54 protein-coding genes (1 of these 54 running past the window's edge) are annotated in these 57,671 nt (G+C 60.4%); 14 read left to right on the plus strand and 40 right to left on the minus strand.

What is annotated here, in order from left to right; genetic code table 11:
• Positions 1-341: 341 nt before the first annotated feature.
• The 3 genes from BM036_RS13690 to mpl are packed head-to-tail and all read right to left on the minus strand — an operon-like array spanning position 342 to position 3,254.
• Positions 342-1,244 carry a mechanosensitive ion channel domain-containing protein gene (locus BM036_RS13690; RefSeq protein ID WP_091853294.1) on the minus strand — a complete coding sequence of 301 codons (903 nt, stop codon included), beginning with the start codon at positions 1,242-1,244 and terminating at the stop codon, positions 342-344.
• A 2-nt stretch (positions 1,245-1,246) separates the two neighbouring features.
• Positions 1,247-1,864, minus strand: coding sequence for a flavin prenyltransferase UbiX (locus BM036_RS13695; RefSeq protein WP_091853296.1), 618 nt, complete (start codon positions 1,862-1,864; stop codon positions 1,247-1,249).
• Entirely contained in the window at positions 1,854-3,254 is a 1,401-nt protein-coding gene (gene mpl / locus BM036_RS13700; protein WP_091853298.1) for a UDP-N-acetylmuramate:L-alanyl-gamma-D-glutamyl-meso-diaminopimelate ligase, read from the minus strand. Before mpl ends, BM036_RS13695 begins: the two co-directional genes overlap by 11 nt.
• A gap of 211 nt (positions 3,255-3,465) precedes the next feature.
• On the opposite strand from mpl, the gene BM036_RS13705 reads away from it, so the two are divergent.
• On the plus strand, positions 3,466-4,728 hold the full coding sequence (locus BM036_RS13705) for a 6-phosphofructokinase (RefSeq protein WP_091853299.1): 1,263 nt from the start codon (positions 3,466-3,468) through the stop codon (positions 4,726-4,728).
• 90 nt (positions 4,729-4,818) lie between these two features.
• Here BM036_RS13705 and BM036_RS13710 read toward each other — a convergent pair whose 3' ends face one another.
• The 13 genes from BM036_RS13710 to BM036_RS13770 all read right to left on the minus strand — a co-directional run bounded on the left by BM036_RS13710 (position 4,819) and on the right by BM036_RS13770 (position 16,761).
• Positions 4,819-5,061 carry a GrxA family glutaredoxin gene (locus BM036_RS13710; RefSeq protein ID WP_091853301.1) on the minus strand — a complete coding sequence of 81 codons (243 nt, stop codon included), beginning with the start codon at positions 5,059-5,061 and terminating at the stop codon, positions 4,819-4,821.
• A gap of 111 nt (positions 5,062-5,172) precedes the next feature.
• Complete coding sequence (locus BM036_RS13715) at positions 5,173-6,603, minus strand: AarF/UbiB family protein (RefSeq protein WP_091853303.1); 1,431 nt, start codon at positions 6,601-6,603, stop codon at positions 5,173-5,175.
• Between the two features lie 110 nt (positions 6,604-6,713).
• Entirely contained in the window at positions 6,714-7,382 is a 669-nt protein-coding gene (lipB, locus tag BM036_RS13720) for a lipoyl(octanoyl) transferase LipB (protein ID WP_091853305.1), read from the minus strand.
• A complete protein-coding gene (locus tag BM036_RS13725; RefSeq protein ID WP_091853307.1) occupies positions 7,382-7,651 on the minus strand; it encodes an HP0495 family protein in 270 nt (89 codons plus the stop codon). The genes lipB and BM036_RS13725 overlap by 1 nt, the downstream gene beginning before the upstream one ends.
• A 37-nt stretch (positions 7,652-7,688) precedes the next feature.
• The gene (locus tag BM036_RS13730; protein WP_245742641.1) at positions 7,689-8,837 is read right to left on the minus strand and encodes a D-alanyl-D-alanine carboxypeptidase family protein; all 1,149 of its coding nucleotides are present in this window, start codon (positions 8,835-8,837) and stop codon (positions 7,689-7,691) included.
• Between the two features lie 78 nt (positions 8,838-8,915).
• Positions 8,916-9,824: a septal ring lytic transglycosylase RlpA family protein gene (locus BM036_RS13735; protein WP_245742637.1), complete on the minus strand. Its 909-nt coding sequence runs from the start codon at positions 9,822-9,824 to the stop codon at positions 8,916-8,918.
• A complete protein-coding gene (gene mltB, locus BM036_RS13740; protein ID WP_245742639.1) occupies positions 9,811-10,839 on the minus strand; it encodes a lytic murein transglycosylase B in 1,029 nt (342 codons plus the stop codon). Before mltB ends, BM036_RS13735 begins: the two co-directional genes overlap by 14 nt.
• Positions 10,840-10,907: 68 nt before the next feature.
• Positions 10,908-12,047 (minus strand): rod shape-determining protein RodA, encoded by a 1,140-nt coding sequence (gene rodA, locus BM036_RS13745; protein ID WP_091853309.1) that lies wholly within the window; start codon positions 12,045-12,047, stop codon positions 10,908-10,910.
• Complete coding sequence (mrdA, locus tag BM036_RS13750) at positions 12,044-13,930, minus strand: penicillin-binding protein 2 (RefSeq protein ID WP_091853311.1); 1,887 nt, start codon at positions 13,928-13,930, stop codon at positions 12,044-12,046. The genes rodA and mrdA overlap by 4 nt, the downstream gene beginning before the upstream one ends.
• Positions 13,931-13,939: 9 nt before the next feature.
• Entirely contained in the window at positions 13,940-14,410 is a 471-nt protein-coding gene (rlmH, locus tag BM036_RS13755; protein WP_091853313.1) for a 23S rRNA (pseudouridine(1915)-N(3))-methyltransferase RlmH, read from the minus strand.
• Positions 14,411-14,412: 2 nt separating this feature from the next.
• On the minus strand, positions 14,413-14,763 hold the full coding sequence (rsfS, locus tag BM036_RS13760) for a ribosome silencing factor (protein ID WP_091853315.1): 351 nt from the start codon (positions 14,761-14,763) through the stop codon (positions 14,413-14,415).
• An 85-nt stretch (positions 14,764-14,848) separates the two neighbouring features.
• The gene (nadD, locus tag BM036_RS13765) at positions 14,849-15,502 is read right to left on the minus strand and encodes a nicotinate-nucleotide adenylyltransferase (RefSeq protein WP_091853317.1); all 654 of its coding nucleotides are present in this window, start codon (positions 15,500-15,502) and stop codon (positions 14,849-14,851) included.
• A gap of 2 nt (positions 15,503-15,504) precedes the next feature.
• Positions 15,505-16,761: a glutamate-5-semialdehyde dehydrogenase gene (locus tag BM036_RS13770; RefSeq protein ID WP_091853319.1), complete on the minus strand. Its 1,257-nt coding sequence runs from the start codon at positions 16,759-16,761 to the stop codon at positions 15,505-15,507.
• A gap of 144 nt (positions 16,762-16,905) precedes the next feature.
• On the opposite strand from BM036_RS13770, the gene BM036_RS13775 reads away from it, so the two are divergent.
• From BM036_RS13775 to BM036_RS13785, 3 genes are read left to right on the plus strand one after another with little or no spacing between them, the layout of a single operon-like run.
• Complete coding sequence (locus BM036_RS13775) at positions 16,906-17,913, plus strand: GGDEF domain-containing protein (protein WP_091853465.1); 1,008 nt, start codon at positions 16,906-16,908, stop codon at positions 17,911-17,913.
• Complete coding sequence (locus tag BM036_RS13780) at positions 17,910-18,905, plus strand: GGDEF domain-containing protein (RefSeq protein WP_091853321.1); 996 nt, start codon at positions 17,910-17,912, stop codon at positions 18,903-18,905. The genes BM036_RS13775 and BM036_RS13780 overlap by 4 nt, the downstream gene beginning before the upstream one ends.
• A gap of 9 nt (positions 18,906-18,914) precedes the next feature.
• Positions 18,915-20,354, plus strand: a complete 1,440-nt coding sequence (locus BM036_RS13785; protein WP_091853467.1) for a bifunctional DedA family/phosphatase PAP2 family protein — start codon at positions 18,915-18,917, stop codon at positions 20,352-20,354.
• A gap of 25 nt (positions 20,355-20,379) precedes the next feature.
• Here BM036_RS13785 and BM036_RS13790 read toward each other — a convergent pair whose 3' ends face one another.
• Both BM036_RS13790 and BM036_RS13795 read right to left on the minus strand, forming a co-directional pair.
• Complete coding sequence (locus tag BM036_RS13790; RefSeq protein ID WP_091853323.1) at positions 20,380-20,958, minus strand: LON peptidase substrate-binding domain-containing protein; 579 nt, start codon at positions 20,956-20,958, stop codon at positions 20,380-20,382.
• 2 nt (positions 20,959-20,960) lie between these two features.
• A complete protein-coding gene (locus BM036_RS13795; protein WP_091853325.1) occupies positions 20,961-22,211 on the minus strand; it encodes an HDOD domain-containing protein in 1,251 nt (416 codons plus the stop codon).
• A 335-nt stretch (positions 22,212-22,546) separates the two neighbouring features.
• On the opposite strand from BM036_RS13795, the gene ilvD reads away from it, so the two are divergent.
• Positions 22,547-24,382 (plus strand): dihydroxy-acid dehydratase, encoded by a 1,836-nt coding sequence (ilvD, locus tag BM036_RS13800; protein ID WP_091853327.1) that lies wholly within the window; start codon positions 22,547-22,549, stop codon positions 24,380-24,382.
• 86 nt (positions 24,383-24,468) lie between these two features.
• Here ilvD and BM036_RS13805 read toward each other — a convergent pair whose 3' ends face one another.
• Positions 24,469-25,542: an AI-2E family transporter gene (locus tag BM036_RS13805; protein ID WP_091853329.1), complete on the minus strand. Its 1,074-nt coding sequence runs from the start codon at positions 25,540-25,542 to the stop codon at positions 24,469-24,471.
• A 220-nt stretch (positions 25,543-25,762) separates the two neighbouring features.
• Between BM036_RS13805 and BM036_RS13810 the strand changes: the two genes are divergently transcribed.
• From BM036_RS13810 to BM036_RS13820, 3 genes are all read left to right on the plus strand, one after another.
• Positions 25,763-26,104: a hypothetical protein gene (locus BM036_RS13810; RefSeq protein ID WP_091853331.1), complete on the plus strand. Its 342-nt coding sequence runs from the start codon at positions 25,763-25,765 to the stop codon at positions 26,102-26,104.
• A 169-nt stretch (positions 26,105-26,273) separates the two neighbouring features.
• Entirely contained in the window at positions 26,274-26,525 is a 252-nt protein-coding gene (locus BM036_RS13815; RefSeq protein ID WP_091853333.1) for a hypothetical protein, read from the plus strand.
• Positions 26,526-26,641: 116 nt separating this feature from the next.
• Positions 26,642-27,535: a haloalkane dehalogenase gene (locus BM036_RS13820; protein ID WP_091853334.1), complete on the plus strand. Its 894-nt coding sequence runs from the start codon at positions 26,642-26,644 to the stop codon at positions 27,533-27,535.
• 17 nt (positions 27,536-27,552) lie between these two features.
• On the opposite strand, the gene BM036_RS13825 is transcribed toward BM036_RS13820, so the two are convergent.
• On the minus strand, positions 27,553-28,338 hold the full coding sequence (locus BM036_RS13825; RefSeq protein ID WP_091853336.1) for an acyl-CoA thioesterase: 786 nt from the start codon (positions 28,336-28,338) through the stop codon (positions 27,553-27,555).
• A 377-nt stretch (positions 28,339-28,715) separates the two neighbouring features.
• Here BM036_RS13825 and BM036_RS13830 point away from each other — a divergent pair, with 377 nt between their 5' ends.
• Positions 28,716-30,233: a DEAD/DEAH box helicase gene (locus BM036_RS13830; RefSeq protein ID WP_091853338.1), complete on the plus strand. Its 1,518-nt coding sequence runs from the start codon at positions 28,716-28,718 to the stop codon at positions 30,231-30,233.
• Here the strand turns inward: BM036_RS13830 and BM036_RS13835 are convergent.
• From BM036_RS13835 to BM036_RS13850, 4 genes are all read right to left on the minus strand, one after another.
• Positions 30,221-30,733: a dihydrofolate reductase gene (locus BM036_RS13835; RefSeq protein WP_091853340.1), complete on the minus strand. Its 513-nt coding sequence runs from the start codon at positions 30,731-30,733 to the stop codon at positions 30,221-30,223. The two genes, BM036_RS13830 and BM036_RS13835, sit on opposite strands and share 13 nt — an antisense overlap.
• Positions 30,734-31,239: 506 nt before the next feature.
• Positions 31,240-32,079: a thymidylate synthase gene (locus tag BM036_RS13840; protein WP_091853342.1), complete on the minus strand. Its 840-nt coding sequence runs from the start codon at positions 32,077-32,079 to the stop codon at positions 31,240-31,242.
• A complete protein-coding gene (gene lgt, locus BM036_RS13845) occupies positions 32,076-32,864 on the minus strand; it encodes a prolipoprotein diacylglyceryl transferase (protein ID WP_091853344.1) in 789 nt (262 codons plus the stop codon). Before lgt ends, BM036_RS13840 begins: the two co-directional genes overlap by 4 nt.
• A gap of 9 nt (positions 32,865-32,873) precedes the next feature.
• On the minus strand, positions 32,874-33,656 hold the full coding sequence (locus BM036_RS13850; protein ID WP_177186067.1) for a sulfite exporter TauE/SafE family protein: 783 nt from the start codon (positions 33,654-33,656) through the stop codon (positions 32,874-32,876).
• A 141-nt stretch (positions 33,657-33,797) separates the two neighbouring features.
• On the opposite strand from BM036_RS13850, the gene BM036_RS13855 reads away from it, so the two are divergent.
• From BM036_RS13855 to dxs, 4 genes are all read left to right on the plus strand, one after another.
• Positions 33,798-34,577 carry an NRDE family protein gene (locus tag BM036_RS13855; protein ID WP_091853346.1) on the plus strand — a complete coding sequence of 260 codons (780 nt, stop codon included), beginning with the start codon at positions 33,798-33,800 and terminating at the stop codon, positions 34,575-34,577.
• Between the two features lie 121 nt (positions 34,578-34,698).
• A complete protein-coding gene (locus tag BM036_RS13860) occupies positions 34,699-34,965 on the plus strand; it encodes an exodeoxyribonuclease VII small subunit (protein WP_091853349.1) in 267 nt (88 codons plus the stop codon).
• Between the two features lie 2 nt (positions 34,966-34,967).
• Entirely contained in the window at positions 34,968-35,867 is a 900-nt protein-coding gene (locus tag BM036_RS13865) for a polyprenyl synthetase family protein (protein WP_091853351.1), read from the plus strand.
• Between the two features lie 105 nt (positions 35,868-35,972).
• Positions 35,973-37,901 carry a 1-deoxy-D-xylulose-5-phosphate synthase gene (gene dxs, locus BM036_RS13870; protein ID WP_091853352.1) on the plus strand — a complete coding sequence of 643 codons (1,929 nt, stop codon included), beginning with the start codon at positions 35,973-35,975 and terminating at the stop codon, positions 37,899-37,901.
• Positions 37,902-37,959: 58 nt separating this feature from the next.
• On the opposite strand, the gene ribA is transcribed toward dxs, so the two are convergent.
• The 6 genes from ribA to BM036_RS13900 all read right to left on the minus strand — a co-directional run bounded on the left by ribA (position 37,960) and on the right by BM036_RS13900 (position 45,571).
• Positions 37,960-38,571 (minus strand): GTP cyclohydrolase II, encoded by a 612-nt coding sequence (ribA, locus tag BM036_RS13875; RefSeq protein ID WP_091853354.1) that lies wholly within the window; start codon positions 38,569-38,571, stop codon positions 37,960-37,962.
• Positions 38,572-38,904: 333 nt separating this feature from the next.
• On the minus strand, positions 38,905-39,381 hold the full coding sequence (gene moaC / locus BM036_RS13880; protein ID WP_091853356.1) for a cyclic pyranopterin monophosphate synthase MoaC: 477 nt from the start codon (positions 39,379-39,381) through the stop codon (positions 38,905-38,907).
• Positions 39,381-40,376 carry a Nudix family hydrolase gene (locus tag BM036_RS13885; RefSeq protein ID WP_091853358.1) on the minus strand — a complete coding sequence of 332 codons (996 nt, stop codon included), beginning with the start codon at positions 40,374-40,376 and terminating at the stop codon, positions 39,381-39,383. Before BM036_RS13885 ends, moaC begins: the two co-directional genes overlap by 1 nt.
• Positions 40,357-41,577: a bifunctional glutamate N-acetyltransferase/amino-acid acetyltransferase ArgJ gene (argJ, locus tag BM036_RS13890; protein WP_091853360.1), complete on the minus strand. Its 1,221-nt coding sequence runs from the start codon at positions 41,575-41,577 to the stop codon at positions 40,357-40,359. The genes BM036_RS13885 and argJ overlap by 20 nt, the downstream gene beginning before the upstream one ends.
• 118 nt (positions 41,578-41,695) lie before the next feature.
• On the minus strand, positions 41,696-44,440 hold the full coding sequence (gene secA, locus BM036_RS13895) for a preprotein translocase subunit SecA (protein ID WP_091853362.1): 2,745 nt from the start codon (positions 44,438-44,440) through the stop codon (positions 41,696-41,698).
• A gap of 192 nt (positions 44,441-44,632) precedes the next feature.
• Positions 44,633-45,571 (minus strand): M23 family metallopeptidase, encoded by a 939-nt coding sequence (locus BM036_RS13900; protein WP_091853364.1) that lies wholly within the window; start codon positions 45,569-45,571, stop codon positions 44,633-44,635.
• A 362-nt stretch (positions 45,572-45,933) separates the two neighbouring features.
• Here BM036_RS13900 and BM036_RS13905 point away from each other — a divergent pair, with 362 nt between their 5' ends.
• Positions 45,934-46,389 carry a DUF721 domain-containing protein gene (locus BM036_RS13905; RefSeq protein ID WP_091853365.1) on the plus strand — a complete coding sequence of 152 codons (456 nt, stop codon included), beginning with the start codon at positions 45,934-45,936 and terminating at the stop codon, positions 46,387-46,389.
• Positions 46,390-46,400: 11 nt separating this feature from the next.
• Here BM036_RS13905 and lpxC read toward each other — a convergent pair whose 3' ends face one another.
• From lpxC to mraY, 10 genes are all read right to left on the minus strand, one after another.
• Entirely contained in the window at positions 46,401-47,318 is a 918-nt protein-coding gene (gene lpxC, locus BM036_RS13910; RefSeq protein ID WP_091853367.1) for a UDP-3-O-acyl-N-acetylglucosamine deacetylase, read from the minus strand.
• Between the two features lie 193 nt (positions 47,319-47,511).
• The gene (gene ftsZ, locus BM036_RS13915) at positions 47,512-48,669 is read right to left on the minus strand and encodes a cell division protein FtsZ (RefSeq protein ID WP_091853369.1); all 1,158 of its coding nucleotides are present in this window, start codon (positions 48,667-48,669) and stop codon (positions 47,512-47,514) included.
• 80 nt (positions 48,670-48,749) lie between these two features.
• Positions 48,750-49,985: a cell division protein FtsA gene (gene ftsA, locus BM036_RS13920; protein ID WP_091853471.1), complete on the minus strand. Its 1,236-nt coding sequence runs from the start codon at positions 49,983-49,985 to the stop codon at positions 48,750-48,752.
• A 20-nt stretch (positions 49,986-50,005) separates the two neighbouring features.
• Positions 50,006-50,845, minus strand: coding sequence for a cell division protein FtsQ/DivIB (locus BM036_RS13925; protein WP_091853371.1), 840 nt, complete (start codon positions 50,843-50,845; stop codon positions 50,006-50,008).
• A complete protein-coding gene (locus tag BM036_RS13930; protein ID WP_091853373.1) occupies positions 50,838-51,812 on the minus strand; it encodes a D-alanine--D-alanine ligase in 975 nt (324 codons plus the stop codon). The genes BM036_RS13925 and BM036_RS13930 overlap by 8 nt, the downstream gene beginning before the upstream one ends.
• A complete protein-coding gene (gene murC, locus BM036_RS13935; RefSeq protein ID WP_091853375.1) occupies positions 51,805-53,250 on the minus strand; it encodes a UDP-N-acetylmuramate--L-alanine ligase in 1,446 nt (481 codons plus the stop codon). Before murC ends, BM036_RS13930 begins: the two co-directional genes overlap by 8 nt.
• Positions 53,243-54,322, minus strand: a complete 1,080-nt coding sequence (gene murG, locus BM036_RS13940; RefSeq protein WP_091853377.1) for an undecaprenyldiphospho-muramoylpentapeptide beta-N-acetylglucosaminyltransferase — start codon at positions 54,320-54,322, stop codon at positions 53,243-53,245. Before murG ends, murC begins: the two co-directional genes overlap by 8 nt.
• A complete protein-coding gene (gene ftsW / locus BM036_RS13945) occupies positions 54,319-55,515 on the minus strand; it encodes a putative lipid II flippase FtsW (protein WP_091853473.1) in 1,197 nt (398 codons plus the stop codon). The genes murG and ftsW overlap by 4 nt, the downstream gene beginning before the upstream one ends.
• Positions 55,515-56,855: a UDP-N-acetylmuramoyl-L-alanine--D-glutamate ligase gene (gene murD, locus BM036_RS13950; RefSeq protein ID WP_091853379.1), complete on the minus strand. Its 1,341-nt coding sequence runs from the start codon at positions 56,853-56,855 to the stop codon at positions 55,515-55,517. The genes ftsW and murD overlap by 1 nt, the downstream gene beginning before the upstream one ends.
• Before the next feature lie 14 nt (positions 56,856-56,869).
• Positions 56,870-57,671, minus strand: partial view of a phospho-N-acetylmuramoyl-pentapeptide-transferase gene (gene mraY, locus BM036_RS13955; protein ID WP_091853381.1) — the 3' portion only. 284 nt of this gene lie beyond the right edge of the window; the window shows 802 of its 1,086 coding nt (coding positions 285-1,086); the start codon falls outside the window, past its right edge; its stop codon occupies positions 56,870-56,872.

The raw sequence follows: 57,671 nt of genomic DNA on the forward strand, positions 1-57,671 counted from the left end.
TCAGCGCGTTTGCACCCATGCCGGTGCCCGAGGATTTGGCAGTGGTGCTTTCGGAGGCGGAGGGAAGGCGTGACTAGAATGTTCGCTTTTGTTTAAAGGCGTGCCTTTTGAGCTCGCGGTATTCTGGAACGTGCCTCACCAAAACCTGTACGTTCACGCCAGACTATAGTTGCATCATTATTAACAGCGGGTTAGCTCAGTAGTGGAAGATTTATGCTTCAAAATATGGAAAAGTTATGGGTAAAACCACAAGAACCATATCTCCCCCGAATCAGTTATCTTCGTCAAGACCAGCACTTGCCCTTGTTGGCGCTTCCTTGTGCACTCGCTGCCTGCTCCCGCTATTCCATTCTTTCGGGATCAATCGGACCTTGATCTTCTTCGCTACCCTTTTTCCGAACCCCACTGAAATCATTGTTGGCGAAGGCCTCCATCAGAATTGCCTGTTCAATGGCGCTACGCTGTGAAGGACGGCAGGGAAAGCGGACTACCAGGTGTATCTCCCCGGCCAACGGGACCTGGAGACTGACCCTTGGATCCACCACTGGCACCTCCAATCCCCGGCGGTCGCCAAGACGCCGCATGTAGCGGCGAGCGGTTTCAAGGAAGGGTTCGCACTGGGCCTGGGTGGCGTCCAGCAACACCTTCTGGGCGAGTTGCCAGTTGTCGTCTCGCTTGAAGGGCACAGTGAATACATGGAGAACATAGTCCTCGGTAAAGCTCTCATTGATAACGGGCTCGGACACAAACAGGGAGTTGGGAATCACGGTGGCCCGGCCGGTACGCTGGTGGGTCAGCTTTCCGGGACCCACTTCAAGGATGGTGGTAGCCAACAGGTTCTGGTCGATCACATCGCCGCGAAAATCCTTGACCTGGATCCTGTCGCCAATATCAAAGGATCGGGCACCACCCTTTACCAGGCTCCCTATAAAACACAGGATCAACTCCTTGGTGGCGACCACAAAGGCCACCGCTATGGCAACAATGGACAGCGCCAGGGTGCGCAGCTCCTGCCCCCAGATAAGCACCAAACCCAGCAGGAAAATCAGGATCAGCCCGTTGCGGGTCTGCACCAGCCATTTACGACGCAGTTCTGTCGACTGGATGCTGGTGCGGATGACCTTGGACAGCACCGCTCGCACCACCAGTACGATCAGCAACAGGGCAACGGTGGTGCCCAGCAGGCGGAGCGCCGGCATGGACAGATTGAGCTCACTGATGGCAGCGGGAATCTGCTCCAGCATGGTTAGCGGCCCTCACCCCAGCGGGGCACAAGTGACTGTGGCAGCCCCAGGTGGTCCAGCAGACGAGCAACGATAAAATCCACCAGGTCGTCCACCGAGGCCGGGTTGTGATAGAACCCCGGACTCGCCGGCATGATCACCGCACCCATGCGGGTCAGTTTCAGCATGTTCTCCAGGTGCACCTCTGAATAGGGCGCCTCACGGGGAACCAGGATCAGCTGGCGCCGCTCTTTCAGCGCTACATCCCCTGCCCGTTCGATAAGATTATTGCTGGCGCCCGTGGCCAGGGCCGATAACGTACCTGTGCTACAGGGGCAGATGACCAGTGGGGACCTTTCACCGGAGCCGGATGCCGGTGGCGCAAACCAGTCCTCGTGACCGAACACTTTTAACTGCCCCTCCTCCGCACCGGTCCAGGACTGCAGGCTCACCAGGGCGGCGGCTGTGGAGGCAGGCAACTGTATTTCCGTCTCAGTGGCCAGCACAATACGTGCGGCCTTGCTAACCATGACATTGACGCGACACCCCTGGGCAACCAGGCACTGCAACAGCCGTAAGCCATACTGGGCGCCGGAGGCCCCAGTAAGGGCCAGATTGATGGTACGAGGCTCAGCGACCATGGCTGGCTTTCTCTTCAAGACGGGCGATCAGTCGCTGGTGAATGCCACCAAACCCCCCGTTACTCATGATCACCACGTGACAGGGCTCTGAAATCTCATCCAGAACCCGCTCCAACAGGCCGTCGATGGTCGTATCAAGCTGGTGCCTTTCAGGGTCACCGCCACTGTTCCGATAATCCCCCATCAATTCAGAGAGCCAGTCAGCCCGGCTGGTGTTGGCCCAGATAACCCGGTCCGCCAGTCGGGCACTGTCCAGCAGCCGGTCGCGGTGAACACCCTGCTGCATGGTATTGGAGCGCGGCTCGATCAGCGCAACAATCAGGTCGTCACCCACCTGGTTACGCAGTCCTTCCAGCGTGGTAGCGATAGCCGTCGGGTGGTGGGCGAAGTCGTCGTAGACCTTGACTCCACTCACGTCGGCCAGCAACTCCATGCGTCGCTTGACGCCACCGAATCGATTCAGGGCGGCCACGGCATGGTCCGGCGTTACCCCGACATGCCGTGCTGCGGCGATCGCCGAGAGCGCGTTGCGAACATTGTGCAGGCCGGTCATATTCCAGTTTACGGTCGCCACGGGCTGCTCGTGATGGATCAGCATGAACGAGGAGCCATCCTCTTTAAGCAGCTCGGCGCGCCAGTCCGGCGTCTGGGCTTCACTACCGATGGCGGTGCTCTGCACCGGGCTCCAGCAACCCATGGCCAGCGCCCGGTCCAGGTGTTCATCCATCGCCGGACGGATGATCGCTCCCTTCGAGGGCACGGTACGCACCAGGTGATGAAACTGGCGTTCGATAGCTTCTACATTATCGAAAATATCGGCGTGGTCGAATTCAAGGTTGTTGAGAATGCACGTATGGGGCCGGTAGTGAATGAACTTTGAGCGCTTGTCAAAGAAGGCGCTGTCGTACTCATCAGCCTCAATCACGAAAAAGTCGCTGCCGCCCAGTCGTGCGGATACCGGGAAATCACGGGGCACGCCGCCCACCAGGTAGCCCGCATCGAATCCGCTCTGTTCAAGTATCCAGAGCAACATGGCGGTGGTGGTGGTCTTGCCATGGGTGCCCGCAACCGCGAGCACCCACCGGTGCCGGAGGACCTCCCGGGCAAGCCACTCGGGGCCGGACATGTAATCCAGGTTACGGTTGAGCACCGCCTCCACCTCGGGATTACCACGGGACATGGCGTTGCCTATCAGTACCAGGTCCGGCGCCGGGGTGAGGTTCTCTGCCCGGTAGCCTTCCATCAGCGTGATGCCCTGGGCTTCCAGCTGGGTGCTCATGGGCGGGTAAACCCCCTGGTCTGAGCCAGTCACCGTGTGGCCCAACTCCCGTGCCAGTACCGCCAGGCTGCCCATGAAGGTGCCGCAGATTCCCAGAATGTGGATATGCATGACGTGCCAGAATTCCTTGATGGTGTTGATGACAACTGAAAGCCGTCATTTCCAGCGACGAGCCAGTTCGCCGCGGTGATCAGAAGCTCCCAAGACTCCCGTATACGTAAGGTTCCGTCAAGCCGGGCGTCATGAAAACTCCGCGGGATTCACGTATGATTCGCCTCCATAGAGACATGCTAATCCAACCACCAGGAGGCGCCAGCCCAAGATGGCCATCAAGAACGCGTTCTATGCCCAGTCCGGCGGGGTCACCGCTGTCATTAATGCCAGTGCCTGCGGGGTTATCGAAACCGCGCGCAAGCACCCGGACCAGATCGGCAAGGTCTATGCCGGCCGTAATGGCATTATCGGGGCTCTCAGGGAGGAACTGATCGACACGTCCGAAGAGTCCGATGACGCCATCCGCGCGCTGATGCACACCCCCGGCGGAGCCTTTGGTTCGTGCCGCTACAAGATGAAGAACCTCACCGAGAACCGCCGCGAATACGAGCGTCTGGTAGAGGTTTTCCGCGCCCACGATATCGGTTACTTCTTCTATAACGGAGGTGGGGATTCCCAGGATACGGCGTTCAAGGTGTCCCAGATTGCCGACAAGATGGGCTACCCCATCACCTGTATTGGCGTACCCAAGACCGTCGACAACGACCTGCCCTTTACTGACTGCTGCCCAGGGTTCGGCTCGGTGGCCAAGTACGTGGCTACCTCGACACTGGAGGCCAGCCTCGACATCCGCTCCATGTGCGAGTCTTCCACCAAGGTATTCATCCTCGAGGTGATGGGGCGCCACGCCGGCTGGATTGCCGCGGCCGGGGGCCTGGCAGGCAATGGCCGGGATGAGCCGCCCCATATCATTCTGTTCCCGGAAATTCCGTTCGAACGCGAGGCCTTCCTCGCCCGTGTCGAGCAGTCGGTGAAAGACTATGGCTACTGCGTTGTAGTGGCGTCGGAAGGCGCCCAGTACGAGGACGGCCGCTTCGTTGCGGATGCGGGCGGCAAGGACGCGTTTGGGCATACCCAACTCGGTGGTGTTGCCCCTACCCTGGCCAACATGGTCAAACAGGCCCTGGGCTACAAGTTCCACTGGGCTGTCGCCGACTACCTGCAACGGGCGGCACGCCACATTGCCTCCGCCACCGATGTAGAGCAAGCCTACACCGTGGGCCAGAAAGCGGTGGAAATGGCGCTCGCCGGCAAGCAAGCGGTCATGCCCATTATTGTAAGGGAGCAATCCAGCCCGTACCGCTGGCACATCGGCGAGGCCCCCTTGAGCGAAGTGGCCAACCAGGAAAAGAAAATGCCAATTCACTACATTTCTGACGACGGATTCGGGATTACCGAAGACTGCCGGGAATACCTCCAGCCGCTGATCGAGGGCGAAGCCTTCCCACCCTTTGAAAACGGCATCCCGAAAGTCGCTCACCTGAAGAACGTACTCGCAGAGAAGAAGCTGAAAACACCGTTCGAGGTCTGATGAAAGTCGCTGCCTCGCAACGAAAAAGGCCCCGGCGAACAACTCGCCGGGGCCTTTTGTCTTTGTAGCAACAGGAAAATACCGGGGCGTTCAGCTGGCTTGACGAGCCACGTAACGGGAAAACTCATCAAAACCACCCACGTACTCACTGCCGACAAGAATCTGCGGCACCGTATATACCGGGTGCCCGATCTTCCCAGCAACGTCTTCCTTGGTCAGGCCAAGCGCGGGCATATCCACGAATTCGTGCTCGAAACCTTTCTGGTCACAAAGTTGGCGTGCCATGGCGCAGAAGCCGCAGCTCATGCGGCCGTATATCGTTACCTTTTCCAAGGTTCACCTCCGGGTTACTCTGACATTCAGGGCGATCATCATCGCTTCATCCGGCCCCTCTGCCCAGTTGATGCTTTGAATAACGATCATAGGCATCGCCGATAACCGTGGCTATAAGGATCCCCCGAGCCCGGGCTCCCCTCCATCACGGGTCTCTCCATACAGAAATTCCCGCAACAACGGTTCGCCGTTAAACTCGGCGCATAGCACAGCAATAAAGGTGTAGACACCAATCAGTTTACGATTAAGAAAGACAAACTCCTTTGGTGGCACCCGGAAATAGCGACTGATGGCAGACCTTGCCGCTTCCCGGGCAACACGGGAAGGCAGGTCACTCTGCTTCCAGCGATACTGGCCCTGGTCGTTCACGGCACATTCAGGCCAGCCTTGACTGGCTGGCGCAAGCGGTTCCAGCACCGACATACAGACCTGTCCGAACTTGTCGAGCACCTCGTCCGGCCACTCCCGCTTCATGAAATGCAGCCGGACACCACCGTCGATCACCGCCGGCAGGTCTTGCTCGTAGGACGCACGAATCATCTGGATTACCGGGTCCAGGAAGTCATCGCTGTATTGCTGAACCGCTCCGAAATCCAGCAGCACCACCTGGTCCCGTTCGTTGCCCCCTTCTCCGGCCAGTCGGATGCGGTAGTTCCCGAAATTGGGATCCGTCTGGATTTCACCCCAGTCAAAAAGCTCCCGGAAGAACAGTTCCAGGGCGGCCTTGCCCAACTCGCTTCGGCGCTCCAGTGGCAGCGCGGCCACCGCCTCTGAGCTGACGGGATGCCCGTGCTCGTAGGTCTGGGCGATAATATGGGGAGTGGTGTACTGCATCAGCACCCTGGGTACCACGAAGCGGGGATCATCGGCCAGGCGCTCCCTGAACCGCTCGGTCGTATCGGCCTCCAGCGCGTAGTTCACCTCCCGGTGCATCATTTCCCGGACTTCTTCCAGCCAGTCATTGAACTCGGGGCCAAAGGAAACCAGCCGGGCCACTCGCAGCAACTGGGCAACGGCATCCAGGTCGCTGTCCACTGCACGGTCTACGCCCGGGTACTGTATCTTGAGCACCAGTTCCAGACCGTCAAAGCGGCGCCGTGCCCGGTGAACCTGCCCAAGGGACGCGGCTCCGATGGGCTCGGGGTCCACTTCCAGCTCTGCCAGCCGGTCCGCGCCCAGCTCCTCCCGGATCACCTTTTGAACGGCTTTCCACTCCAGGGCAGACGTCTGGTCTTCAAGGATATGCAGGGCTTCGGTGACTTCTTCAGGAAGGAAATGCTCACCGTAAAGGGCCATCATCTGACCGATCTTGACCACGCTGCCCTTGAGCTGCCCAAGTTCGTCCACCAGGAACTGCGCCTGCTTCGACAACATGGCCTTGTGGCGCTGTTCCCTCTGGTCAGCACTGGAAAGCCAACTGGTAGCCATGTGAGAAGCCATTCGGGTACCGGCAAACAGGCCTGCCCGGGTCATGGTCAGCCTCCGCTCGAAGCTGCCGGTGCGGATTCTGGAGACAGTTTTTCCTTTACGAGGCTTGGACATGGCCCACCTGACAGGTCGTGATCGTCAACCGGTGAATGGAAACGTCTCGCTCCCGCAAAGGCCCGGATCAGACAGGCTGCACCGGAAGCGTTGCAAACAGGATACCAGCCTCAGGAGGCTGTTTGGTGAACAGAGGGGCGAACGATGCCAGCGGCATCATGGCCAAGAGCCCTGGCCAGCGTGTTTGTCAGCTGATCGGCCAACTCCGGCATGGAAACGGTGGCGTTGAAATCACGGACCTGGCACATCGGCAAGCCAGAGAAGCCACAGGGGTTGATACGGCTGAACGGCTCCATGTCCATATCCACGTTCAGCGCCAGCCCGTGGAAAGAGCACCCACGCCGCACCCTCAGGCCAAGCGAGGCAATCTTGGCCCCATCCACGTAGACTCCCGGGGCGTCTGGCCGTGGCGCGGCAGTAATACCCTGATCCCCAAGCACGGAAACCAGGGACTGCTCGATAATATCCACCAGCTGGCGAACGCCAAGGCCGGCCCGGGGCAGATCGATCATCAGGTAAACCACCAGTTGGCCGGGCCCGTGGTAGGTCACCTGGCCACCGCGGTCCGCCTGCACCACCGGGATATCTCCCGGCGCGAGGATATGTTCCGCCTTTCCGGCCTGCCCCTGGGTGTAGACCGGTGAATGCTGGACACACCAGAGTTCATCCGCCACGCTTCCATCGCGCTCGGCCGTGAATGTCTTCATGGCTTCCCATACGGCTTCATAGGGCTGCAGCCCCAGGTCCCGTACGATCAGCAAAGTCGGTCGCTCTCGCATCACAAAACCATGTGGACCCGGCCACTGGCCTTGAGGTCCTCGAACAGCGCCTTTAGCTGGGGCTCTCCAGTGGCGACAATACGCAACCGGACAGAGGTAAAGCGCCCGTTGCGGCTGTCCGTCACGGTAATATGCTCCTCACGGATGCCTGGTGCGTGCGCATTCACAACGGACACCACGAACTCAGTAAAGTCCGGAGCTGCGTCCCCTATGACCTTGATAACGTAGTCACAGGGGAACTCGATTTTGGGCGCTGAGGGTTGAGACATGAAACTGCCCCTCCTGTTAATGCCTGGCCTGGCCTGCTCAGTTGAACAGGTTATGGAAGAACAGCTTGATGGCATCAAGTAGCCGTTTGAACAAGCCCCCTTCGGGGACCGGCTCGACGGCAACGAGGGGCCGCTTGGCCAGGACCTCACCATCGAAGCTGATGGTCACGGTACCCAGTTCGTCCCCGGCTGACACCGGCGCCTTGATCACCGAGTCCACTTCTACCACAGACTCCAGTGAGTCCCTCGCCCCTCGGGGGATGGTAAGCACCATATCCGAGGCCAGGCCCAGGTTCATCTGGTCCTGCTTACCACCCCAGACCCGGCTTTCCAGCAAGGATTCACCGCTGTCGAACAGGCGCGCCGTTTCGTAGTAGCGGAAACCGTAGTTGAGCATTTTCTGCACCTCACGGGCACGGGCCTCGCTGCTGTCGGTACCCATCACCACCGCGATCAGACGGGTGTCATCACGCTGCGCGGAGGCCACCAGGCAATAACCCGCTTCCTCGGTATGGCCGGTTTTCAAGCCATCCACCGACGGATCACGCCACAGGAGGGAATTCCTGTTGGGCTGCCGGATATTGTTGTAGGTGAAGTGTTTCTCCGCGTAGAGCGGGTAGTTCTCAGGGTAATCATTGATAATGGCGGCGGCCAGCAGGGCCAGGTCATAGGCCGTGGAATACTGGTTTTCATGGGGCAGGCCAGTTGCCGTTTCGAAGCGGGTATTCTTCATGCCCAGCAACTGTGCCTGCTGGTTCATGACATCCGCAAAGGCACCCTCGGAACCGGCAACATGCTCGGCAAGCGCCACGGAGGCGTCGTTACCGGACTGGATGATCACGCCTTTGAGCAAATCCTCGACACTGACCCGTGAGCCCTCCTGCACGAACATCCGCGAGCCCCCGGTTTTCCAGGCCTTGACGCTGATCGGAACCATTTCATCCATGCTCAGCCGATTTTCATCCAGCTCCCGTTCGACAATGTAGGCGGTCATCATCTTGGTCAGGCTGGCCGGCGGCAGGCGCTCGTCGCTGTTTGATTCCATCAGGATCCGGCCACTGGCGGGGTCCATCAGCACATAGGAACTGCCATTGATCTGGGGCGGAGAGGGTATCAGTACCTGCTGGGCCTGGGCCATCAGTGGCAACAAAGCCATCAGCACAAGGGTCATCAACAGACGAGGCATGGCATTACGAGTCATGGGCTTGTTCACATTACTTCCGGATCAGTGGATTGGCCGGCACAGGGCCGGCAAAGATTCAAGTCAGTGGCGATCAGTAAGGACCATCGCCTGGCGGAACCCCTCTGACGCAAGACGCTCCATGGCACGTTCGGCATCGCCGTGATCGCCGAAAGGCCCCACCTGCACCCGGTGAAATTCACCGGATGCGGTCGAAATCTGGCGTACCCGCACCGACTCTCCAGTACGCTGTCTGACGGCATGCTCGAGTTGCCGGGCCGGATCAACCTGGCTGAAAGACCCAAGCTGCACGAACAGGGCATTGCCCCCGGCCGTAGACGGTTCCGACTTTGCAACGGACGTTTTCCCGACACCCGCGTTAACGCCGCCTTCCGGCGTCCACGGCTGTCCCGCCAGAGTCATCGAGCCGTCTTCACGGACGGTAATAGAGGCGACTTCTACCCGGGCGGTGCCATTGCCCAGGAAATCCAGCTTCTTGGCGGCCGCCCAGGACAAGTCTATCAGACGGTTACCGTGAAAGGGGCCCCGATCATTGACCCGAACGATCACGGAACGTCCGTTGTCCAGGTTTGTGACCCGGGCATAGCTGGGAAGCGGAAGGCTCTTGTGGGCGGCCGACATCTCGTACATGTCATAGACTTCGCCGTTGGAGGTCTTGTGGCCATGGAACTTCTTGCCATACCAGCTTGCAATGCCCCGCTGGACATAGCCGTCGGCATCGCTGACTGGCATGACCCGGTATTGCTTGCCCCACACGGTGTAGGGCGACTTGTTGCCAGCTGAGCGGGGCACCTCATACCTTGGCATGGCGTTGCCCAACGAACTGATATCCACGTCCTGCGCAGGACCGTGGTCCTGGGCGATGGTGTAACGACCGGAATGGTCGGTTTCCTTCGGCTTGGACGCGCAACCGGCCAGTACCAGTGCCATCACGGCAAGGACTGCCGTTACGCGCAAATCAGGGTGCTTCATGATTGTGTTCCGTTCCTGCCGATGATGCCTTCAACAATTCCTGCCGGAGCTCACCGGCCATCTCATTGACGGCCAGCCCATAGAGATGACTGTGATTGTACCGGGTAATCACGTAAAAGTTATGGTACGTGAGCCACCAGCGGTGGCCATCCGGCCCTTCCACCCGGAATGCCCTGGCCGGCTCTTTGTCCGCCAGCTCCGCGGGCAACTGCAACCCGGCGGCACGATAATCAGAGACCGTAAACCGGGGGCGAAGTTCCCGAATGACCAGCCTTTGCGGCACTGACACCCCCGTTTCCAGCGGTGTTGCAACCGGACCACCCGACCGCCAGCGATGCTCGTGGAAATAATTGGCGACACTGCCGATGGCGTCAACCGGGTTATCAAAGATATCGGCGATGCCATCATCGTCAAAGTCTACAGCGTAGTGTCGGTAGCTGGAGGCAATGAACTGACCATAGCCCATGGCACCTGCGTAGGATCCTTCCAGCTGGCCGGGCTCAAAGCCCTGTTCACGTGCCATCAGGAAGAACTGCTTCAGTTCACTGCGGAAAAAGGCACTGCGCGGAGGATAGTCAAAGGCCAGGGTGGCCAGGGCGTCCAGCACGGGAAAGGAGCCACGGTACCGGCCGTACCAGGTTTCTACGCCAATAATGGCAGCGATGATCTCCCGGGGCACCCCGAACTCGGCCTCGGCCCGATCAAATGCCGCCCGATGTTCCTTCAGGAAGTCGACACCCTGTTCAACCCTCTCCGGTTTGATAAAAATCGCCCGGTATTCCCGCCAGGTCAGGGTTTTCTCGGCCGGCGAACTGATCCTCTCGATAACCAGGTCATTGCGGCGAGCCTCCCCGAGCCATTTCCGGAGGCGGTCAGCATCGAAACCATGCTCACTGGCCATTTCACGGATAAATACTCTGCCCTCGCGGGTCTCAGCATAGCCAGCAGCGCTCGACAGGGCCGGGCAGGCAACCATCAGAATCAGCGGAAAGAGCAAGCACTTCAGGGCCTTCATGAACATCTCGGAGCCAGGTTTTTGCCGGGAGGTTACCACGGGGTTACAGGGGGCACCATTACCGGACATTACGCCGTGATCATCCGCCGATGGGTGTGTATCGCCATCAGTACGCCAAAAGCGGACATCAGCGTCACAATGGACGTACCACCGTAGCTGATCAGGGGCAGCGGCACCCCGACCACGGGAAGCAGGCCACTGACCATGCCGATATTAACCACGATGTAAACGAAAAAGGTCATTGTCAGCGCTCCGGCCAGCAAGCGACTGAACGAGTCCTGGGCATTGGCCGCAATGTACAGGCAACGGAGGATAATCAGGGTGTAGGCGGCCAACAACGTAGCCAGACCCAGGAAGCCGAATTCCTCCGCCAGGACTGCCACAATGAAGTCGGTATGACTTTCCGGCAAAAACTCCAGGTGGGACTGGGTGCCCTGAAGCCACCCCTTTCCACTCCATCCACCAGATCCGATGGCGGTAGTCGACTGGATGATATTCCAGCCTGCACCCAGCGGATCGCTCTGAGGGTCCAGAAGGGTGAGTACCCGCTGTTTCTGATAGTCCCTCATCACAAAGTGCCACATCAGTGGTGCGGCGACTCCCAGCAGGGCGAAGAAACCGGTGATCAGCTTCCAGCTCAGCCCGGCGAAAAAGACCACGAACATACCAGCCGCGCCCACCAGCAGGGAGGTACCCAGATCCGGTTGCTGGATGATCAGCCCCATGGGCAAAAGCACCAGGCCAACGGCAATCACCACATGACGAAACCTCGGGGGAAGATACTGCCGGGACAGGTACCAGGCGGCCATCATTGGAACCACCAGTTTCATGATCTCCGATGGCTGGAACCGGGGCAGGCCTGGCAATGCGAGCCACCGCTGGGCCCCCTTCGCGCCAACACCGACCACCAACACCGCCACAAGCCCGGCCATACCAGCCACATACAACCATGGCGACCAGCGCCGGTATACGGCTGGGTCCAACTGGGCAAAGATAAACAGGGCAGCAAACGCGACGCCGAAGCGGATCGCCTGGGCCCTGACCGCAGCCATGCTGGCATCTGCGCCGCTATAGAGAACGATCAGGCCGCCTCCGGCCACCAGCGCCAACAGCAGCAACAGTAGCGGGTCGATGTGAAGTCTGTGCCACAGACTTGCGGGTCTTTGCAGGCCGCTGGAGGCCTGGACGCTGGCAGCACGGCCCATCATGGCTGAGCCTCCCCGGCCTGGCTGATCACTGTTGGTTCTGAGTCCTGCATCTGCAGCCAGGCATCAAACATGGCTCTTGCGACCGGTGCTGCAGTGCCACTACCACTGCCACCATTCTCGACGATAACAGAAACCACGATGCGAGGATCGTCTACCGGCGCAAAGCCGACAAACAGCGCGTGGTCGCGAAGACGCTCACGGATCTCCTCGGCATCATATTCTTCATCTTCCGCCAGGCTGAACACCTGGGCGGTTCCTGTTTTGCCTGCCATACGGTAGTCAGCCCCTTCTGCAGCCCCCCGCGCGGTGCCCCTGGGGCCGTGCATGACGTCTTCCATTGAGTCAACCACGAACTCCCAGTCATCGTGGTTATCCACCGTCAAATCTTCCATGGTTTCCGGGGGAAGAACGTCGTCCAGCGGCGTGTCACCCCTGACATCCTTCAGCATTCTGGGCTGCACCCAGCCACCCCGGTTCGCCACCACCAGCGTGGCGGTCGCCAGCTGCATGGGCGTTGCCAGGAAAAAACCCTGGCCAATGCTCATGTTTACCGAGTCACCCGTGTACCAGGGCTCGTTGCGCATACCCCGCTTCCAGTCCCTGGAAGGCAGCAAGCCCGGCAGGGCTCCGCCGACGTCCAGGGTCGCATCCATCCCGAAGCCGAAGCCGGACAGGTACTGGTGCATGACATCAACGCCCATCTCGACGCCAAGGTCATAGAAATAGATATCACAGGATTCCGCCACCGCCCGGCGGCCATCAACCCAGCCATGGCCTCCCCGTTTCCAGTCGCGATATCGACGCCCCTTGTCATTGATCTGGTAATAGCCCGGGTCCCAGATGGTGGTTTCCCGCGTCACCGTCCCACTGTCCAGGCCCGCCATCAGAAGCATGGGCTTGATGGTAGACCCGGGCGGGTACTGGCCTCGCAACGCCCGATTGAACAAAGGTTTGTCACGGGATTCACTGAGCGCCCGGTAATTGTCAACGCTGATTCCCGTCACAAACTGGTTGGCATCAAAACCCGGAACGCTGGCCAGGGCAATAATGCCCCCATCCCTCGGATCGATAGCGACAATCGCACCACGGCGGCCCTCCAGCAATTCGAAGGCCCGCTGCTGAAGACGCATGTCCAGGTGAAGCACCAGGTCTTCGCCCGGCACCGGGTTTTCCCGTTCGAGCACCCTCAGAGTACGGCCCCGGGCGTTGGTTTCCACATGTTCATAACCAACACGGCCATGAAGAGTCTCCTCGTACACCCGCTCAACACCGGACTTGCCAATGTAGTTGGTACCGGCATAGTTCACCGGGTCGATGCGTTGAAGCTCTTCACGATTGACCCGTCCCACGTAACCCAGGGCATGGGAGTTGAGTTCACCAAATGGATAGTGGCGCACCAGCTCGGCGCTGACTTCGACCCCGGGCAACTCGTGCCGGTGCACAGCCATACTGGCAATTTCCTGCTCTGTCAGGTCGTAATGCAGGGGCAGTTCCTGGAAGGGACGACGGGGCTCCTGAAGCCGGCGGCGAAACCGCTCAACATCCTCTTCGGAAATGGTCAGCAAGGCCTGCAGACGTTCCAGGGTGGCATCCATGTTCCCCACCCTCTCAGGAACCAGGGTCACGCTGAACACCGGCCGGTTCTCGGCAATAAGAGTGCCGTTGCGGTCATAGATCAGGCCACGGGTCGGTGGTACCGAGCGAACCTGTACCCGGTTGCGGTCAGAAATCGTGGTATAGGTTTCGTGTTCGATGACCTGTAATTGATAGAAGCGGCCAATAAGGATGCCGAACAACACAACCACCAGCCCCAGCATGACCAGGGCCCGGCGCTGGAAGAGTCGCCGTTCGGCGGCTGTGTCCTTGAATTCACCCCAGGCCATGGGAAGGTCCTACGCGCGGTGGTATGGGTGGTTTCGGGTGATGGTCCAGGCCCGATAGAGCTGCTCGGCGAGCAGGATACGTACGAGCGGATGCGGCAGGGTGAGCGGCGACAGGGACCATTGCTGGTCCGCCCGCTCACGGCACGCCGGGTGAAGGCCGTCAGGCCCCCCCACCAGGAAGCTGATGTCGCGGCCATCGAGCTGCCAGCTTTCCAGTTGCCGGGACAGTGTCTCTGTTGACCAGGGGCGGCCGCCAACCTCCAGGGCAACCACGTGGTCACTGTCACCAGTCGCCGCCAGTACAGCGTCGGCCTCCTGCCTCATCAGGCGATTGATGTCAGGATTCTTGCCGCGGTGTGGCATGGCGATTTCAATCAGCTCAAGCGGCAGCTCCCGGGGCATACGGCGGGCGTATTCCTGGTAGCCTTCGGTAACCCAGCCGGGCATTTTCTGGCCGACACAGACAAGCTTCAGCCGCATGGCTATTCGCTGCCGGCAGCACCCAGGCCCGGGGCATCCCGCCACAGACGCTCGAGGTCATAGAACTCACGGGTCGCGGGCATCATGACGTGGACCACTACGTCACCCAGGTCAACCAGGATCCAGTCACTGGAATCAGCGCCTTCTACCTTGGCTTCGCGGATGCCGCGATCTTTCATTTCCTTGACGACGGACTCAGCCAGGGACCGCAGGTGGCGGCCGGACGTGCCCGAGGCAAGGATCATGAAGTCCGTCACGCTGGTACGGTCGGTCACGTCCAGTACACTGATGTCCTTCGCCTTCAGGTTCTCCAGTGCCTCGATAACAATATCTTTCAGTTCTTCTGCCTGCATAATGATCCTGTCATGTATACCCGGGCCGGGCCGGATACAGGGAGTGGGTAAGTGGGCATGTACAGACTGGCTAGTGTATCACCAATCAACGCCCACACTCATCGCCGTCACTGCCGTAAAGCCCCAATTCTTCGATCCTGGCCAGGACGGGGTCAGGCACCAGGTAACGTATTGAACGACCGGACGCCAGCCGCGCCCGGATACCGGTGGCGGAAATATCAAGCAGCGGAGGCTCCACCTCAAGGATATACCCCGCAGGTGCCCTGCCCAGCATGGCCGGATTAGTCACCCGGCGTTCAAACAATAACCGCGAGGGCGGAGAATCCGGGGGCAGACCGGCCTGGGGCCGTGTGACCAGCACAATATGGGCGAGTTCCGGAATGGATGACCATTCCTGCCATCGGTCAAAACCGGCAAAGGAGTCGGTTCCGAGTACCATTACCAGTGGATCGTCCGGACCAATTTCCTCCCGCAGGTGACGCAAGGTATCCGCCGTATAGGACGACCCGCCCCGGACCAGTTCGCGATCATCCACGCCAAGGCCGGGCTCATCGGCGATCGCCAGCCTCAGCAACTCCAGGCGGTGCTCGCTGGAGCCGCCTGGATCGCCACGGTGGGGCGGGATATGACAAGGGACCAGGTCGATCCGGTTAACCCCCAGGGTTTCCCGTAATTCAATGGCCACCCGCAGGTGGCCATTGTGGATCGGATCGAAGGTGCCGCCGTAGATAACATGCATGGTCAGGTACGGATATGTCCGTCGCCAAACACCACGTACTTCTGCGAGGTAAGCCCCTCAAGACCCACGGGACCACGGGCGTGGATCTTGTCGGTAGAAATGCCGATCTCGGCACCCAGACCATATTCGAAACCGTCAGCAAAGCGGGTGGAGGCGTTCACCATCACCGAACTGGAGTCCACCTCAGTAATGAACCGGCGAGCGCGGGTGTAGTTTTCGGTAATAATGCTGTCAGTGTGTTGCGAGCTGTAACGGTTGATGTGCGCTATGGCTCCGTCGAGCCCATCGACTACCCGCACCGCGAGCACAGGGCCCAGATACTCTTCGTACCAGTCGTCTTCGGTGGCCGCTGCCATATCCGGAACGATGGCGCGACTGGCGTCACAGCCCCGTAACTCCACCGAATGCTCGCGGAAAGCGCCGGCCAGCAAGGGCAGTATGTCCGCCGCAATCTCCTGGTCAACCAGCAGGGTTTCCATGGTGTTGCAGGTGCCGTAACGCTGTGTTTTGGCGTTGATCGCAACCTTGAGGGCTTTTTCCGGATCCGCGTGGGCATCCACATAGACATGGCATACACCGTCCAGGTGCTTGATCACCGGCACCCTGGCATCCCTGCTGATACGCTCGATCAGCCCCTTGCCACCCCGGGGGACGATCACGTCAACAAATTCCGGCATGGTAATCATCGCACCCACCGCTGCCCGGTCGGTGGTGCGAACCACCTGTACCGAGGCCTCCGGCAGCCCGGCCGCCCGGAGACCTGTCACCAGGCACTCGGCAATGGCCTGGTTGGAATGAATGGCCTCGGACCCGCCCCGCAGGATGGTCGCGTTACCCGACTTCAGGCACAGGCTGGCAGCCTCTACCGTCACATTGGGGCGAGACTCGTAGATGATACCGATCACGCCCAGTGGCACCCGCATCTTGCCAACCTGGATACCGGACGGCCGGTAGGCCATATCAGTGATGGCGCCAATTGGATCCGGCAGGCCAGCAACCTGCCGCAAGCCCTCGATCATTGCATCAATGCGGGCCGGGGTGAGTTCCAGGCGGTCCAGCATGGCCGCTTCCAGGCCATTGCTGCGACCGTTTTCCAGATCCTTGCCATTGGCTTCCGCAAGCTCGTTACGGGCGGCATCCAGGGCCCCGGCAGTGGCCAGCAGCGCCCGGTTGCGGGTAGCCGTAGAAGAACGGGCTATGGCGGTGGCTGCCTGACGAGCCTGCTCGCCAACCTCCGCCATGTAGGCTGCAATATCCATGGATCGGTAACTCCGCTTTGGAACTGATGCATCAATGAAAATCAGGCGACTATTATGCCCGACGACGGCGCGTTTGGCACATTGATGTTATCATTCATACCAGACCGACAGTCCAACGGAACCAACTTCAGGAAGGACGAGAGCATGGCCCAGAAGGCTGAGCGATTTGTATTGAGCCGGCTCGCCTGGCTGGGCACCATGGCTCTGCTGGCCCTCGCGATATTCTGTCTGGTTACGGACGATATCCCGGCAGCCCTGGCCGCGCTGGTCACTGCGGGCATCGTTCGCACCAGCCCCGCCCTGCCCCTGGGTCAACAGCGGCACTGGCAACTGGCCAATCACCTGCTGATACTCAGCCTTACACTGATCCTGGTGACTGCGCTCTGGCTCGACTCAGCCTCTTTGCGCTACTGGCTGTTCGCCCTGCCCCTGTTCATCCTTGGAATGCTTCCTCCGCGAACGGGTGTTCCGCTTGCCCTGGTCGCCATGGCCACTTTTCTGCTGGGGCTTGCCTCACTGACAGGCGACTCCTCACGGCACCAGATCATAGCTCCCCTGGTGCTGACCAGCGCCCTGGCTGGCGTGTTCTTCCTGCTACGCCACTACAAGGCACGCCAGCTGTTACCATTGCGTCGGTCCGATGAACTGACCCAGGCGGCAAGCCGGGAGTACCTGACCGCCGACCTGTACAAGGAGATACAGCGCAGCGAACGGGAAGGATTGGACCTTTCCGTCATCATGCTGGGCCTGGACGCCCATCTCAGCGCCCCGGAAACCGACCAGGACCTCGAGGCCCTGCTACCCCGGATCGGACGCTACCTGCATTCCCGGCTAAGGGATTTCGATACCTGGTACAGGGTGGCAGACGTCCAGTTCCTGATCATTCTGCCGGGAATGGCGACCGCCGGCGCCAGCGCGAGGGCAGAGCAACTCCGTCTCGGCCTGATCTCATTACTGGAATCCCACGGCCTGGACGTCACCGTCAGCGCTGGCGTTGCCGGCCTGAACATTGGCGATAACGCGGACACACTCCAGCATGCGGTAGCGTCTGCGCTGCAGGGGGCCCAGAAAAAGGGAGGCAACCGGGTGCAGACCTGGAGCACCTGGTCCCACACACCGCCGTCCGACACCGTAAGGAGCCCGGCCACGTGACCGAAACCCGTCTGAGAACGCTCACCAGCGTCCTGGCCTATGGTTTAAGCGCTGCTGTTTTCGCCATGCTCGCCCTGCAGAACCTGCGTTACGGGTTCTACACCCTGTGCTATCTCGCAGCGGGCCTCAGCGCCATCAGCCTGGGCAGCTGCGTCTACACTTTGTGGGTGAGCCGGTATCAGCTCCGGGCCCGAGGCCACCTGGTCGCATTGACACTGTTACATGGGGTTGCCCTGACAGGCGCCATGTCAGCACCGGGTAATGGCATTTTCTGGAGCCTGCCCATACTGGTATTGACCTACCTCGTGCTACCACTTCGACAGGCCCTGAAAGTGACGCTGCCGGTTGCGGCATTAGTGGCAATGCTTGTTGCGTGGCAACTGCCTGCCAGCGAGAGCCTTCCTGCCATCGCGGCGCTGGCAACCCTGGTGGCCAGCGCCGGCCTCGCCAGCTGGCATTACGACCATATGGCCCAGTCGGCCGAGGACCTGGCGATTATCGATCCGCTTACCGGAGCCCATAACGCCCGGTTCCTCGATGAGACACTGCAAAAGGAAATCAGCCGGGCCCGCGCCACCACCCACCCGGTTTCTGTGCTGATGATGGACATCGACCATCGCGGCCAGATTAGTGAAATGCTCGGCGACGGACAAATGCCACACCTGTATCGCAGGCTGGCAGAGCACCTCTTCACCCTGATTCGTGCCGGTGACACCCTCTACTTCCTGGGTGAGGGCCGCTTCTGCCTGATACTCCCATTTACTCCCGAGGAGGGCGCGCGAGTGACGGCCGAACGTATACGCCGCAGTATTGCCGAAGCCGGCTGGCCCCAGGTCGGGCGCATGACGGTCAGCATCGGTGCCACCACCCATATCAGCCAGGATAGCCTGGGTGAGCGCCTCCGCCAGCGAGCCACCGACGCCCTGGAAGAGGCCTGTCGCCGAGGCCAGGACCACGTCTGGTTCAACGCGGATGCCCACCAGGTAAGCTGAGTGCAGCCAATGATCCAGGACCTGACCCTCTGGCTGGCGACCAACCCTGGCTGGCTCTCAGCTGCCGTGTTTGCAACCGCGCTACTTGAATCGTTGGCTGTCGCAGGCATTCTGGTGCCAGGCGTAGCGATCCTTTTTGCAATTGCGGTACTGGCCGGCCAGACGGGCACGCCGGTTTTGTACATCCTGGTCTGGGGTGCTGCGGGAGCCATTGTTGGTGACCTGCTGAGTTTCTGGCTGGGTCAACGGCTGAGAGGAAGACTTCACCAGGTCTGGCCCTTCCGCCGACATCCGGTCATGGTGCGCCGGGCCGAAAGCCTGTTTGTACGCCACGGAGGCAAGAGCGTCGTGATCGGGCGGTTCGTAGGGCCCGTACGGCCATTTATCCCCATGGTGGCCGGCGCATTCAACATGCCAGCCCGCCGCTTTGTACTGGTAAATATTGCGTCCGCCCTTGCCTGGGCACCCTGTTACCTGCTGCCCGGTTTTGCCGTGGGTGCCGCCCTTGCGGGGCCTGAACCGATACCACCGGCACTATATGGCCTGGGCGCCGGCGCTGCCGGGGTGCTGCTGCTGGCGTGGTTCCTTTTCGTTCGCATGCAACTGGGGCTGCGCAACCGCAGCCGCCTCTACCAATGGCTTGAGCAATCCATGGCACGGTACAACGCCACCCACCGGTTCTGGCGAGCCCTTTACAGTGAGCGGCCTGCACAGGGAGGCGAGTTCCCCCTGGCCTCCCTGTGCCTGGCGCTGGGGGCAAGCGGTGGCTTTGTACTCTGGAGTCTTTTCAGTCAGGCAACAGGCTTGCTGCTGTCGCTCGACCACTACTTTCGGGATCTTACCAATACCCTCCGCAGCCCCCTGACCGACCCGGTGTTCCTGCTGCTGACACTGGCCGGGGACCCACCGGTTCTGGTGGTCGGCTCGGTGCTGATGGCCAGCGCACTGTTTTTGCGGGGCTATTACAGTGCCGCCGCGCACCTGGTAGCCGCACTGTTACTGACTAGCGTGAGCGTTACCCTGCTGAAAAACGGCTTCGCCATTGCCCGCCCCACGCTGGTGACCGAACCACCGGCAAGCTTCGCCTTTCCCAGTGGCCACGCCGCCGGGATTACCGTTTTTACGGGCATGGCGGCGGCCTTTGTCGCCAGGGAGTGGCGACCTGCAAGGCGCTGGCGAATCTACCTGGTGTTCAGCGTGCCCATGGTTCTGGTCGCTGTCAGCCGGGTGGCACTGGGAGTACACTGGTTCACTGATGTGGTGGGCGGACTGTTACTGGGACTGGCAATCTGTGGCCTGGTGCGTGCCAGCTACAGCCGGTATGACCGCACACCATTGTCTGCGGATAGTTTTACCGGGCTTGCAGTGGTGCTGTGGGCAGCGTTCCTGGGATCTTACATCTGGTGGCAATGGTCACCGGCTCGACTGGTCTATTCGTTTCCCGGTTAAGAGAGTGCCCGCAGCTTGCAGGCCGTCAGTCCATGGCATCCAGTAGCGATGACAACCGGTCGAGTCGTTCCAGCGGATCCTGGCATTCAAGCAATCGCTGTTTTTCCTGGCTGTCCAGGGGTAGTAGCTCTGTCAGGCGCCACCCCACCTCCCGCGCACTGGCGAAATCAACCGTCAGCTCCAGCTTGTTGACCACCGGATGCCGCAGCAACGCGCGAAGCACCGCCGCCAGCTCCGAATAAGCAGACGGCAAGGTGTCCTCCGGTTCCTCGGGCAGACGCTCAACGTCGCCCAGATTGAGGCCGTCGGGCGCGCGCCAACTGCGGCTGACCGCAACTTTCCATAGCCCCTCTGCGGTAATCCCCAGCAGGCCGTTATCCAGCTGCTGGAAGTCCGTGATCTGCACGTAGGTACCGATATCGTAGAACGCCGCCTGGCTGTCAACCTCCTGCCCCTCTCTCAGCAACACCACCACGAAACCCTGCTGCTCCCTCAGGCACCGGGCCAGCATGTCCAGATAACGGGGCTCAAACAGCTGCAGGGGTATACGGCCTCCGGGAAGTACCGTCGAGCTCAGGGGAAACAGGGGGACGGCTGAAACCATGCTCACTGCCCCGCCAGAAGTCGCTGCAGTTCGTCCAGTCGCTCCCTGGCTGCCTCCAGCAGTTTGAGACTGCGGGAAGCCGTCAGTTCGAGGGCGCCAAGTCGACGGTAGGCGGGAACCTGTTCGAACTCGGGCAAACCATCGTTACGACCCTCCGAAATGCGGGCGTGGAGTCGGGAAACAATTACCAGGTCCACCAGTTGTGGGCGCTCTTCAGGGCACTCATAGAACCAGTCATCGCCGTGCCGCGCAGCTTCCACGAAGGCCGCCGGGAAGTGCCAGTGATCCAGGATGGCTGCACCGATGTCCGACTGCAGTTCGGCAAGGGCCCGCTCCAGGGCGGCAGGGCTGGCCACCAGGGCGGGATGGTGCTCGGCATGCACCAGAACCGGAATCGCCCCAATGTTGTGCAACAAACCGGCCAACAGGGCTTCCTCTGGCTCAAGGCGGGTCGCCGACTCCGCCAGTACGTAGGCCAGCGCCCCGACACTTCGTGCTTCCTGCCAGAGCCTGTCCATGGCTTTCTGCAATTCCGGTTGCCGGCTGCGGAACACTTCACGCAGGGCAAATACGGTAACCAGCTGACGGGTAGTCCTTACTCCCAGCCGGACAACGCCGTCGCGTACATTGCGAACCTCGCTGAACCCCCGGTAAAGCGCACTGTTACATGAGCGAACCAGCTTGGCGGACATGGCCGGATCTGCGGTCAGGGCGCGGGCAATGTCATCAGCCGAGGAGTCCTCCCGGTCAGCCAGCCGCCGGACCTTCCAGGCAACGTCCGGGAGGCTTGGCAGGCTGACCTGGTTCGACCTGAGCTCGGCGTAGAACTCCATCAGCAGCCGATGTTCTTCATCGGCATCTCCGTCACTGGCACTGCCGCCGTCTGAATGCTCGAGGGGAGCGGCTTGCAGTAGCTTGTTCAGCACGGCCTGTTCAATCACCAGGAACTCACAGGGCTGTATGGCGGTGACATCAAACATTCGCGGTTGCAGGCGGGCTATGGCGGTGTTTGCCTTGTCCGTATCGGCGCTCACAGTGGTCTGTCGGCCATCAGCAGCGACCAGTTCCACGGCGCCCTTGAGCAGGAAGAAGTCCATACCATCCCGGGCTCCCCGCTCAACGATCTTCTGACCGGGGCGGTGCACCCGGCGTTCAGCCCGACTGACCAGCACCACGAGCTGCTCATCGGTCAGACGATCAAGCGGACGGAATTCTCTGAGCCGGCTCAGCGCCAGGTTTTCACGAACGGTCATTGACAACTCCCTGTTCCGGACAGCAGACAAACATCCCGGAAAATATCACCCTCGGTTAAAGGGCGCCCTGAGCCGGATATTCAGTGGCAACAGTTGATCTGCGCTGAAATCCGCACCTTTCCGGGAACGGTTACCCGGACTGTGAAGTATTGTAAATACCGCCGGGGAAAACAACCATGCGATACGCCGGTAATCTGGTATCCTCAACGGTTTGCATCCAGCCCGTGCTCCAGCCGGCCACTGTGCTGTAGCGGCATCTTCCCCGTCCCGGGGCAGAAGTGTGCCCGGACAAAACACGGCTCCAACTGACCGTTGAACAAAGCGAGAGACCAGCCATGCCAGACTATCGTTCACGCACCTCAACCGCCGGCCGCAACATGGCGGGGGCCCGGGCCCTTTGGCGAGCCACGGGGATGAAAGACGATGACTTCGGCAAACCCATTATTGCCGTTGCCAACTCCTTCACCCAGTTCGTACCCGGGCATGTCCATCTCAAGGACCTTGGGCAACTGGTCTGCCGGGAGATCGAGGCCGCCGGCGGTGTTGCCAAGGAGTTCAACACCATTGCGGTGGACGACGGCATTGCCATGGGCCATGACGGCATGCTCTATTCGCTGCCATCCCGTGAGATCATTGCGGACTCGGTGGAGTACATGGTCAACGCCCATTGCGCCGATGCCCTGGTGTGCATCTCGAACTGCGACAAGATCACCCCGGGCATGCTGATGGCCGCCATGCGGCTTAACATCCCCACCATCTTTGTCTCCGGCGGCCCCATGGAAGCTGGCAAGACCAAGCTGTCCGAACACAAGCTGGACCTGGTGGACGCCATGGTCATCGCCGCTGACCCCAATGCCAGCGACGAGCAGGTGCAAGAGTACGAGCGCAGCGCCTGCCCCACCTGCGGTTCATGCTCGGGTATGTTTACCGCCAACTCCATGAACTGCCTGACCGAAGCTATCGGCCTGGCACTACCCGGCAATGGTTCAACGCTGGCCACCCACTCTGACCGCGAGCGTCTGTTCCTCTGGGCCGGCCGGCAGATCGTCGAAAACGCCCGCCGTTACTACGAGCAGGACGACGCCAGCGTACTGCCCCTGAGTATCGCCTCCATGGCCGCCTTCGAAAACGCCATGGTGATGGATATTGCCATGGGCGGGTCCACCAACACGATCCTGCACCTTCTTGCTGCAGCCCAGGAAGGCGGGGTGCCGTTCACCCTCAATGAAATCGACCAGCTTTCCCGTAAGGTGCCACAGTTGTGCAAGGTAGCGCCGAACTCACCCCTGTACCACATGGAAGACGTACACCGGGCCGGTGGCATCATGGGGATCCTCGGCGAACTGGAGAGGGGCGGGCTGATTAACACCGACCTGCCCACCGTACACAGCCGAACCATGGCCGAGGCGCTGGACAAGTGGGACATCATGCGCAACCCGACCCCGGATGTGGTGGAATTCTACAAGGCTGGCCCCGCCGGCATTCCGACCCAGGAGGCCTTCAGTCAGAGCACCCGCTGGCCCTCGCTGGATGGTGACCGGGAGAACGGCTGTATCCGCTCGGTTGAACATGCCTATTCCTCCGAGGGCGGCCTGGCCGTCCTGTATGGCAACATTGCCCGGGATGGCTGCGTGGTTAAAACCGCGGGTGTGGATGAGAGCATCTACGTGTTCGAAGGCCGGGCCCGTGTGTTCGAAAGCCAGGACGCCGCCGTGGAGGGCATTCTGGGCGACCAGGTCAAAGCTGGCGAAGTGGTGATCATTCGTTACGAAGGGCCGAAAGGGGGCCCGGGTATGCAGGAAATGCTCTACCCGACCAGTTACCTGAAATCAAAGGGGCTGGGCAAGGAGTGCGCTCTTCTCACCGACGGCCGGTTCTCAGGCGGCACATCCGGCCTGTCCATCGGCCACGCATCACCGGAGGCCGCTGCAGGAGGCGCCATTGGCCTTATCGAGGACGGCGACCTGATCCGCATCGATATTCCCAATCGCAGCATCAATGTGGAGATCGACCAGCATGAGCTGGACCGGCGGCGCGAACAGCGTGACGCCGAGGGCTGGAAGCCGGCATCCCCCAGGATCCGTAAAGTGTCTGCAGCCCTGAAAGCCTATGCCCTGCTGGCCACCAGTGCTGACAAGGGTGCCGTGCGGGATCTCACCAAACTGGATTGACCCGGCGGCATGACAGAAGCGCCAGCTGCAGGCGGTTAAACCATCTGGAGCTGGCGAATTTTTCAGTGAGGCGGATATTGTGCAGGTCACTTATCTTGCGGTGACAGAATCGGTTCCTGTTCACTGAATTCCCGGATGAAGATTCCCCAGAAGGCCATGAATAGCGCCGCTACCAACGGTCCCATCACAAATCCGTTGATGCCGAACATCACCAGCCCACCCAGGGTGGACAGCAACACGATGTAATCCGGCAGCTTGGTATCCCTCCCCACCAGGATTGGACGCAGCAGGTTATCCGCAAGGCCAATAACGATCGCACCGAATGCGGTCAGGACAAGCGCCGGCACATAGTCACCAACGGCTGCCAGGTAAATCGCCGCCGGCACCCACACCACCGCGGCGCCGACCGCCGGCAACAGCGAGAATATGGCCATGACCACGCCCCAGAGCAACGCGCCGGTAATCCCGAGGATCCAGAAAATCACGCCGCCCAGGGCACCCTGGATAATGGCAATCAAAAGGTTGCCCTTGACCGTAGCCCGAGTGACTTCGGCAAACTTGGCGAACAGCAGGCGTTCTCGCTCATCCCCCAGCGGCAGGGCCTGTATGAGCAGTTCCACCAGCCGGGAACCATCACGCAGCAGGAAAAACGCCAGATAGATCATCAGGGCCAGGCTGAGGAAAAACTGAAAGGTGTTCTGACCAAGCCCCAGGGCCTGCTTTGCGAGGAACTGGCTGGCACCGGCAACGCCGGAAACCAGGCGATCCCGCAAGGCTGAGAAATCCAGGTTGAATTGCGAAAGGAACGCTTCGATGGCAGGGAACGACTGGTTGACCTGATCCAGGTATTCCCCGGGACGGATGTCTCCATCCTGGATTTTCTGATACACCGCCAGGCCTTCCGCTACCAGGGACGAAATCAGCACCATCACCGGGATGATGACAATAACCATGCAGATCATCAGGGTCAGCAACGCCACCAGGTTGGGCCGATCCCCAATCCGCCCTGCCAGCCGTTGCCGGACCGGGTGAAAGATCAGGGCGATGGCCACCGCCCAGAAAATCGGTCCAAAGAAGGGCTTCAGCAGGAACAGGAACGCCAGCGAGACCAGCAACAGGCTTCCCAGGAAGGTCCAGCGCTCCAGGCTTTCGTACTTCATCAGACAGCATTCCTTTGTGCGGGTGTGAATACGGCTTATACCTTAACGACCCCGGCATGGCCAGTTCCGCCTCCGGCAGGGTATAGTAATCGGTTGGGGTATTTCCGATAAAGGCCGGTCAGTCATTGCGGCCGACGTCTCGCGCCAGGGATTCTATCCCCGTTACCAGTCGAGAATCGGGGTGCCGGGGAGACCCGTGGTTTTCTGAAAGGTCGGAACAGTGGCAGGCGACGACTTCAACGAAGAAACAGCGTTACAGGCGGCGGAGGCCCTTGCTGCGGTCCTGGCGAGGCGGACCCATCGCCGCAAGGTTATGGGCCAGGAGGTACTGGTGCCCGGGCAGCTGGGGGATGCCCTGCGACTGCCCCAGCTCATTGCCCGCCTGCGCAGCAGGCAGCGACGTCAGCGCGACCGGGCCGTGGAAGCATTCGAGGTGCTGTGGGAGACCCTCTCCGACCATACCCGTGACCAGGTTCTCCAGGACCTCGGGTGGTATGACCCGCGGGATTTGGGCTGGGAGGACAAACGTTCCAATCGCCGCCCACTGCCCCCCGAAACCTGAACGGCCGGAAAGTGAACCAGCCTTAATGCCCCGAACGTAGTTTCAGCCTAGGAGGGACCTTTAATTGTCACATTAAAGCCCTATTGTGTATGCGGTGTGCCCTCCCCTGGACTGACCATACCTGGGCAGCTCGGGGCGAGCCGCAAGGATATGCTGACAAGGAGCTACCATGAGCGAGTACCACGATTTCTACACTGCACAACTGGCCGAGAACAGCACTGTTCCCACACTGCTTTGCGGCCATTGCCGGTCCATACTTCCGGCCAAGCGAATCTTTGCCAATGAGGGTGAGAACCGCTACGACCTGCCCTGCGATACCATTGGCCTGTGTTCAGCGGATGACTGCGGCGCGGTGAACTGTTGCGATGAAGCCATGCGCGCCGCTGACCGGGAACGTGACGAGAACCGCATCGCCGTCTGATTCAAATTAATAACGCTCTGTTACGTAAAGCCCACACAAGAAACCACCATCTGCTCTAAGCTGGTTCCCACCAAGTCCTCCGGACACGCTTGCAATCAGCCAGAGCAGTCGATGGTATGCGTATTCTAAGAACCGACGAGTCCCGCTTCCGGGCTTTGCCGGATTTCCCCTACACTCCCCGATATGTCGAGGTAGGTACCGACACCCCCCTTCGTCTCCACTACGTGGACCATGGCACTACAAACGCGGCGCCGGTGGTTATGCTCCATGGTGAGCACGGGTGGTCCTACCTCTATCGTCATATGATCCCGCTGGTAGCGGATGCCGGGCTGCGGGTGTTGGCACCGGACCTTATTGGCTTTGGCAAATCGGACAAACCCGAGGATCAGCAGGACTATTCCTTCGAGAGGCACCTGGACTGGCTGGAGCGCTGGCTGCTGGCGCTGGATCTGAGCAATGTCACCCTGGTGTGCCAGAACCGGACTTCGCTGCTGGCACTGGCCCTGGTCATGCGGCAACCGGACCGATTCAGCCGGATTATCGCGGCCAATGCCGTGGTCCCCAGGGAAGGAGACAACCCACCCGCCACCAGTATCTGGCGGATGTTCGCCCGCTACAGCCCCTGGTTCCCGGTTCCGCAACTGATACAGTTGGGCACCACCCGCCCCCTGACCCGTGAGGAACGGAACGCCTACGATGCGCCGTTCCCCAGTGACCGTTACAAGGCCGGCGCAAGATCATTCGCGGGCACTCTCGGGCAACCACACAAGGAACTGAACCGCCAGCGGTTATGGCGCTTCCTGGAGGGGTGGCAGAAGCCATTCATCACCTGTTTCAGCGATTCTGACCCGGGTACCCGTGGCGGCCATCGGCCTTTGCAGCGAAAAGTACCCGGTGCCCTTGGGCAGCCCCATATCACCCTGTCCGGCGGTCACTTCCTGCAGGAAGATGCCGCCGAAAGCTTCGCCAGGGTTATCATTAATGCCTGCCGGCCAAGCCTGGCGGCCTGACCGTCGGCGAAGCAGGCTTACCCGAAGACCGTCACGGTCTGGCGGCTGATGGCCACCAGTTCCCCCTGGCGGTTCCAGATCTGGGCATGGGTGTTGGCATAGCCGTCATCCGCCTTGTCGATTTCTGCCCGGTACATCAACCAGTCATCAACTTTGACGGTAGGGCGTGGGTCCATCATTTCGACCGACCAGGTCAAAGAGCTGTTGGGGGCAAACTCTGTGAGATGGGACAGGGGCACCGGTGGCCAGGCGTCAATCAGGGCCACGATGGCGGGGTCGTCCAGCTGCGAAGGCGTCTCGCGGAACCGCATCCAGCCACCCATGTCCCGATGCTTTTCACCGGTGAACGGACGGCTACCGAAACACCAGCGCATCTCGATAAACTGGGCAAAGTCGGGCATTCTGCCCTTGATGAACGGGGTTGGCGCACAATCTTCAGGCACCGGTGCTTCAGGGGCGGACAGCGGAGGCACACTGACCACCGACTCACGACCACTGCCATAGGCACCCATAGCAACCAGCCGGGTGGTGCCGTCCTGCACCATCCTGACCATGGCCTGGCTGACCGCCTTGCCTTCTCGCAGCAGTTCCACTTCCAGTGCGACCGGTACTCCTGGCTCAACTGGTCCCACGAAGGAAACCTGCATGGCCCGCAGAGGGCGCCCCGGAGTTACCACGGACTGCATCCGCTCACAAGCCAGGGCCCCGGTCAGGCCCCCGAAGGTGGCCCGCCCCTGCGCCCAGATCGCAGGGATAGTGACTTCGTTGCTAGCTGCCGATGCAAGGATTTCCTCGAGATTCATCGTTGTAGTGTCTCCGGTTAATTGATGAGGATGCGTATCAAATAAACCCCAAAGACTGCCCCAAAGCCCGCCTGGACACAAGCCGCACCGGCAAATACCTACCGCCGGACTGGCCGCAGCGCTATAAAACCCGCTGACAACCGCGTATACTGCGCTCCGTCATCATCAGGATGACCAGACCCACGGACAAGAATGCCTATCGGCGACAGGTCCGTGACGATACCAGCCGGGTTTATGGGGTTCGCGAGCCGTCGAAGGTTCATCAGGCTACCCCGACGCGCTCAGCCGGTAGCTTCAGGAGCCCACGCCTTCCCGGTTTCAGACTGTAACCGGCCTCTCGTTCTATGGCTCCCCCACCCCGAATACCAGGTAATTGAATGTCAGAAAAAACCTTTGCTGAGCTCGGCCTCGACCCGGCCGTGCTTGAAGCTGTCCGTACCGTCGGCTACGAAACTCCGTCTCCGATCCAGGCCCAGGCCATCCCCGTTCTGCTGGAAGGCCATCACCTGCTGGGCATCGCCCAGACCGGCACTGGCAAGACAGCCGCTTTCGCGCTGCCTTTGCTCAGCCGAATCGACGCCGATGACCTGTCCACCCAGATTCTGGTACTGACCCCGACCCGGGAGCTGGCCATCCAGGTGGCAGAAGCCTTTACCACCTATGCCAGCGGTTTCCGCCAGCTTCACGTACTGCCTATATACGGCGGCGCCGATTTTGCGCCCCAGCTCAAGGCCCTGAACCGGGGCTCCCAGGTTATAGTCGGCACTCCCGGCCGCCTGCTGGACCACCTCCGCCGCGGCAAGCTGAAGCTGAACAACCTGAAGGCCCTGGTGCTGGACGAAGCGGACGAGATGCTGCGTATGGGCTTTATCGACGATGTCGAAGCCATCCTCGCCAGCACACCGGACAGCTGCCAGCGGGCGCTGTTCTCTGCCACCATGCCGCCGGCCATCGCCCGGGTTGCCAACACCTACCTGAGCGACGCCCGGGAAGTCAAAATCAAGAGCGAAACCCGCACCGTTGAGCGGATCGCCCAGTTCGTACTGCCCACCTTCGGTGAGCGTAAGCTGGATGCACTGACCCGCATCCTGGAAGTGGAACCGATTGACGCGGCGATTATTTTCGTGCGCACCAAGGCAGAAACCACCCTGCTGGCCGAGAAACTCGCTGCACGTGGTCACTCCGTGGCTCCCCTCAACGGCGACCTTAACCAACGCCAGCGGGAACAGACCGTGGAAGACCTCAAGCGGGGCAAGAAGGACCTCCTCATCGCCACAGACGTGGCCGCGCGGGGCCTGGATGTGCCGAGAATCACCCACGTCATCAACTACGATGTGCCCTACGACAGTGAAGCGTACATCCATCGGGTGGGCCGTACCGGACGTGCCGGTCGCGCCGGCAAGGCAATCCTGCTGGTAACCCCCCGGGAGCGCAGCTGGCTGCGCACCCTGGAACGTGCCACCAACTCGCCCATGGAGCCGTACGAACTACCCACCCCGGCGGCACTTCAGAAGCTCCGCCAGGAGCAGTTCGAAAGTCAGCTCATGGGCTTCACTGAAGACGGCAAGCTGGCCAAGGCCATGGGCCTGCTGGACGATATTGCCGAGCGCAATGATATGGACATGGCCATGCTGGCCGGCGCCCTGGCCTGCTGGATGGAGTCCGCCCAACCGGGCTCCCTGCCGCTGGAAACCCCTTCAGAGCTTCCGATTCCCTCAGCCAACCCACCACGGGGTAAGGGTGGCCCGGGCGGCAAGCGCAGCAATTTCCGTAAGGGTGGCCCTGGTGGCAAGCCGGGCGGGTATCGCGGCAACAAGCCCGGAGGAAAGCCGGGCTCCAGGCCGGCCGGCAAGCGCGACGGCTTCAAGCCGGCCAAGAGCCGTCAGGCTGACTGAGGCCGCTGGTAGACGACAAAGCTGTAGTCGTAGGGATTATGATCGGACGCGGAGAAATCCTCCCGTCCGATTTCCTGCCATTGCTCCAGGTCTATTTCCGGGAAGAACGCATCGCCTTCTATCTCGGCGTGGACCTGGGTAATGTAGATCCGGTCGATCTCGGGCAGCACAGCCTCGTAAATCTGACCTCCACCGATCACCATCACTTCATCCACACCATCCAGCATGGCCTGGGCCTCAGCCATCCGGAAGGCTTCCTCCAGGGTCTCCACCTTCGCCACACCGGCGGGTAACTCCAGTTCCTGTGACGACACTACGATATTAAGACGCCCTGGCAGCGCCCTGCCAATGGATTCCCAGGTGTTCCGGCCCATGATAATGGGCTTGCCCATGGTGGCCTGCTTGAAATACTTCAGGTCTCCCGGCAAATACCACGGCAACTTGTTATTACGACCAATGACCCGGTTGCGGGACATGGCTACTATTAGTGCTTTTCTCATCTGTTCAGGCCTTCATGGTCTGATGCAAGGGCCAGCTACCGGGTAGGTTGTTCCGGAACACGCCGTGAATACGTCCCTGTAGGCTCTTCAAAAACGTCCCTGTTTTTGAAGGTTCCGGAACAACCTACCCGGTATCTGTCCAGATGCAATGGAGTTACCTCTCAAGAGGCGAACAACGTTGTAACCCGTAAAACTCAGTTGCGACATAACGAGCGCGGATAATCCTACTGGGGACCTTTGGGTGTGCAAGTGGCCGGGGCCTTTTTCTGAAACCTTCAAAAACAGGGACGTATCCACGGCGTGTTTCAGAAAAAGGCCCCGGCTGCTTGCGCGCCTTCGCCACGCCCCGCGGGCTAGCAAAACCCAACCGTTAGCAGACACAGACTCTAAAGGCCAACTTGCGGCGTGTTCCGGAAAGGGTCACCAGCTGGCCGTGCGTGGGCACCAGGTTTCCGGTTTGGAACAGAGAGAACCGGCGCAAACCATAAAACGCTACAACCGCGACGCTAAACAGCAATAGGCGCCTTGATAACACCCTGCGGCTCATAGCCCTCGATTTCGAAATCCTCATACTCATACTCGAAAATCGAATCCGGCTTCCGCAAAATCCGCAGCGTAGGCAACCGCCCCGGCTTTCGCTTGAGCTGCTCGAACACAATGTCATCTGTCAGGTGATTCTGGTACAGGTGGCAGTCCCCGAAAGTGTGCACAAACTCCCCCACCTCCAGGTCACATTGCTGTGCAATCATATGGGTCAGCAAACTGTAGGACGCGATATTGAACGGCACCCCCAGAAACAGATCCGCGCTTCGCTGGTAAAGCTGACAGGACAGCCGCCCGTCCGCCACATAGAACTGGAACAGACAATGACACGGCGCCAGCGCCATGCGCCCCTCACGGGCATTCTCCTGCGGCCCCATGGACTCATCCGGCAGCTCCGCCGGGTTCCAGGCCGTCACGATGTGGCGCCGGGAGTTGGGCTTGGTGCGGATCTGCTCGACGACCTCGCTGATCTGGTCCACCACCCGGCCGTCCGGGCACTGCCAGCTTCGCCACTGCTTGCCGTAGATTGGCCCCAAATCTCCGTTATCGAGGGCCCACTCGTCCCAGATAGTGACCTTCCGATCCCGCAGCCAGTTATTGTCAGTAGACCCCTGCAAGAACCATAACAGCTCATAGATGATGCTGCGCAAGTGCACCTTCTTGGTGGTAAGCAATGGAAAGCCCTGCTCCAGGTCGAACCGCAACTGGCGGCCAAACACCGAGCGGGTGCCCACACCTGTACGGTCGCCCTTGTCCGTGCCGTTGGCCACGACATCCTTCATCAGATCGAGATAGGCTTTCATGATTTTACGCCCCTGTATGCAAACACCATCAGCACAAGACCGGCGATGATCATCGGCAGGGACAACAACTGCCCCATGGTGAGCCAGTCAAAGGCCAGGTAACCAAGCTGCGGATCCGGCTGACGGAAAAATTCGTTGATGACCCGGAAACACCCGTAAAGAGTCAGGAATAGTCCCGAGACTGCCATGGTTGGACGGGGTTTTGAAGAGAACAGCCACAGGACCACGAACAGGGCCACCCCTTCCAGGGCGAACTGATATAACTGGGAAGGGTGCCGGGCAAGGGCATCCGGTGCCTGTGGAAACACCATCCCCCAGGGTACATCCGTCGGTTTGCCCCACAGCTCCCCGTTTATGAAGTTGCCGATCCGTCCGGCACCAAGGCCAACGGGTACCAGGGGGGCGACAAAATCTGCAATGCGGAAGAACCCGCAGCCGATCTTGCGGCCATACCACCACATGGCAAACATCACGCCGATCAGGCCACCATGGAAAGACATGCCTCCTTCCCATACCCGCAACAGCCAGAGGGGGTCACCAAGGAACTGGTCAAAATTGTAGAACACGACGTAGCCGAACCGGCCACCCAGAATGACCCCCAGTGCGATATAGAACAGCAGGTCACCTACCTGCTGTTCGTTTACCGGCGTCCACTCCTTGCGGGCACGAACCTTGCCCAGCCACCAGCCGACTGCGAAGCCAACCAGGTAAGTGAGTCCGTACCAGTGGATCTTCAGCGGCCCCAGGGAAATGGCCACCGGATCAATTTGGGGGTGATTGAGCATGGAAAGACCTCAGAGAAGGAAACGGGCGCCGACGATCAGCAACAGCACGGCGAACAGTCGCTTGAGCAACTTTGCATCGAGGCGGTGGGCCAGGACGGCACCGAAGCGGGCGAACAACACGCTGGTCGCCACGATACCGATCAGCGCCGGCAAATACACGAACCCGACCGCATAATCGGGTAGTGCCGGGTGCCCCCATCCAGTCCACAAGTTGGTGGTAGCACCCGCAATGGCGATGGGCAGCCCGCAGGCCGCCGACGTCGCCACCGCCTGCTGCATGGGCACACTGCGCCAGCTCAGGAAAGGTACGGTCAGGGTCCCGCCCCCGATGCCGAAAATGGCGGACGCCCAGCCGATCACGCCGCCAGCACCGGTCAAGCCGCCCCGGCCTGGCACCGGTCGGGCGGTTTTGGGATTGATGTCCAGCAGCATTTTGATGCCCACCAGGATGACAAACACACCGATCACCAGTTCCAGCACCGGTCCGCTCAACAGGGAGGCCGTCCACGCCCCGAATGCTGCCCCGACGACGATACCCGCCACCATGGGCCGGAATACCTCCCAACGTACCGCACCTTTCAGGTGATGGGACCGAACGGAGCTAATGGACGTAAAAACTATTGTCGCCAGGGAAGTACCCACAGCCAGGTGAGCTGCAATTTCGCCACTGATACCCTGTAGCCCGAAGCTGAAAATCAGCACCGGTACGATGACCAGGCCACCGCCGATACCAAACAGGCCCGCCAGGGTCCCGGCCAGTGCGCCAAGGGCCAGGTAAAGCCCGAATACCATAAACAGGGACATGAACACCGCCGTCCGTTGAAAATCAAAGCGTGTATCATACACAAACGCCCATAGCCGTTCACCGGCCTCTTTCCGGCACTGGAGGCTGGTGCCGGAATCGTCAACCGCCATTGCTGTCGCTGGAGCCGTATGTGCCTGATTCTTTTCGCTATTGACCAACACCCCGAATTCCCCCTGGTGATGGCCGCCAACCGGGACGAGTTCTATGACCGCCCCACGACGCCCATGCACTGGTGGTCGGGAGAACAATGCCTTGCTGGCCGGGACGACCGCTCCGGTGGTACCTGGCTCGCAGTGTCCCGGACAGGCATCATCACTGCGGTCACCAACGTCCGCGAAGGAAGTGGAGAGCCAGGACGGCTCACACGGGGCAAGCTGCCCCTGCTTGCACTGGAGCAGCCGACAGACAGGCTGAAACAGGACCTGGCCGATAACGGCAACCTCTATGCCGGTTTCAACCTGGTTCACCTGAGCGATCGGGAAGGCTGGTATTACAGCAACCGGGATGCGCACCCCGGTCGCACCCTCCACCGGGGGACATACGGACTCAGTAACCACTTGTTGCAAAGTCCCTGGCCCAAGCTCGTACGTCTGCGGGAGCAACTCAGGGCCACCCTGGCGACTTGCGACCCCCAACACCCGGACGCCCTGCACGAGGCGCTTCTCGAGCCCCTCGGCGACAGTACACCGGCGCCGGACAACCTGCTGCCGGACACCGGCGTCGGACTGGCGCAGGAGCGGTTTCTCTCTTCACCCTTTATCGCATCCGATTTCTATGGCACCCGTGCCAGTACCGTGGTCACCCTTGGCCGTAATGGCGAAATCCGGGTGACTGAGCAGCAGTGGGGTCGGGAAGGCACGCAAGGTGAACGCCAGCACTTCCGCTGGCAACGACCAACGACAGGGTAAGCCTGCGGTTCGAGGTTCGGCAGCGGTGATCGCTCTGTTATACTGCCGAACCTGAGACCAAGCGCAGCAACTCGTCACCGAGACGCCCAGACATTGCTTCGTGAACCTGACGGAGAGCCCCATGGCCGACACCCCGGACACCACATCCATCGCCGACTTTGAGAAATCCCTGGCCGAGCTCGAGGGCCTGGTGCGTGACCTGGAGCAGGGCGAGCTAACCCTGGAACAATCCCTCGGCGCCTTTGAACGTGGCGTCCGGCTGACGAGGGAGTGCCAGCAGGCACTGCGCCAGGCGGAGCAGCGGGTCCAGCAGTTGGTGGAGCGGGACGACGGCACCCTGGAAACCCGCCCGTTCAACCCGCCGGAAGACAGCGGGGAGACAGGCTGACCATGCGCCAAGCCTTCACTGAGGACTTTCTCTCTACCTGTGCCAAGCTGACTGACGAGGCACTTGCAAAACGGTTGCCTGCACCAGAGCAGCAACCGGGGCGACTCCATGAAGCCATGCGCTACAGCGTTCTCGGCGGCGGCAAGCGTATTCGCCCGGCCTTGGCCATGGCAGCCGCTTCGGCTGCCGGAGGCGAGCCAGGGCATGCCCTGGTGCCAGCCTGCTCACTGGAGTTGATCCATGCCTACTCACTGATACACGACGACCTGCCCGCCATGGATGACGATGACCTCCGCCGCGGGCGCCCCACCACCCACATCCGTTTCGACCAGGCCACCGCCATACTGGCCGGCGATGCCCTGCAGGCCCTGGCATTCGAATGGCTCGCTGGTGATTCTTCGTTACCCGCTGTCACACGCCTCGCCATGGTCCAGCAACTGGCTGCCGCCAGTGGCAGTGCCGGTATGGTCGGCGGACAGGCTATTGACCTGGGCGCGGTGGGACGGGAGCTGTCCCTTGAAGAGCTGGAACAGATGCACCGGCGCAAGACCGGTGCATTAATCGAAGCCAGTGTCCGGCTGGGTGTGCTGTCAGTACCTGCCGCAGCTGGCGAACGGTCAGGACAGGATTCCCTTGGCCACTACGCCCGCGCCATTGGCCTGGCGTTCCAGGTGCAGGACGACCTGCTGGATATCGAAGGTGATACCAGCGTCATCGGCAAGCGTCAGGGTTCGGACGCGGCCCGCAGTAAACCGACCTACCCTGCCCTGATGGGGGTTGACGGCGCCCGGGCCTACCTTGCCACACTGTTGGAACAGTGCCAGGACAACCTGTCAGGGTTTGGTCCCGAGGCGGACGCCCTCAGGGGCATGGCCGAGTTTGTGGTGTCACGACGCTACTGAAACGCCCTGCCCCATGACCTATAATGCCCCCTTATAGCCAGAAGGGCTGCCAGCCGGTGAACCATGCCGGACAGCCCTGAAGTCACCGACACAAGACCCGGACGGATGCAGGACACATATATTTTCAAGGAAATCCCCGCCCAGCGGCCCCACACCCCGCTGCTGGACCGCATTGATGCGCCCGACCAGCTCCGCCTGCTATCGGAAGAAGAGCTGCCAGCCCTGGCCCGGGAGCTACGGGCATTCCTGCTGTGGACCGTAGGCCAGACCGGCGGTCATTTCGGCGCCGGGCTCGGGGTACTGGAACTCACTGTCGCCCTGCACTACGTGTTCAACACCCCGGAAGACCGGCTGGTATGGGACGTGGGGCACCAGGCGTACCCGCACAAGATTCTCACCGGGCGAAGGGAGCAGATGGGCAGTATCCGCCAGAAAGGCGGGCTTGCCGGCTTCCCCAAGCGCTCAGAGAGTGAATACGACACCTTTGGTGTTGGCCATTCCAGTACATCCATCAGTGCCGCCCTCGGCATGGCCCTGGCCGCCCGTCAACAACAGACTGGCCGCCGCAGTATCGCGGTCATCGGAGACGGCGCCATGACCGCGGGCATGGCGTTTGAGGCCCTGAACCATGCAGGCCACCTGGACGCGGACATGCTGGTCATCCTCAATGACAACGATATGTCCATCTCCAAGAATGTAGGCGGCCTGTCCAATTACTTTGCCCGCCTGCTGTCCAGCCGCACCTACAACCAGGTCCGGGACAGCAGCAAACGGGTGCTGCAGGCAGCACCGCCGCTGATGGCCCTGGCCCGCAAGACCGAAGAGCACTTCAAGGGCATGATTGCCCCGGGCACCCTGTTCGAGGAGCTGGGCTTCAACTACATTGGTCCAATCGATGGGCATGACCTGCCATTACTGGTGGAAACCCTGGAGAACATTCGCGAGCTGAGCGGCCCTCAGTTCCTCCATGTGGTGACCCGTAAAGGCAAGGGCTTTGCTCCCGCGGAAGAGGATCCGATCGGTTACCACGCCATCAACAAGATAGAACCGGTACCAGCGAGCAAACCGGAGCCGGTAGTGCCCAAGCCGAAACAGCCGAAGTACGCCAATGTCTTCGGTCAGTGGCTCTGTGATGCTGCTGAACAGGATGAGCGAATAGTCGGAATTACCCCCGCCATGTGCGAAGGATCCGACTTGCTGGCGTTCTCGGAGCGCTTCCCGGACCGCTACCACGATGTGGCCATTGCAGAACAACATGCCGTAACCCTCGCCGCAGGGCTCGCCTGTGACGGCGCCAAGCCGGTAGTTGCCATCTACTCCACCTTTCTGCAGCGGGCCTATGACCAACTGATCCACGATGTGGCGATCCAGGACCTGGATGTACTCTTCGCCATCGACCGGGCCGGCCTGGTGGGCGAAGACGGGCCCACCCATGCCGGTTCCTTTGACCTGAGTTACCTGCGCTGCGTTCCGAACATGGTGGTCATGACACCGTCGGATGAAAATGAGACCCGCCAACTCCTGCAGACCGGGCTGATGTACCAGGGCCCTGCGGCAGTTCGTTATCCCCGGGGCACCGGGCCCGGGGCGGTCATCGAACAGCAACTCCAGCCCCTGCCCATCGGTCGTGGTCGGGTCGTACGTGAAGGGGATTCCGTAGCCATCCTGAATTTCGGCACCCGCCTTTCAGCAGCCCTTGAGGCCGCTGACAGGCTTAATGCCACGGTTGCCGACATGCGCTTCGTGAAACCCCTGGACGAAGCCCTGATAACGGAACTGGTGAATGCCCACGATCTGGTGGTCACCCTCGAAGAGAACGCCATTGCCGGCGGTGCGGGGAGTGCGGTGACCGAATTCCTGAACCGGGAAGGTATAGCAACGGCGGTATTGCAACTGGGCTTACCGGACCGCTATGTGGATCACGGCAAGCACGGCGAGCTGTTGGCGGAAGTAGGGCTGGATGCTGCGGGTATTGAGGCGTCTATTCGCAAACGCCTCAGCGTGGGCAAACCTGGACTGAAAGCCGCCCCATAGCTATAACTGAAAAATCCCCCGACACCTGCCAAAACAAGCCTGTCAGCAAGCGGGCTGGTTATTCCGGATCATCGTCCTGGTGTGTTTCCAGCCAGTGGCCCAGCTTGCTCTGCTTGGTATTGAGGTAGTGCTCGTTGTGGGGGTTACGCCCCACATGGAGCGGAACCCTCTCAGCGATATCGATGCCCAGCGAACGCAACGCATCCACCTTGCGGGGATTGTTGGTCATCAGTTTCAGGCTACTGATGCCAAGATGACCCAGCATGTCCTTGCACATGGTGTAGTCCCGCAGGTCAGCGGCAAAGCCCAGGCGCTCATTGGCCTCCACCGTATCCGCCCCCTCATCCTGCAGCTTGTACGCCCGGATCTTGTTCAACAGACCGATACCCCGGCCTTCCTGGCGCAGGTACATGAGGATACCCCGACCTTCCCGGGCGATGCTCCGCAAGGCTTCCTCGAGTTGGTAACCGCAGTCACAACGCATGCTATACAGGGCGTCACCGGTCAGGCATTCAGAATGGGTACGGGCCAGCATGGGCTCGTCACTGTTCAGATCACCCAGAGTCAGGGCAATATGCTCCTTGCCGGTATCCGGTTCCTCGAAACCGTGCATGTCAAAAACACCGAAAGGGGTAGGCAGGCGACAGGTCTGGATGTAGCGAACAGCCACAGTGGTTCCTCATGAGTGCTGGTTCAGTAAGCGGGGCATTCTAGCAGATGGCGGCCACCCGGCGTAGTTCAAGATGACTTACGCGTCACGACGGCGTTCATGTGAGCTATCTGACACTTGGTCCTTTACGTTGACCAGGCTCTTTCAGATGTCCTGCTCCGATGATCGAGGCGGGTGCCGCGTAGCTGTTTTCGGGACCCTCAAAAAGAGGGACCTTTTTGAGGAGCCTCCAGGGACGGATTCACGGCGTGTCCCGAAAACAGCTACGCGGTGGCCGCCAGTCACTGAATTCCCGGTTTGCCCCAATGACCGAAGCACCTTGAAAGTTCGCGATCAACCAGCCTGCCAATGCCCACTGCGGCCGCCCTTCTTCTCCAGCAACCGCAACCCGGTAATCTCCATCCCCTTATCCACCGCCTTGCACATATCGTACAGCGTCAACGCCGCCACACTCACGGCGGTAAGGGCCTCCATCTCCACCCCGGTCTGACCGGACAGCCTGCACCTCGCCTCGATATGAACCGACGACGGCTCCTGCTGCGGTGTGAACGCCAACTTAACCGAGGACAGGTTCAGGGCATGACACAACGGAATCAGATCGTGGGTTTTCTTGGCTGCCATGATGCCCGCAACCCTCGCCACCGCCAGCACATCCCCCTTGGGATGTTCACCGTCCAGAATCATGTCAAGGGTTTTCCGGTCCATCAGGATACGACCTTCCGCAATCGCCTCCCGTTGCGTGACCGACTTGTCGCCCACATCCACCATACGGGCCGCGCCCTGGTCATCCAGGTGGGTCAGTTTGCTCATCATGCCTCCAGTTCGTTGTCGGGTGCCGGCCACCACCAGGAAATGCCGGCAATGCCCTGTCCGCCAGCCTGTAACGCCCGTTCCAGGTGCTCGGGCCCGGTGCCGCCGAGTGCGTAGACCGGAATCACCGCGTTACCGGCCAGCTCAGTAAAACGGTCCCAGCCAATACCCGGGTTGCCCGGATGAGAAGAAGTCGGCAGCACCGGCCCCAGGGTGGCATAGTCTGCACCGATGGCTGCCGCATGTGCCAGTTCAGCTCCACTATGGCAGGAAACGCCAAGCCAGCGGTCGTCCGGGACTGGTCGCTCCGCCAGCTCAGCGGCCCGGCGCCAGCTCAGGTGGACGCCGGCCACCGGCATGTCCGCGACCAACTCCGGTCGATCATGAACCATCAGAGACGCCTCCGGCAAATCCCGGAGACAATGCGCGACCGCCTCTGTGTATGCCTGAGGCGACAAGGAGGGTAATCGCAGAACGACCAACGGAGAGCGGGAATGAAGCTGGCCTGCTACCGTGCGTTCAACGGCATCTTTGAGTGACGTACTCTCACCGGTGATGGCAAGCTGGCGAGGCAACCGGATAGCCCCGATAATCGGCCGGTTGGCTGCGGGAAAGTCCCCGGCCAGCAAATCATCCGGCGACAGCCAGAACACCGGCTGACCTTCCAGTCCCCGGGGCTCCCCCGAGGAAACCCGGGCCTCCCACACATCGAGGAACACTTCCTTGTCGCCGTAGTCATGGCGAATACCAATCAGTGGTTGCAGGTCACCCGGACTTACCGTCACAGCCGTTTCCTCCAGCAGTTCCCGAACAAGGGCCTGCTGAACCGTCTCGCCGGGCTCCACCTTGCCCCCGGGGAATTCCAGCAGGCCGCCCTGGTGGGCCCCCTCCGGGCGCCGGGCGATAAGCACCCGCCCTCCACGCCAGATTACCCCGACGGCCACATGGATCAACGTGCGCCCTGGAGCGATCATTTCAGGTACGGTACTCGGCATTGATGGTGACGTAGTCATGGGAGAAGTCACAGGTCCATACCCGCTCTTTGATACGGCCACGTTTCAGGTCAATGTGAATGGTAATCTCCTGCTGGTCCATCACCGCCTGTCCACGCTCTTCGGTGTAATCGTCAGCACGGCCGCCGTTCCTCACCAGGCACACATCCCCCAGGAATATCTCAATGGCCTCAAGGTCCAGCCCCTCGACGCCCGCACGTCCAACCGCCGCGAGAATACGGCCCCAGTTAGGGTCAGAGGCAAACAGGGCCGTCTTCACCAGGGGAGAGTGAGCAACGGTATAGGCAACATCCAGTGCCTCTTTCTGACCGGCAGCGCCGGCCACCTCGATGGTGACAAACTTGGTGGCACCCTCACCATCCTTGACGATGGCATGGGCCAGCTCCATGTATACCTCGCGCAATGCCTGCCTTAACAATGGATAGTGTTCACTTTCGACCGTCGCCACACCGGCACCGGCCTCTCCGGTGGCAATAAGCATGCAGGCGTCATTGGTGGACGTATCGCCATCAATGGTAATGCGATTGAAGGATTCCTCTCCGAGCTCACTGGCAAGCTTTTGCAATACGCCCGGAGCGACCGACGCATCCGTGGCAATAAAGCCCAGCATGGTGGCCATATTGGGACGAATCATCCCCGCCCCCTTACTGATACCCGATATGTTGATGTGCTTGCCATCAATCTCGATCTGGCGTGTGGCTCCCTTGGGGCGGGTGTCCGTGGTCATGATGCCAGCTGCCGCCTCTGCCCAGTGACCCTCAGACAGGTCCGCCAACGCCGCAGGCAGCGCGTTGACAATCTTTTCCACCGGCAGGGGCTCACCAATAACCCCGGTGGAGAAAGGCAGCACCGAGTGGGCCCGGGTGTCTGCCTCGCGAGCCAGGGCCTCGCAACAGGCATTCGCATCGCGCATGCCGCGCTCACCGGTTCCGGCGTTGGCATTACCGGTATTGATCAACAGGTAACGGGGATCCCCCTCCCCCAGGTGGCGACGAGCCACATGAACCGGTGCGGCACAGAACTGATTGGTGGTAAAAATGCCGGCCACTCGGCTGCCCTTCGACAGCTCGATGACGACCACATCCTTACGTCCGGGTTTCTTGATGCCGGCGCTGGCAATTCCCAGACGCACCCCGGCCACCGGAAAAAAACGCTCAGGCAATGTCGCAGGACCAACCGCCATATTCTCCTCCTTGGGCGGCACCCGCGGGAACCGCCGAAACTCAAGATTCAGGATAAAAAAACCCGCAGCCCCGTCTTCACGGAGGTGCGGGCTTGTCGCTTGTTGCGCTACGGTGGCTTCAGGCGACCTTGCCGCAGCACTGCTTGTACTTCTTGCCAGACCCGCACGGACAGGGCTCATTACGCCCTACCTTACGCTCCTGGCGGACGAAGGTTTCAGGCGTTTGACCCTGCCGGCCCTCACCATCCCCCTGCTCGCCCTGCTCCGCTTCCGCGGCACTGGTCTGGTCATGGCGCAAGCGGGCCGCAGCCAGCTCCTTCTCCAGCTGCTCACGGCGCTGTCGCTCCACCTCTTCCATCTCTTCGCGGGTCTGGACCTTGACGTGGCACAGCACCCGGGTGATGTCCCGTTTCATGGTGTCGAGCATGGATTCAAACAGGTTGAACGCCTCACGCTTGTATTCCTGTTTGGGGTTCTTCTGGGCGTAGCCACGCAGATGAATACCACGACGCAGGTGGTCCATGTTCGAAAGGTGTTCCTTCCACAGGGTATCGAGTACCTGGAGGAATACCTGCTTCTCGAACTTGCGCATGGACTCCGCGCCCACAACCTCTTCCTTCGCACGGTAGGCGGCAACCACCTCTTCAAGGATACGCTCGCGGAGCTTTTCCTCGTAAAGCTTCTTGTCCTCGTCCAACCATTGCTGGATGGGCAGTTCAATGGCCATTTCCGATGCCAGCTGCGATTCCAGGCCAGCAACATCCCATTGTTCCGGCATGCTCTGGGGCGGGATGAACTCGCTGACGGTTTCTTCCACGACGTCAGCACGGATGCCGTCGATGATCTCGGAGATATTCTCCGACGCCATGACTTCGTTGCGCTGTTCGTAGATAACGGTACGCTGGTCGTTGGCCACATCATCGTATTCCAGCAACGTCTTCCGCATATCAAAGTTGCGGCCTTCAACCTTGCGCTGGGACTTTTCGATGGCATTGGTCACCATCCGGTGCTCAATGGCCTCGCCCTTCTTCATGCCCATGGCCTGCATCAGCTTCTTCACCCGGTCCGGGGCGAAAATCCGCATGAGATTGTCTTCCAGGGAGAGGAAGAAACGGGACGACCCGGGATCCCCCTGACGACCGGCACGACCCCGCAATTGGTTGTCGATACGTCGGGATTCATGGCGCTCGGTACCGATAATGTGCAACCCGCCAGAGGCAAGCACCTGTTGGTGGCGCTCGTCCCACTCGGCCTTGATGGCATCAACCTGTTCCTGGGTGGGGTTCTCCAGGGCAGCGACTTCCGTTTCCCAGTTGCCGCCCAGCATGATGTCGGTACCACGACCCGCCATGTTTGTGGCGATGGTGACTGCTCCGGGACGACCAGCCTGGGCAATCACCTGGGCTTCACTTTCGTGGTGCTTGGCGTTGAGTATCTTGTGGTCGATCCGTGCCTTTTTCAGCAGCGATGACAGCAGTTCTGACGCTTCAACCGACGCCGTCCCCACCAGTACCGGACGGTTCTCAGCCGTTACATCCTTGATCTCGTCGATAATCGCGTGGAATTTCTCTTCCTGGGTAAGGTAAATCAGGTCGTTATAGTCGATCCGCTGGATCGGCTTGTTGGGTGGAATAACGACCACGTCGAGACCGTAGATCTGACGAAATTCGAAGGCTTCGGTATCGGCCGTACCGGTCATACCGGCCAGCTTGTCATACATGCGGAAGTAGTTCTGGAAGGTGGTGGAAGCCAGGGTCTGGCTCTCGGCCTTGATCTCGACACCTTCCTTCGCCTCGATAGCCTGGTGCAAGCCTTCGCTCCAGCGGCGGCCGGGCATGGTACGTCCGGTGTGTTCGTCAACTATGACCACCTGCCCGTTCTGCACCAGATAGTCCACCTCACGGTGGAACAGGTGATGGGCGCGGAGACCGGAATGAACATGGTGCAGCAGCGCCAGGTTGGCCGCTGAATACAGGTTCTCGCCTTCCTTCAGCAGGCCCCGGCTAAGCAGCAGTTGTTCCACCTTTTCATGGCCGGCTTCGGTGAGTTCCACCTGGCGGGACTTTTCATCGATGGTGAAGTCGCCACTGGGCTCACCGTCCTCCTCAGACACCTCGCCCTTTTCCAGGGAAGGAATCAGCGTGTTGATTTCCCGATAGAGCTTCGAGCTGTCTTCCGCCGCACCGGAAATGATGAGCGGCGTGCGCGCCTCGTCAATGAGGATGGAGTCCACCTCGTCCACAATGGCGTAGTTCAGCGGACGCTGAACCTTGTCCTGCATACTGAACGCCATGTTGTCACGCAGGTAGTCAAAGCCGAACTCGTTATTGGTACCGTAGGTAATATCCGCCTGATAGGCAGCCCGCTTCTCTTCCGCCGGTTGACCAGAGACCACGACACCCACGCTCATGCCGAGAAAACGATAGAGCTTGCCCATCCATTCGGAGTCACGACGGGCCAGGTAGTCGTTAACGGTAACCACGTGCACACCACGGCCAGCCAGGGCATTCAGGTACACCGCTGCCGTCGCCACCAGGGTCTTGCCCTCGCCAGTCTTCATTTCAGCGATGTGGCCTTCATGGAGGGTCATGGCACCAATGAGCTGCACATCAAAATGACGCATGCCCATTACCCGTCGGCTCGCCTCGCGGACGGTGGCAAAGGCGTCGGGAAGCAGCTGATCCAGGGTTTCGCCCTTCTCGAGGCGGTCACGGAACTCGGTGGTCCTGGCCTGCAACTGTTCGTCAGTCAACGCGATGAGCGACTCTTCGAGCTCATTGATGCGATTGACAACTTTTCGCATCCTTTTGATCTCGCGAGCGTTTTTACTGCCGAACATCTTCGTTGCAAGCTTCGTGAACATAGACCACTGCTTCTTTGATTAAACGGAGGAAGCCGGCATTCTAACCTTATTTTGCAAGAGGACAAAAGGCAGTACGGCTTTGCCGGCCATGTTAAAGCCCCGGAAACCGGGGCTGGGTCACACAGGCAGGGAGGGGAGCGGGCCCCCGCGAACCCCCGGGCCCTTCAGAAAGCGCCGGTTAACGCCTGAGGATCAGCGGGAAGCGCGCTGGATATAGCGCACCGGATCCTTGGCCTTGCCACCCTGAATCACTTCGAAGTGCACATGGGGACCCGTAGAGCGCCCGGTGGACCCCATCCGGGCGATAACCTGCCCCTTCTGGACGACCTGGCCTACTTCTACTTCCACTGACTTGGCGTGGGCGTACCGGGTGACAAGCCCCTCACCGTGGTCAATTTCCACCAGGTTGCCATAACCCTGACGGTCGCCTGCGAAGGTCACCACACCGGCGGCCACCGATATAATCTCACTGTCTTCCTTGCCAGCCAGGTCTACGCCGTTATGCCAGGTCCGTTTTCCAGAAAACGGATCAGAGCGATAACCGAACCGGGACGACAGCCAGCCCCAGGTAATGGGTCGGCCCGCCACAAACCGCTCGTCTTCAAGACGGCGACTGGAAATCAGGGTGTCGAGCAGGCGCAACTGCTGCTCACGATCCCGGATTTTCCGGTCCAGTTCATCGATCATGGCAGTAAGCTGTGGTGTACTGAAGGACTCGGCAGCGTCCGCTTCGTCTTCCGGGCCACCAACCGCCGGCGCCTCATCAAAGTTGAACTCGTCGCTGGCGACAGCGCCACTTTCTATAAACCGCTGTCCAAGGGCGTCAAGCCTGAGCAACCGCCCCTGCATCTCACCAAGGCGAAGGGTCATGGCATCCACCTGCTCCCGTGCATCGCGCTCAAGACGGGCCAGGGCCTGCTGCTGGTCGTCAAGGGTGCCGTGCCATTGCTCGAGGAGGAATGGGGGGACCACGGGCCGATCAGCCACCTGGGCCATTGCCGCACGGTAGCCAGCCCACGTACAAAGGGCCACCAGCGCCAGGGCGAAAAGCCCGGCAATGACCATTCCGGGGGCATGAAGCGTAAAGACTCGGGAGCGACCGTGTTTTCGACCTACAAGGATGATATTCATAATATCTGACCAAATTGACTGTGACAGACATCCCTGTCCCTGCGATCGACATCCTGTGGAGGACGGAGGAATACAATGCTCCGGAGTGGCAACGGCCCGATCATAAACCGGTGCGCACCATTAAAAGGAGACGGACTTCTTCCTTTTTGCCCACAGGCTGTTACGCTTTGTTAAAACCGCAACCGATTCTGTTACGGTTACGGAGTCCTTCTCCACCGCTGTAGTGCGATACTGGCCAATCGGCAGCGCAGTCCAGGCGCGGTGAATAGAAAATGCCGGGACGGCTAGCGATGGAAGTTGACGAGTGTATAAAATTCCTACCCATCTAGTCGAGTTACAAGCCCATTGCATCCGGTAAACCCATGAAGACCCGCCCCTCACTTTCCCTGTCTGCTGATAACCGCGACCAGCCCAGGCACCTGCGGGACCTGATGGCACGCGCAGCTCTACACCACCAGGCAGAGCAGCACATCCTGAAGGCTATGCCCGAACGGCTCGCTTCCAATGTCCGTTTTGTCAACTACCACGATGGCGAACTGGTTCTGCAGTGCGATAACGCCACCCAGGCCAGCCAACTGAGATATCAACAGCGGGAGATCATGGCTAAGCTGCGGGAAGAGGAAGCATTCGAATTTGTCTGGAAACTGAAGGTCAAGGTACAGCCCCGGCGTTACTCCCTTAAAAAGCCGCCCGAACCCATGACGCTCAGCAAAGAAAATGCCCGGCTCCTCGAAGAGGAAGCCGGGCACACGAAGGATAAAGCTTTACGCGAGGTTCTCGAAAAACTCGCCAGTCATGCCAGCGACCAATCGGACTAAGGTTTCCTGCCTCAGGCCGGTGCCGCCAGTACAGGCTTCATATAGGAGATAGGAGCCGTGGCCTCATCATCAAAGGTCACCACTTCCCACGCATCCTCTTCAGCCCGCAGCTTGCGCAACAGCTTGTTGTTCAGGTCGTGACCGGATTTAACTCCACGGAATTCGCCGATCAGACTGTTCCCCAGCAGATACAGGTCGCCGATAGCATCCAGCACCTTGTGCTTGACGAACTCGTCATCGTAGCGCAGACCATCCTCATTCAGGATCTTGTAGTCATCCACCACGATCGCATTGTCGACACTGCCCCCCAGAGCCAGGTTCATGGCACGCAGCTTCTCGATGTCACGCATGAAACCGAAAGTACGGGCCCGGCTGACTTCCTTCACAAACGAGGTGCTGGAAAAGTCCACCGTAGCGGTCTGGGCACGACCCTTGAATACAGGGTGATCGAAGTCGATGCCGAAACTGACCTTGAAGCCCTCGAAAGGCAGGAAGGTTGCTTTCTTGTCGCCTTCTTCCAGGGTGACTTCGCGCTTGATACGGATAAAGCGCTTGGGTGCATCCTGCTCCGCGATACCTGCTGACTGCAGCAGGAACACGAAAGGACCGGCGCTGCCGTCCATGATGGGCACTTCAGCGGCACTAAGTTCCACGAAACAGTTGTCGATACCGAGGCCAGCCATGGCCGAGAGCAGGTGCTCGATCGTTGCAACCCGGACGCCATCCTTGACCAGTGTTGTCGACAGCATGGTTTCGCCCACATTTTCCGCACAGGCACGGATCTCGACCACCGGGTCAAGGTCGGTACGACGGAAAACGATCCCCGTTTCCACCGGTGCGGGCTTCAGGGTGAGATACACCTTTTCACCGGAGTGAAGGCCGACGCCAGTGGCACGAATGGTGTTTTTGAGCGTCCGTTGTCTGATCATCGGTACATATATCCGTCACAAAAGAACGATATCATCATGCAAAAAACTGCGCGGATGATACCAAAAAACGAAAGTGAATACCATTTAACCAATGGCCTCGTGACATAATCGTCATGTCTTTCGTCGTTCATGTGTATCAGGTCACAGGGCGGGCCGAAGCCCGCACCCTGCCAACCGCATTTGCAACAGATTATCAGTCAGCCTGGCGACGCAGGAATGCGGGAATATCGAGATAGTCCACGTCCTGCTCGTCTGAATCACGGCTCTGATCCACTGCCACATTGCCCTGAGATACAGCGCGACGACGCAGTACCGCCGGGCGGTCAAGCTGGTTGTAATCCGTGGTGCCGTCCAGGGTACGGGTATTGTCCACCACTTTGGTCGGCTTTTCGCGATCGCCACCCAGGCCAGTTGCAACGACGGTCACCTTCAGCTCATCGGTCATTTCCGGATCGATCACGGTACCGACAACAACCGTCGCGGAATCAGAGGCAAATTCGCGAACGATATCACCCACTTCGGAGAACTCGCCCAGGTTGAGATCCATACCCGCGGTTATGTTGACCAGGATACCCTTCGCGCCCTGCAGGTTGATGTCTTCGAGCAGCGGGCTGCGAATAGCCGCTTCCGCAGCCTCACGGGCGCGATTCTCGCCAGTGGCACGGGCTGTACCCATCATGGCCATGCCCATCTCTGACATGACCGTCTTCACGTCGGCGAAGTCAACGTTGATCATGCCGTTACGGGTGATCAGGTCGGCGATACCCTGAACCGCACCAAGCAGCACATCGTTAGCGGAACCGAACGCATCCAGCAGGCTTGTTTTCTTGCCCAGCACTGCCAGCAGCTTTTCGTTCGGGATGGTAATCAGTGAGTCAACGCTTTCTTCCAGGTCCTTGAGCCCGGATTCGGCGACGCTCATGCGCTTGCCGCCTTCGAACTGGAACGGCTTGGTCACGACCGCCACGGTCAGAATGCCCATTTCGCGGGCTACCTCGGCAACGATGGGCGCTGCGCCGGTACCGGTACCGCCGCCCATGCCTGCAGTAATAAAGACCATGTCCGCGCCCTTGATGGCATCGGCGATACGGTCACGGTCTTCCATGGCGGCCTGGCGTCCGATCTCCGGGTTCGCTCCGGCACCAAGACCCTTGGTAATGTTACCGCCGAGCTGGATCACCTGCTTGGCATCCAGGTTGTGAAGTGCCTGCGCGTCCGTGTTGGCGCAGATGAATTCAACCCCTTCCACATCGCTGTTGAGCATGTGCCGCACGGCATTACCGCCGCCACCGCCAACACCGATTACCTTGATCACAGCGTTTTGCTGGACATTATCGACTAGTTCAAACATTCCCCTTCTCCTTCGTGCTGTATTCAGCCAGTTCCCGGCTGATTATTTTCTCGAGATACCTTCGTGTGATGCGTCGTTATTCAGAAATGCCCGGTGAACCAGGCTTTCATTCGCTCCAGCAAGGAGGGCGCATCTTCCCCCTTGAGAACGGGCCCCTGTCCCAGATCCATCTGGCGGAAGCCATGGATCAGCAACCCGACGCCAGTAGCGTATATCGGGTTGTTGACCACCTCCGTCATGCCGGAGACGGCCTGCGGCGATGCAAGCCGTACTGGCATGTGGAAGATCTCCTCGGCCAGCTCCACCACCCCTTCCATGGTGGAGGAGCCACCGGTGACAACGATGCCCGCCGGCACCAGGTCCTCGAATCCACTGCGGCGCAGCTCCGACTGCACCAGGGTGAACAGCTCCTCGTATCGAGGCTCCACCACTTCCGCCAGCGCCTGGCGAGACAGATTTCGGGGCGCGCGGTCACCCACGCTGGGTACCTTGATGGTTTCTTCCGCCCCGGCCAGCTGGGTCAGGGCGCAGGCATACTTGGTCTTGATGTCTTCGGCATTCTGGGTGGGCGTGCGCAGCGCCATGGCGATGTCGTTGGTCACTTGGTCACCGGCGATGGGGATGACCGAGGTATGCCGGATCGCACCGCCAGTAAAGACCGCGATATCGGTAGTACCACCGCCGATGTCGACCATGCACACGCCCAGTTCCTTTTCGTCTTCCGTCAGAACCGAGTGGGCTGAGGCCAGTTGTTCAAGGATGATGTCATCCACTTCGAGGCCGCAGCGGCGGATGCACTTCTCAATGTTCTGGGCGGCGTTAACGGCACAGGTCACCAGGTGCACCTTGGCTTCCAGGCGAACACCGGACATGCCCAGGGGTTCCTTGATGCCTTCCTGGTTATCGATTACGAACTCCTGGGGCAGGATATGCAGGATCTTCTGGTCCGCGGGGATTGCCACTGCCTGGGCGGCGTCAATAACCCGGTCGATATCCGCCTGAGTCACTTCCCGGTCACGGATAGCCACAATGCCGTGGGAGTTGAGGCTCTTGATGTGACTGCCTGCAATACCGGCGTAGACGGAATGGATGCGGCAGCCGGCCATCAATTCGGCCTCTTCCACGGCACGCTGTATGGCCTGCACAGTGGTTTCGATATTGACCACCACGCCGCGCTTAAGCCCGCGGGAGGCATGGGAGCCAATGCCGACCACTTCGATGGTTCCGTCCAGCTTCCGCTTGCCGACAATGGCAACGACCTTGGAGGTGCCAATATCCAGTCCGACAATCATGTTTTCCGTATCAACCGATGACATGCAGTTCACCAATAGCCATTCTATGAATTGTTGTCGGAGGCCCCGGCCAGGGGCTTCCACCGCACCGCCACGCCGTTGGTATAGCGGGCATCAATCCTTTCCACCTGGTCCGCGCGGGTCGCCAGCTGCTCGCCGTAGACCGTGAGAAAGCGCTCGAACCGTTGTTCAACCTGGTCCCGCCCCAGCGCCACCTCGATACCGTTAGCCAGGGTCAACGTCCAGGCACCACGTTCTTCAAGGGTGATACCCGCAAAGCCGATTCCGTGGACGTCCAGGGTGTTCGCCATATGGCGGCCCATATCGATGACCTCCCGGGCCCGGCCTTCCGGCCCTCTCAACCTCGGCAGTTGCCCCGCCACCTCCCGGTTAGGCGGTGAGAACACTTCACCAGTGCGGCTGATCAACTGGGTATCATTCCAGTAGGCCAGCGGCTTGTGTTCACGCACTTCAACCACCAGGCCGTCCGGCCAGGCCCGCCTGACCGCCGCACTTTCCACCCAGGGGCGCTGTTCCACAGAACGCTTGATATCAGCCAGGTCAGTGGTAAAGAAGCTTTCACCCAGCCAGCGGGCTGCATGACGCTCCAGCGAGTTGCGGCTCTCTCCCTTGAGCGCACCCTGTACTTCCACATGCATGAACTGACGATCCATTGCCCCCAGTAACTGACTGGCGCCCCAGGGCAACAACGCTGCGGCGAAAAGGATCACAGCACCGATCCCCAACTTTCCCCATGGCACGCTGCCCAGGACCTGTGCAAGCACGTCCAGCAGATTCTGCTCAGGCTCGGACGAGGTCGCCCCGCGCCGCCGTGGCGGCTCGGACGGCACAAACCGGCCTCTTAGCAGCATCTGCTCAAACATCGGCGCCCTCCCCGGCTGGTAGCGTGTCCTGCAGGATTCTCACCACCAGCTCTGACATTCCGATGCCGGCGGCCTGGGCAGCCATGGGTACCAGGCTGTGGTCGGTCATGCCGGGTACGGTGTTGACCTCAAGCAACCAAAAACGACCTTCCCGGTCTTCCATGATGTCCACCCGCCCCCAGGTACGGCCGCCAATGACCCGAAAGGCTTCCACCGCCAGGTTCTGGATCAGCGCCTCCTGCCATTCGTCAAGGCCACAGGGCACCTGGTAGCGGGTATCGTCCGCCAGGTACTTGGCGTCATAGTCATAGAAATCGTGGTCCGTACTCAGGCCGATCACCGGCAGCGCCTTGTCCTGCAGGATGCTCACCGTGTATTCAGGCCCCTCAATCCATTCTTCGACGAGCACCAGGGGATCATGGCTCGCCGCGTCGCGGTAGGCGGCGATCAGTTCATCCCGGGTATGCACCTTGCGAACACCGATGCTTGAACCTTCGCGGGAGGGCTTAACGCTGAGCGGAAACCTGAGGTCAGCAACGATGGCCCCTGCCTCGTCTTCGCGATTCATTGCCCTGAATGCCGGTGTTGGCAGGCCGCAGCCAGCAAACACGAATTTGGTGCGCAACTTGTCCATGGCCAGCGCCGACGCCAGCATTTCACTACCGGTATAGGGAATGCCAGCCTGGGAAAGGATTGCCTGGAGTGTGCCGTCCTCACCCCCACGGCCGTGAAGGGCAATGAAAACCCTGTCGTAATCCGGGGTCTTTACGGTGTCCAGCAGGCAGCCCGAGACGTCGCGGGCAAAGGCATCCACGCCGGCTTCCTGGAGGGCGCGGGTCACCGCCTGGCCACTTTTGAGGGAAACTTCACGCTCCGCGGAATCGCCTCCCATAAACACAGCCACGCGGCCCAGCGCCTCCCGGGTTTGCGGGTCTACCTGATATGTCCGGTTTCTGGCCTCAGCCACGTCCAATTACTCCGTTTGCTGCAAGTTTCGCTGCCAGACCGCCGATATCACCGGCGCCCTGGGTCATCAGGAGGTCCCCCTCCTGCAGAATGTTGGCCAGCAGGGCCTCGAGGGTGTCGGCGTCCTCCACGAACACCGGATCAACCTGGCCGCGCTGCCGAATACTGCGGCACAGTGCACGACCGTCTGCCCCCGGCACTGGTGCCTCTCCGGCCGGGTATACGTCCATCAGCAGGAGCGTGTCGACCTCGGACAATACCCGTACAAAATCCTCGTATAGATCGCGGGTACGGGAGTAACGATGGGGCTGGTAGAGCATCACCAGCCGGCGCCCTGGCCAGGCATCCCTTGCGGCACGTATCACAGCCTCCACCTCGGTGGGGTGGTGGCCATAATCGTCCACCAGGGTCACGTAACCCTCGCCAACGGGATAGTCGCCATAGACCTGGAAGCGGCGGCCGACGCCGGCAAATCCGGCCAGCCCCCGGCAAATAGCGGCATCCTCGACACCCTCGTCGGTCGCGACTGCAATAGCGGCCAAGGCGTTCAGTACGTTGTGACGCCCGGGCATCCGCAGTTCTACCGGGAGGTCACTACGGCCACCGGGCCGCTTGACCGTGAATCGGGTGCGCAGACCGTCGGACTGGATATCTTCGGCCCGGTAATCGGCATCTTTCCGCTCGATTCCGTAGGTGATAATCGCCCGTGAAATACGCGGCAGGATTTCCGTGACATAGGGGTCGTCCAGACACATAACCGCCACACCGTAGAAAGGCAGGTTGTGAAGGAATTCCACAAAGGTTTTCTTCAACTGGGCCACGTCACCGCCGTAGGTGTCCATGTGGTCTGCTTCGATATTGGTGACCACTGAAATGACCGGTGTCAGATGAAGGAAGGAAGCATCACTTTCATCGGCCTCCGCTACCAGGTACCGGGAACCACCAAGCTGGGCGTTGGTACCGGCACTATTGAGCTTGCCACCAATGACAAAGGTTGGATCGAGCCCGGCCTCACCAAGTATCGATGCAATCAGGCTGGTGGTAGTGGTTTTGCCGTGGGTGCCGGCAACGGCTATTCCGTGGCGGTAACGCATGATCTCCGCCAGCATCTCTGCCCTGGGCACAATCGGCACACGCCTGGCCCGGGCCGAGGCGACCTCGGGGTTATCCGGGTTGACAGCGGAGGAGACCACCACCACATCGGCCGCGTCGCTGTTACTCTCCCGATGACCAATATGAATAGTCACGCCCAGTCCCTTGAGGCGGTCAGTCACGGGGCTCTCTTTCAGGTCGGACCCTGACACCTGGTATCCCTGGTTCTTGAGGACTTCGGCAATGCCGCACATCCCGGCACCCCCGATACCCACAAAGTGAATGTGGCGGATACGGCGCATCTCGGGCACCTGGTATACCAGTGGCGGATTGGTCAGTTCAGACATGGGCAGCCTCCAGACAGTAATTCACGACTCTCTCCGTTGCATCGGGGCGCGCCAGCGTACGGGCTGCACCCGCCATGTCAACCAGACGCTGCGGGTTCGCCAGCAGGTCCGCCAGGGTATCCGCCAGCAGGGTTTCAGTCAGTTTGTGTTGCGGCATCAACAGCGCCGCACCGGCCCGGACCATGTAATCCGCGTTCCGGGTCTGATGGTCATCTACCGCGTGGGGGAACGGCACCAGCAACGCACCGACACCGGCGGCGCAAAGCTCGGAAATCGTCAGCGCCCCCGCCCTGCAGATCACCAGGTCCGCCCAGCCATAGGCCTCGGCCATGTCCTTGATGAATGGCTCAACGGAGGCAGTCACCCCCGCTGTTTCGTAGGCCTGCATTGCCGACTCATGGTTTCGCTCGCCACACTGATGGCGAATCTCGGGCCGCAACTCATCCGGCAACTGGGCCACCGCAGCCGGCACTTTCTCGTTGATGGCGGTGGCGCCCAGGCTGCCACCGAGCACCAACAGGCGCCGGGGACTGCCGCGGTCCGCCATCCGCTGTTCCGGCGCCGGCAAGGCGGCGACATCCGCACGCACGGGATTACCTGTGCAACGGGTAATGACCCCGGGCCCGAAGCTGCCCGGGAAGGCCTCCATAACGGTCTCGGCAAACCGGGCCAGGATACGGTTGGTCATGCCCGCGATGGCGTTCTGCTCATGGACCAGCAATGGTCGACGTGTCAGCCAGGCAGCCATGCCACCCGGACCGGTTACAAAGCCACCCATTCCAATGACGCAGTCTGGCTTGACACGGTTAACCACCCGCAACGCCTGCCAAAGCGCCCGCACCAGGCGGAACGGCGCCAGCAACAGGGCCAGGCGGCCCTTGCCACGGAGGCCGGAAACGCTGACCGTAGACAGGGGAATATCGGTATCGCCAATCAACCGTTCCTCCATGCCACCGGCAGATCCCAGCCAGTACACTTCGTGCCCCTTTTCCTGGAGCTTGCGGGCGGTAGCCAGCGCCGGAAAGACATGCCCGCCGGTCCCCCCGGCCATGACCATAAACCGTTTCATCATGATGCCCCCCTTGCCTGGCTGGGGGCGACCTGATCCGGGTTGTCGGCAGCCAGTTGCTGCTGCCGCTCCATTTCGATCCGGACCAGAATCCCGATGCTGACACACACCACCAGAAGACTGGAGCCGCCATAGCTCATCAACGGCAGTGTCAGGCCCTTGGTTGGTAACAGCCCGGTGTTCACAGCCATGTTTATCATCGCCTGCAGACCGAGCAGGAGGGTCAGACCGTAGGCAAAGCAGGCCGCAAAGCCCATTCCCTGACGTTCCGCGTTGCGGGCAATGACGAAGCCTGACAGCACCAGGACAGTGAACAGCGCAAGGATGATCATCGACCCAAGCAGGCCGAACTCCTCGGCGGTAATGGCAAAAATGAAGTCCGTATGGGCTTCCGGTAGATAGAACAGCTTCTGGATGGAGTTCCCCAGGCCAACACCGGCCCACTCACCTCGCCCAAAGGCAATCAATGACTGGGTAAGTTGATAGCCCGTGTTGTATTGATCCTGCCAGGGATCCAGGTAGCTCACCACGCGCTTGAGCCGGTAAGGCTGGGTAATAATCAGCACAGCCCCGAGAACCACGCACACAGCAATCAGTGGCATGAAGCGGGTAAGCCGAACACCACTGAGGAAGATCATCCCCAGGGCAGCCGTCATAAGCACAACGGTGGCCCCGAAATCCGGCTGGGTCACCAGCAGTGCCGATGCAACGCCCAGTACCAGGACCGGCTTGATAAAGCCCCACCAGGTGTTCACCAGTTCGTCCCGGCGCCGCACCACATAGCCGGCAAGGTAGGCAATCAGGCACAACTTGGCCACTTCCGATACCTGCACGTTGAACAGTCCCAGCGGTATCCAGCGGGTGGAGCCATTGACGGTCTTGCCCATGGGCGTCAGCACCAGCATGAGCGATGCCATGCCAATAGCCAGCAACAGCCAGCCACTGCGATACCACCAGGAAACCGGCACATTGGCGGCCGTCAGTGCCAGCGCACAACCGAGTCCGGCGAAGATAAGCTGCCGAAGCGCGTAGTAATAACTGTTACCCAGGTTGGCTGCTGCGGTATCCATGGATGCTGAAGCGATCATCACGACGCCAATCATCAACAAGGCAGCAGCACTGACAACCAGCCAGGGCAACGGCTGGGACAGGGGCCCCCGGTGCAGGTGTGACTGAACAGCGCCGGACAAATTCATCATAAGCCCCCCACTGCCTGCCGGAACCGGTCACCCCGGTCTTCATAGCCGGAGAACATATCGAAACTGGCGCAGGCGGGGGACAGAAGCACCCGGTCTCCACCCCTGGCGATCCTTGCGGCCAACGCCACCGCCTGTTCCATAGAATCAGCCTTCTCGATCTGCACATCGCCAGCCAGGGCCTGCGCAAGTCGATCCGCATCCCGCCCCAGCAGAACTGCGGCCCGGCAATGCTCAGCAACCGGCCTTGCCAGCGGGCTGAAGTCTGCACCCTTGCCGTCACCTCCGGCAATCAGCACGATGCGTTCACAACCAGGGGCCAGGCTGTCCAGGGCCGCCACGGTGGCGCCCACATTGGTCCCCTTGGAATCATTAATGAACTCGACACCATTCAGGGCACGCACCGGCTCACACCGGTGTGGCAGGCCGCGAAATTCGCACACAGCCCGGACCATGGTGTCCAGTGGCCAGCCTGCAGCATGGCCCAGAGCCAGGGCGGCCATCACATTGCTGATATTGTGCAGGCCCGCCAGCTTCAGGTCCCTGGTGTTCAGGAGGTTATCGAGCCCCCAGGTGATCCACACGCCCTGGTCATCATCCCGGGTGCTGAAGGTTTCCGGATTCACTCGATGGAAGCCATAACAGGTGAAGTTCAGCGTGTCCCGAGCCATGGGCGTGCTCAGGGCATCATCCAGGTTCACCACGGCATTGCGTGCGCCCCGGAAGATTCGTTGCTTGGCCTGGTAATAGGTCATTTTAGAAGGGTATCGGTCCATGTGGTCATCGGTGACGTTGAGCACCGTAGCGACTTCGGCGTTCAGTTCGTGGGTCGTTTCCAACTGGAAGCTCGACAGTTCCAGGATGTAGACATCCGGCTTGTCAGTTAACAGGTCCAGGGCTGGCGTCCCGATGTTGCCGCCGACTGCCGCTTTGACACCACATGCCCGGGCAAGCTCACCCACCAGGGTCGTAACCGTGGTTTTACCGTTGGAGCCGGTAATTGCAATGATCGGCGCCTGTGCCGCTTCGGCGAACAGGTCAACATCTCCGCGAATGACCGCGCCCCGATCCGCAGCTGCGGCGATCGCAGGCTCACTGATGGCGATGCCCGGGCTGACGACCAGCTCGTTAAAGCCGCAAAACCACTCCCGCTCGAAGTCACCTAGCCGGACTTCCACTTCCGGCCATTGCTGCTGTAATTGCTCAAGGCCAGGTGGCCGGGCACGACTGTCGGCTACCGCCACCTCACGCCCGAGGCCGGTCAGATAGCGCACGCAGGAGAGCCCGGTCTTACCCAGGCCCACCACAAGTGTGCGACGATCCGATGCAATAACAGCCATGCTTTATTCGTTCCCTAACGCAGTTTCAGGCTGGACAGCCCGATCAATACCAGAATGACGGTAATCACCCAGAATCGGACAATCACCCGGGGCTCCGGCCAGCCCTTGAGTTCAAAGTGATGGTGCAGTGGCGCCATCCTGAAAATCCGGCGTCCGGTAAGGCGGAAAGACCCCACCTGGAGAATGACCGAGATGGTCTCCATCACGAACACCCCACCCATGATGAACAGCACGATTTCCTGACGGACAATAACCGCTACGACGCCGAGCGCTGCGCCCAGTGCGAGCGCGCCCACATCGCCCATGAACACCTGCGCCGGGTAGGTGTTGAACCAGAGAAAGCCAAGACCGGCCCCCACCAGGGCGCCACAGAAGACAATCAGCTCACCACTACCCGGCAGGTGAGGAATCAGCAGATAGTCGGCAAACTGGAAGTGGCCGGACAGATAGGCAAACACCGCCAGCGCCCCCGCCACCATGACCGTTGGCATGATGGCCAGGCCATCGAGGCCGTCCGTAAGGTTGACCGCATTACTGCTGCCGACGATGACGAAATAGGTCAGCAGGATAAACAGAACCGGCCCCAGGGTTAGCGAGACGTTCTTGAAGAAAGGCAGATAAAGCGATGTTTCCTGGGGCAGCGTAGAGCTGTAGAACAGACCCACCGCCGCAACTGCACCGATCACAGATTGCCAGAAATATTTCCAGCGTGCCGGCAGGCCCCGTGGGTTACGCTCGACGACCTTGCGGTAGTCATCCACCCAGCCAATGGCACCGAAGCCAAGGGTAACCAGCAAGGTGATCCACACATAGCGG

Source organism: Marinobacter segnicrescens (genome assembly GCF_900111555.1).
GTDB lineage: Bacteria > Pseudomonadota > Gammaproteobacteria > Pseudomonadales > Oleiphilaceae > Marinobacter > Marinobacter segnicrescens.

Bases quoted from the DNA above. Each gene is read 5' to 3' on its own strand.
- argJ (WP_091853360.1), bottom strand. From the start codon at position 41,577: ATGGCGGTTGGTCCTGCGACATTGCCTGAGCGTTTTTTTCCGGTGGCC.
- BM036_RS13735 (WP_245742637.1), bottom strand. From the start codon at position 9,824: ATGAAGCACCCTGATTTGCGCGTAACGGCAGTCCTTGCCGTGATGGCA.
- BM036_RS13795 (WP_091853325.1), bottom strand. From the start codon at position 22,211: ATGACCGTTCGTGAAAACCTGGCGCTGAGCCGGCTCAGAGAATTCCGT.
- BM036_RS13785 (WP_091853467.1), top strand. From the start codon at position 18,915: ATGATCCAGGACCTGACCCTCTGGCTGGCGACCAACCCTGGCTGGCTC.
- BM036_RS13905 (WP_091853365.1), top strand. From the start codon at position 45,934: ATGAAGACCCGCCCCTCACTTTCCCTGTCTGCTGATAACCGCGACCAG.
- ilvD (WP_091853327.1), top strand. From the start codon at position 22,547: ATGCCAGACTATCGTTCACGCACCTCAACCGCCGGCCGCAACATGGCG.
- BM036_RS13705 (WP_091853299.1), top strand. From the start codon at position 3,466: ATGGCCATCAAGAACGCGTTCTATGCCCAGTCCGGCGGGGTCACCGCT.
- mltB (WP_245742639.1), bottom strand. From the start codon at position 10,839: ATGAAGGCCCTGAAGTGCTTGCTCTTTCCGCTGATTCTGATGGTTGCC.
- rodA (WP_091853309.1), bottom strand. From the start codon at position 12,047: ATGATGGGCCGTGCTGCCAGCGTCCAGGCCTCCAGCGGCCTGCAAAGA.
- mrdA (WP_091853311.1), bottom strand. From the start codon at position 13,930: ATGGCCTGGGGTGAATTCAAGGACACAGCCGCCGAACGGCGACTCTTC.
- BM036_RS13815 (WP_091853333.1), top strand. From the start codon at position 26,274: ATGAGCGAGTACCACGATTTCTACACTGCACAACTGGCCGAGAACAGC.
- BM036_RS13770 (WP_091853319.1), bottom strand. From the start codon at position 16,761: ATGGATATTGCAGCCTACATGGCGGAGGTTGGCGAGCAGGCTCGTCAG.
- ftsA (WP_091853471.1), bottom strand. From the start codon at position 49,985: ATGTCATCGGTTGATACGGAAAACATGATTGTCGGACTGGATATTGGC.
- BM036_RS13790 (WP_091853323.1), bottom strand. From the start codon at position 20,958: ATGGTTTCAGCCGTCCCCCTGTTTCCCCTGAGCTCGACGGTACTTCCC.
- BM036_RS13820 (WP_091853334.1), top strand. From the start codon at position 26,642: ATGCGTATTCTAAGAACCGACGAGTCCCGCTTCCGGGCTTTGCCGGAT.
- ftsW (WP_091853473.1), bottom strand. From the start codon at position 55,515: ATGAATTTGTCCGGCGCTGTTCAGTCACACCTGCACCGGGGGCCCCTG.
- lgt (WP_091853344.1), bottom strand. From the start codon at position 32,864: ATGCTCAATCACCCCCAAATTGATCCGGTGGCCATTTCCCTGGGGCCG.
- rsfS (WP_091853315.1), bottom strand. From the start codon at position 14,763: ATGCAGGCAGAAGAACTGAAAGATATTGTTATCGAGGCACTGGAGAAC.
- BM036_RS13715 (WP_091853303.1), bottom strand. From the start codon at position 6,603: ATGTCCAAGCCTCGTAAAGGAAAAACTGTCTCCAGAATCCGCACCGGC.
- mpl (WP_091853298.1), bottom strand. From the start codon at position 3,254: ATGCATATCCACATTCTGGGAATCTGCGGCACCTTCATGGGCAGCCTG.
- BM036_RS13730 (WP_245742641.1), bottom strand. From the start codon at position 8,837: ATGCCTCGTCTGTTGATGACCCTTGTGCTGATGGCTTTGTTGCCACTG.
- BM036_RS13825 (WP_091853336.1), bottom strand. From the start codon at position 28,338: ATGAATCTCGAGGAAATCCTTGCATCGGCAGCTAGCAACGAAGTCACT.
- BM036_RS13925 (WP_091853371.1), bottom strand. From the start codon at position 50,845: ATGTTTGAGCAGATGCTGCTAAGAGGCCGGTTTGTGCCGTCCGAGCCG.
- BM036_RS13775 (WP_091853465.1), top strand. From the start codon at position 16,906: ATGGCCCAGAAGGCTGAGCGATTTGTATTGAGCCGGCTCGCCTGGCTG.
- BM036_RS13805 (WP_091853329.1), bottom strand. From the start codon at position 25,542: ATGAAGTACGAAAGCCTGGAGCGCTGGACCTTCCTGGGAAGCCTGTTG.
- BM036_RS13695 (WP_091853296.1), bottom strand. From the start codon at position 1,864: ATGGTCGCTGAGCCTCGTACCATCAATCTGGCCCTTACTGGGGCCTCC.
- murG (WP_091853377.1), bottom strand. From the start codon at position 54,322: ATGATGAAACGGTTTATGGTCATGGCCGGGGGGACCGGCGGGCATGTC.
- lipB (WP_091853305.1), bottom strand. From the start codon at position 7,382: ATGCGAGAGCGACCGACTTTGCTGATCGTACGGGACCTGGGGCTGCAG.
- BM036_RS13830 (WP_091853338.1), top strand. From the start codon at position 28,716: ATGTCAGAAAAAACCTTTGCTGAGCTCGGCCTCGACCCGGCCGTGCTT.
- BM036_RS13885 (WP_091853358.1), bottom strand. From the start codon at position 40,376: ATGCCGAGTACCGTACCTGAAATGATCGCTCCAGGGCGCACGTTGATC.
- BM036_RS13850 (WP_177186067.1), bottom strand. From the start codon at position 33,656: ATGGTATTCGGGCTTTACCTGGCCCTTGGCGCACTGGCCGGGACCCTG.
- BM036_RS13900 (WP_091853364.1), bottom strand. From the start codon at position 45,571: ATGAATATCATCCTTGTAGGTCGAAAACACGGTCGCTCCCGAGTCTTT.
- murD (WP_091853379.1), bottom strand. From the start codon at position 56,855: ATGGCTGTTATTGCATCGGATCGTCGCACACTTGTGGTGGGCCTGGGT.
- BM036_RS13865 (WP_091853351.1), top strand. From the start codon at position 34,968: ATGCGCCAAGCCTTCACTGAGGACTTTCTCTCTACCTGTGCCAAGCTG.
- BM036_RS13860 (WP_091853349.1), top strand. From the start codon at position 34,699: ATGGCCGACACCCCGGACACCACATCCATCGCCGACTTTGAGAAATCC.
- BM036_RS13840 (WP_091853342.1), bottom strand. From the start codon at position 32,079: ATGAAAGCCTATCTCGATCTGATGAAGGATGTCGTGGCCAACGGCACG.
- BM036_RS13725 (WP_091853307.1), bottom strand. From the start codon at position 7,651: ATGTCTCAACCCTCAGCGCCCAAAATCGAGTTCCCCTGTGACTACGTT.
- lpxC (WP_091853367.1), bottom strand. From the start codon at position 47,318: ATGATCAGACAACGGACGCTCAAAAACACCATTCGTGCCACTGGCGTC.
- nadD (WP_091853317.1), bottom strand. From the start codon at position 15,502: ATGCATGTTATCTACGGCGGCACCTTCGATCCGATCCACAATGGCCAC.
- ftsZ (WP_091853369.1), bottom strand. From the start codon at position 48,669: ATGTTTGAACTAGTCGATAATGTCCAGCAAAACGCTGTGATCAAGGTA.
- secA (WP_091853362.1), bottom strand. From the start codon at position 44,440: ATGTTCACGAAGCTTGCAACGAAGATGTTCGGCAGTAAAAACGCTCGC.
- BM036_RS13855 (WP_091853346.1), top strand. From the start codon at position 33,798: ATGTGCCTGATTCTTTTCGCTATTGACCAACACCCCGAATTCCCCCTG.
- BM036_RS13690 (WP_091853294.1), bottom strand. From the start codon at position 1,244: ATGCTGGAGCAGATTCCCGCTGCCATCAGTGAGCTCAATCTGTCCATG.
- rlmH (WP_091853313.1), bottom strand. From the start codon at position 14,410: ATGCGGCTGAAGCTTGTCTGTGTCGGCCAGAAAATGCCCGGCTGGGTT.
- BM036_RS13835 (WP_091853340.1), bottom strand. From the start codon at position 30,733: ATGAGAAAAGCACTAATAGTAGCCATGTCCCGCAACCGGGTCATTGGT.
- moaC (WP_091853356.1), bottom strand. From the start codon at position 39,381: ATGAGCAAACTGACCCACCTGGATGACCAGGGCGCGGCCCGTATGGTG.
- dxs (WP_091853352.1), top strand. From the start codon at position 35,973: ATGCAGGACACATATATTTTCAAGGAAATCCCCGCCCAGCGGCCCCAC.
- murC (WP_091853375.1), bottom strand. From the start codon at position 53,250: ATGTCTGAACTGACCAATCCGCCACTGGTATACCAGGTGCCCGAGATG.